The sequence below is a fragment of the Ruminococcus flavefaciens MA2007 genome, from assembly GCF_000621845.1.
In the GTDB taxonomy this organism is placed as follows: Bacteria; Bacillota; Clostridia; order Oscillospirales; family Ruminococcaceae; genus Ruminococcus; species Ruminococcus flavefaciens_E.
This window is the reverse complement of the sequence record NZ_JHXF01000007.1, coordinates 230,685-284,193: the sequence shown is the minus strand read 5'-3', so window position 1 is coordinate 284,193 and position 53,509 is coordinate 230,685. Positions and strand designations below refer to the sequence as shown.

Below are 53,509 nucleotides of genomic sequence, written 5' to 3'. Positions count from 1 at the left end.
AATATAACGCAAAAAAGGCGAACCTTAACCATGATACTCATATAGAAGTTTTATAATTATTATTGAGAGAACCCCTTTTGAAAAAGGGGCTTCTCTCAAACTCTCTCCCTAAAACTTTAGTTTTGTTTTTTCACAGATAGGGCGCACCTGCATTTTTGCAGGTCTTTTTTTATTTAAGAAGCGCCCTATCTGCGAAAAAACCAGATAAAAGTCTTTGGAAAGGGGTATGGGGGAGAACCTTTCCTCAGAAAGGTTTCCCCCATAATTAACTGTAAGCTTCTATATAAGTGTTGCGGTTAAGGTTCGCCTTTAATTATGCATTGAAACGGGCGGATAATATCCGTCCATACGATATTAGTTCTAAAACTTAATGGCAAGGCTTATGATATCTCCTTGCGGAATCGCACAAAATAGGAATCTTCGTCCTCATGGTGGATATAGCAGCCGTTTTTCAGCATAGCTCTCAGTGAAGCAGGATTTGTGCGCTGAACGCGGAGATATACCTCCTCCTCGGGAACTGTATCGCAGGCTTTCTCAAGGAGCATTGCAAGTCCCTGCGTACCATAGCCCTTTCCGCGGTATTCGGGAGCAATATAATAGCCGATATGTCCTGCGCCGTTCACAAGTGACTCGCAGAGATGCTGTCGGAGCTGCAATTCGCCGATTATCTTGTCATCGTCCCACAGAAAGTATGTAGTCGCAGGCACATAGCCCTCAGGCAGGCGCTCGCCGACTGAATTTGCTATGATGATATCAAGGGCGTCGTCGAAGTCCTCGCGGCTGATACCGTGGTATTCGTTTATGAAGCCGTTTTCGTCCTCGGGTATGTCACGGACGAAGAGATATTCCTTTTCGATGTCGTCTGTATTGGCAGGTTTCAGGTAAAGCATAGGCTGCTCCTTTCGGGTTATTTTTTTACATTATATACCATTAACTTGCCGAAAACAAGGTGAAGCTCCTCTTTTATGTGAATATTGTGTAAAATGCAACATATATTTTGTATGGCCGGGCAAAAAAATATTCAAATTATTGACAAATCTTGCATAAGATGATATAATTAGCTTATATGCAGCGTATAGCTGCGCGTTCTGTTTTGACGGAATGTATATGGTGATTTTTTTAGAGGTGAGGATATGGCAAGTGTTTCAATCAAGGTGGTTTATCAGAACGAGACCTTTATGCAGGCAGGGATCAAAAAGAAGGTGCAGATCAGTGAGGACCAGCTCAAATTCATCAACAGGAACAGGAATAAGGGCTTCCTTAATGTGAACTGGGAAAAGACCGGCTCCAAGAATCTTCTGAAGTATAAGGTGAGCAATATGACTGCGCTGTCTGAGTACGTCAAGCAGAACCTTACTCAGGAGAAGTATTTCGAGCTGATACGCCAGATACAGAGATTAATGGAATTTGCCAGCGAAAACAATCTTGATTACGATCATCTTGTGCTGACAGATCCCAAGCACGTATATTACGATGTGGAAAAGAAAAAGATAGGCGTGGCATTTCTGCCCGTTCTCAGCAGGGACTACAAGTGCGCCAACGTGGTGAAGTTCCTTGCAAAGCTCCATAAATACGCGAATATCACAGTTACAGATCAGGGCGTCATGCAGAAGTACGTTTTCTTCCTCAATGACTACCTCAAGACCAAAAAGAGCAGCGTTCTTACACATAATCATCTGTACAATCTGCTCCATGAGGTCCTTGAAGTCTCCCTTGGCACACCCTCACAGATAGCTGCCGAGGAGGGAGCAAAGACTCCTGCCGACAGCAGCAAGACTGCGGCTGTAGGTGCTGACGCAGACCATACCATAGTTGTAAGCGGCGGCAAGAAAGCGGAGTGCCCTGCTTACCTTAAAGACGAGAACAACAGGGAATTTGCCATAAACCATTTCCCTTTCACTATAGGCAGAAAAGCCGACAACGACCTTGCCCTCACAGACAAGGGCACGGTTTCAAAGCTCCACGCGGTGATAACCTTTGAAAACGGCAGCTTCTACATCGAGGATAAGGAATCCTCAAACGGAACCTTCCTCAACAATTTTGCCGAGAACAGTCAGCGCGTCATCAAGGAGAAGCTCAACAGCGGCGATGTTATCTATATCTACAACATTCCGTATGTGTTTACTGTAAATTCAGCCGATAACGCTACTGTTGTCGTAGGTGACAATGCAAACCGCAAGAAGTTCGAAAGCAAGAACAACAAGTCCAAGAATATAGCATATCTTGTAAATTCCTCCAGCAACGAAAAGGTGCCCATATTCGTTTATCCCTTTACCTGCTCGGAGATCTCGGGCATCGTTATCGGACGCGAGAACAGCCGAGACAGACACAGCATCTATATCGAGAATATCTCGTGCAGCTCACTTTCCGTTGAGGGCAGCGATATCGCCGAGGGCAGCAGAGAGAGCATCTTCTCGGGCTGTAATTTCCTGTATCACGGCATACCATTTACATTCTTTGAAGAAAATTAACGGTGAGTTTTTATGAAATACGTTTTTTCCTACGTTACTACCGAGGGTGCGGTAAGAAAGATAAATCAGGACTCTCTGTTTATCGTTACCGCAAAATACAAGGAAGATGAGATATTCTTCGGAGCTGTATGCGACGGAGTAGGCGGACTCTCGGGCGGTGAAAAAGCCAGCGGCTACGTATGCAAGCGCATAAACCAGTGGTTTACCGAGGACTTTTCGGAGCTCATGAGCAGCGGCGCTTCCATACTGAAGATACGCAAGTCACTTGACGACCGTCTCCACCAGCTCAGCGACAATATCAACGCCTATGCGGAGAAGAAAAACTCGGATATGGCTACTACCTTTACCTCGCTGCTTGTGATACCTCAGATGAGACATATCCTCATCGCTCATGTGGGAGACTCACGTCTGTACAGGATAGACGACGAGGAGATAAAGCTCATGACCTCTGACCATTCAATAGTTGCACAGGAGGTCAGAAACGGCATAATCACCGAGGAAATGGCTGAGAACGATCCCAGACAGAACCAGCTCACTAACTGTATCGGAGCAGGTCTTGAAGATACCTCATACGACTACAGCATTGCGGATATAAGCGAGGGCAGCTGCTATATGCTGTGCTCCGACGGCTTCCGCAAGAAGCTCTCTGCCGACGAGATACAGGAGTACCTCTCGCCCTCAAACAACAAGGACGAGAAGAAGATAACCTATAATCTGGAATGTCTCAAAAATAAGGTCATGAAGCGCGGAGAAAAGGACAATATAACTGCCCTTATGGTCAAGCTCTGCTGAAAGCGAGGAGATAGGTTTGCTTAACGAAGGCTTTGTGCTTGAAAACAGGTACAAGATCGTTAATATTGCAGGAAAAGGCGGTACCTCCGTGGTTTACCGTGCACTTGACCTCAAAGCCAATAACGCCCAGCGAGCTGTGAAGGAGGTCAAGAAGACCAACGGCACAGACGCATACAATGCAAGGCAGGAGTCGCTGCTTATCAAGGAATTCTGCGAAAAGGACGTGAAGAATTCCTATTTCCCCAATATTATCGAGATAATCGACAATAAGCCCGACGCCCTCTATATCGTTCAGGACTATATAGACGGCGTCTCTATGGAAAAGCTTCTCGCTTACTATCCGTTCAGGCACAATATGGTGCTGAAATACGCAAAGGATATCTGTTCTGTAATATCCTTTATCCATAAGTGCGGACTGATACACAGCGATATGAAGCCAGATAATATAATGGTCGTAAGGACTGAGGAGGACCTCGAGAACTCCAAGCGTCCCGACAAATTCGGCAAGCTGAAATTTATCGACTTCGGCTCTGTTATCGAGAGGCGAGAGGGTACATTTGCCTATACCCCTGCATATGCCGCTCCCGAGCAGTTCCGCAAGGAGGAGCTTGACGAAAAGACGGATATCTTCAACATCGGCGCTACCATGTATCACATGATAACAGGCAAAAAGCCCATGAACGTTTCCGTAAAGGGCAAGCTTGTAAGCTCTGCGGAGCGATTCGTGTTCGACAAGGGCACCAATGCGGGACTTGTGAGGATAATCCGCAAATGCGTACAGGACGACAAGAACAAGCGCTATCGCTCCTGCGACGAGCTCTATGCAGACCTCGACAGGGCGGAGAACCATACATACATCAGAGTTACGGCGATACTTGCAGGACTTGCCGCTCTTTCACTGGGCATATCCCTCTTTGCAGGGGTAATGGCTCACAAAAAGGACAGCGAGGACTTCAATACCCTCCTTGAGATAGCCGAAAGCTCCAACGAATACGAGGAGAGAGCGGCGGCTTTCGAGGACGTTATCCACGCCGACGGCTCATATGCGGACGCCTACCTTGAGCTTATCGAGCTCTACAAGAGCGACCAGGTGTTCAAGGCTGACGAGGTGGAGCAGATACGCAGGCTCATAAACGAGAACGTAAATGTGCTGCAAAAGGCTCCCGATTATGAGAACGTCGCCTTTGAGCTGGGAATACTCTACTGGTATTACTACTTCTACGGCAGCAACGAAGAGGAGCTTATGAACCAGAATACGGGAACAGCAGGCAAGATAGCTGCCGTTAAGTGGTTCAAGGAGGCTCAGACGGAGAACTTCAAGGATAAATATCCCAAGAAGTACCAGATAGCCCGTGTTTACTGCGCTATCGGTGATTTCTACTCACAGAGCCGCAAAAAGGAGAACGAGCTTCTCGGAAATGATATTTCCGCAGACCTGTGGAGCAGCATGAACGAGCTCAGTGAGCTTGTGGAGACGGAAAACGCAGATTCGGACATAATCGTATTAGAGACCTACAAGACTCTTGTAAATCTCGAATACACCAATATAAACGAATTCTACAAGGCAGGCGTCAGCTATGCCGAGCAGAAGAAATTCATCGAGAATATCAGGGAAAAGACCGAGAAGCTCAATCCTCAGAGCGGTACTGCCGCAGAAGCAAGGGATTATATCCTCGGCTCATATGATATGATAATACAGAGCATAGAGGGCTCTGAGTAAGGAAGAGGGTGCGGAATGGATTCATATGACTGGCAGATAATATCCCGTATATTCCTTGGGATAAGTATAGTTCTCTTTATCTCCGCACTTATCCTGACTATCAGGTACAGAGTCATATCTAATATGATATCTGATATCAAGGTGAGAAAGATGTCGCCCGAGCCATTCAGGGCGCCTTCTTCAATAAATCTCAGCCTGAGAAGCACCGATTCGGAGCTGTCCGCTCCGCCCGAAAGCGACGAGGACGGTCCGTGGACAGTGGTGGTTGCTCCAAAGCAGGAGGAGGAAGATATGGACGGCACTGTGGTAGTGGGCAATAATAACAGCTCGGAGAGCGATTTTATCATTACAAGCAATATCGTAGTAATAAATGCAGATGTAGATGCAATAGACAACGGGAGAAAGAAATGAGAAAAAGCGTCGTTTTCGGCGGTATAGCCGCTGCACTTGCTTTTGCTCCTGCGGGAGCTGTCTATGGGGCGGGGGACTATGAAGCACCGTCGGGAATAGAACTTTCCATAGGCGATACAGTGATAGACAGGACTGACCTTACAGGCGGAAAGCTTGTGGAGGTGCCTGTCAATATCGGCAATAACAGCGGATTTGTAGGCGTGAAAATGCTCATACAGCTTGACGGCAGGCTCAGCTTTGCCGATGACTATGAGCTGGGCACAAGAGCCGAGGAGATGGCAGGAGTGCATATTTCCGAGCAGAGGGATATGGAGAACACCAGAAAGGTGAACTTCGTAACCAAGACAAAGTCACGCTTTACAGGCGACGGCGAGATAGGCTATGTGAGAGTAATGCTCCCAGAGGATACTCCCGTGGGAAGATATGATATAAATATCTATCCCTATACCGACGAGCCGATGATACTGACGTACAATAATTTTGACGCATATTTCGGAGCTGAATGCTTCTCTCAGCTGAGAGGCGGCACTATTACCGTAAAGGACGGCGATACGGTGCCGCAGCAGGAGCAGGCTCCGCCTCGTCACGATGATGACGGGGAAAGAAATGCGCCGATTCAGGAGGAGGGCTCCTCCGATGAAAACGACAGCAATAATGAAACGCATACAACAACTTCAGTGACCACAGCAACAACTGTCACCACAACGAAAACAACAGCGAAAACAACGGTCACTTCAACAACGGCTTCTAAAGTTACCGCAAAGGAGAGCTCTGCGGTGACTGCTTCAAAAGAGACCACTGCTGTTTCGGCTGTGACCACTGAGCCGACAGCTGAGGCAGATACATCAAAACCAAAAAAGAATCTTCTGCTGATCCCTGTTATCGCCGCAGCAGTCATCGCACTTGGGACAGCCTGTTTTATAGTCAGAAAAGGAGGTAGGTCAAATGAATAACGGAAGATTTGATCTTAAAAGAAAGCTTGCTTTTGTGGCGGCACTTGCTTTTGCTGCAAATTCAGCAGGCAGTTTGTCTGCGGCAGGCGCTGAAGCAGCCCTGACTGCGGCAGGCAGCGAGCCTGCCACTGTAGGCGTACCGGGCGATGCAGCTCCGCCTCATAACGGCGATGATGAATTTGAGAACGTAACATACAATATTGTTATAAACGGCATAGCCCTTGAAGACGATATGTTCAAACAGCTCCTCAGGCAGGTATTCGGCACAGAGGGCTCAGCTCACAGCTATAATGCGGAATCCGGTACGGGAAGCGTCACTATCGGCGGATATCACTCTATAAACAAAAGCGATATAGTCATTTCAGACGATACCAAGCTCGTGATCGACTCGGATACTGACGATACCTTTGTTTTCAATACCTATTTCAAGGTATATGGCTATTTCAGCGATGACAAGATAACCATGACAGGCAGAGACGGAGATACCCATTATCAGCTTAATGACGGCTATTGCAGGAGCGGAACAGTCCTTGAGATAGCTCCTACCGAGTATTATATACTGGGTTCGGGAGCGCAGGCTATAGACATTGCTGCCGAGGCTCCTATCAATATCAGGAGAGATAATTACTACAACGACGGCTATGAGCTTATCATTGACGAGACTCATTATACCGTATCGCCTAAGACATTTTCTCTCGATATTGACAGGAACGTCTTTGATGTTCAGTTCGACGGACATACAACAGAACTCAGCAAGTTCAGGTGGAAGGATATCAACAGGATAGCTGTCTCATGCCCTAAAAAGCAGGCACTCTTTGTGAACTGTGAATACGGCGGAGAGTTCATAGAGCTTTTTGACGAGTGGTTCAACTGCTCCACGCTGACGCTCAATGACAAGTTCAGATACAAGCATGACTGCGAAATATCCATACAGGGCGTTGACAGGACTGTTTCTGCTATGGCGGTATTCGGCGAGGGAGATGACAGGTATTTCAAGAAATACGAGATACCCGTTGTCGGAAAAGAGGACAGCAATGATTATGAGCTGAAAATACCATATCTTGCAGGCGACGGCTACTGCCTCAGCAGCTATACCTACGGAGGCAGCGACGAAAAGCCACTCACAGGCGTTTATGACGACCTGACAAAGGATATCAGAGAAAAGTCGCTGGGCTACAAGTTCGACTGCGGCGAGATACAGCTTGTCTACAGAAAGCTTGCAGACAGCGAGAATATGTATATTTTCCAGCCCGAGGCAGACCTCTTCGAGAGAAATGACAGGTGCTATACTATTAGCTCAATGGACGCTCTGGTAAAGCTTATGGACTTTACCTCGCTGTTTGACGGAAGCACGGTTCTTTACGACGTATACAACAAGAGCACAAATACCGTTGAGCACAAGAAGTTCGTTATCGGCGGCTCGTCAAGAGAGTTTTCAGAGAACCTTGCAGACAGCTCTAAGTCTGCTCTGTATATCGTAAAAAATATCATCAGTCAGACAGGCGACGACGTTTTAAGAGACGGTCTGGGCGGAGTTATCTGCTTCTACAGTGACAAAACTGCTCCCAAGGTGGAATTTACACGGGGAGAGAACTCTGACAACTGGGTAGGCAGGGACGGTATGTCCTTTGCCATGAAGATAACCGATAATGAAAAATGCCCTGTTGGGGAAAAGGAAGATCTTACCTTTGAAGAGGGCGAGATATCGGATATCTATAAGAATTATATAAACAAGGAGACTAAGGACTGCGGCGATATAAGCTCAGTTGTAGTGGGAGACTACAGATTCGACAGACCGGCAGACGGCTGGGGCGATACAGCCAAGATAAAGGGCTATGTGGAAACTCCCGACATGAGAGAGAAGTATAACGCGGCTGTGTCTGTGCTCTCAAAGATAAGGCTTGCGGATATCAACAGCAGATACAGCGAACAGCTCAACTGCGACGGCTATTACAGGGAGCTTCTCAGGGAGCATTCCGCTTCTCTTATGGACGATATCAATGAATATTACAATGCCGAGATAACCGTTGAGGAGGCAAAGGAGGAGCCTGACAGCAGCAGGATAGACGAGCTGAAAAGGCTGCGTGACAAGTACGCAGGAGTTGTGTCTGCATATAAGGCGGCTCAGGAAACTCCCGTAAGGACTTCAAAATGCGTCCCTGTGCTCACCTACGACAAGGATACCAAGGAATTTGCTGTTTCCGTAAAGGCTGAGGCTGCTCATGCAAACGAGATGATAGACGAGCGGCTCAGGGTATTCGCTCTTGACGACAGCAATAATTCAAGCTATGACAGCTCCGAAAGAAAGCACGTGAGAGTGAAGATAGACGGCGCTCCGCCTGCTGTTTCTGATAACAAGATAACTATCACAGGCGACGAGGTCATAACCGACGAGGATGGCAAAGAGGCGCACGTTCTCAAGGCAGGCAGCACTATCAGCGCTGTTCTCAGCGATGAGCAGTCATCTGTGGACGGCTCGGGAATCAGCGATGTAAAGATTTACTTCGGGGACGAGACTTCCTCGGAGAAGAAGATGACCTTCCGCGACGGAAAATATATCTTCGATATCGTTGAGGACGCCATTAAACAGGTAAATATCAAGACCTGTATCACTATCTATGCCATAGACAGCGTTGGCAATCCCGTTACCATAAAGAGCACTGACAGCAAGTACGGCGGCTTCAATATCATAATCGACGATACTGCGCCTGAATGCTCGGTGAAGAACGCTTCGGACAGTGAAAAGAGCTATGTTTCCGAGGGAAAGGAATGGTACAAGGCTTATTCCGATGTTAAGATAGCTGTTTCTGCCGAGGATCCCAATTCGGGCATCGGCTCGGGAATAAAGGAGCTGAAGCTCAGGATAAACGGTCATGACAGAACTGTCAGGGCTGACTTGCAGAGCGGCATAGACCGCGGAGCTCTCAGCAGCGGCAAGTATGTTATCGCGCTGGAGGCTGTTGAGGATTCGGACAGATTCAGGGCAAAGCTTGTCAGCACTGCCGATGGTTCTGTTGCAGCCGACTTTGGTGAATTCAGCAGAGATGACGGCTCCGTAAAGGTAGAGCTCAGCGTTAAGGATTTCGCAGGAAATGAAAGCTCAAGGAGCGAAGCAGAGGTCTGGGTTGACCTTGCTGTTCCAAGCATAAATGACGTCATCGCAGACGGTGTTCCGCTCAGGCGTGACCAGCGCTACGGCTATGTTTATTTCGCAAGGGAGCAGGCTGTTGTCCGCGTTTCAGTAAATGGAAACGGTCCAAGCGCAGGTATAGACAGTATCAAGGCTGTTCTGGTGAACAGCGACGGTACGCCAAGTGCTGTAGTACCCGAGGTCCGCACAACAGACGATCCGCGTCAGTGGGAGGTCGTTGTTCCGCAGATGTTCAGGGGCTATATGAGACTGAGCGCTGTAAGCCGAATGGGCAGAGAATCGGAGATGTTCGAGACTGCTCTGTTCATGGTGGAAAAGGACGATGACCACAGAGCAAATTCAAATATCACACTTGATCTCCCGCCGACAAGCTTCAAGGACGTAAACGGCGTACCGCTGTATGCTGACGATATCGACGCCGATATCCGAGTCAAGGAGAATTTCTCGGGTATCGCAGATATACGCATATCCGCGTCGGGAGCTGAGGAGAGAAGCCTTTCCGTAAACGACAGGGGAGAGATATCCGAAAACGGTATCGAAAGCTGGAGCGCTGATGAAACCAGCAGAGACATGAATACCGTCAGGGAGATATCCGCAAAGGTCAAGCTTACAGGCAACTCCAATAACAACAGCGTATATGCTGTATTTGATGACAGAGCAGGAAATCCGAGCGAGGATAAGGCGGTCAGCAGGAGCTACAGCATAGACAAGACCGATCCTGTTATGAATGTGGTCTTTACAGACGCAAACGGCTCAGCTGACAATGAGTTCAAGCAGATATACAAGAACACAAGAAAAGCTGTCATAACCATAAACGAGAGAAACTTCGACAAGTCGCTCCCTGATATCAGAGTAAACAACAGCAGAAGAGAGCTCGAATGGAGACTGATAAACGGTACGGCAGGCACTGACAGCGCTACATATCAGGCGGAGATAGCCTTTGATAACGACGGCACCTACAGACTTACCGCCGATTTCAAGGATATGTGCGGCAGAGCGGCTAAGTCCTATGATTCGGGCGAATTCGTCATCGACAGGACTGCTCCTGCTATGAATATAGGCTTTGATAAGAAGATAGCCAACGAGCACTTCTACAACGAGCCTACTACGGCTACATTCAGGATTTCAGACCAGAATTTCGAGCCGTCGAGAGTTGTGATGACGGGTACCTACAACAACAGCGCCGAGGAATTCCCGAAGGCGTCGGAATGGGTTAAGTCAGGAAACGATTACGTTTCTACCGTCAAGTTTGAAAAGGACGGCGAGTACACCGTTAATATCACAGGCAAGGACAAGGCTGGAAATACTCTCGAGGCTTATAATGCCAAGTTCTGTATCGACAGTCAGTCGCCTAAGATTTCTGTCAGCGACGTAAACACGGCTAACAACAAAAAGGAGATAAGACCGCATATCCAGTTCAAGGACGTGAACCTTGACAAGGACAGCATCAAGATAAAGCTTGAGGGTGCTAACAGAGGAAGCTCTCTGGATTTTGAGGGAGAGCTCCGCGAAAGTGCCGACGGCTATGAGTATGTATTCAATAATATCCCCGATAAGGCGGACTTTGACGATATCTACACCATTAAGGCAAGCGCTAAGGACAGCGCTTCAAATAAGGTGGAGAAGGACTTCCGCTTCTCGGTAAACAGATACGGCTCAACATTCATGCTGGACGAGGGTACCGGAAGCATAGTCGGAAAGTATATCTCCAAGGCTCAGGATATCGTTATTTCCGAGGTCAACGCCAATAAGCACTCCGAGCCCTACAGCGTATACATTACCAAGGATTCGGAAATGGCTGTACTTAAAGACAATGTCGACTACAAGGTGGAGTACACAGGCGGCGACGATGAGTGGTCTGAGTACAAGTACATAATCTACGCCAAGAACTTTGAGGACGACGGAAGATACACCGTTTCCATACACTCCGTTGACGAGGCGGGAAATATCAACGTCAGCACCTCGGAAAAGAAGAATTCTTACCTTGAATTCTGCGTGGATACCACACAGCCGCTGTGCATACCGCTGAATCTCTCGGCAAACAGCGCATACAAGGGCGAAAGACTTGAGGCAAAGATGTCCGTATCGGACAACATCATGCTCAAGGGTGCAAAGGTATTCGTTGACGATAAGGAGATAAGGTCGAGATATATCGACGACGAGTATCTTGAATTTACCGTCCGCAATGCTAAGCACGCTCAGAATGTAAGGGTAGTTCTCACCGATATGGCAGGCAACGAGATAGAATATTCCTACAAGAATATCCTTGTTACCACAAACGCAATGCGAATCCTTGCTCATAAGACATGGTTCAAGTTCCTTTGCGGAGGCATCGTGCTCCTTGGCGGTGCAGCTGCTTTCTTCATCAGAAAACGCAAGAACAGACTTCTGTAATTACAAACGCCGCAGGATTACCCCTGCGGCGTTTTATAATTTAGAACTAAGAATGCAGGGGCGCACACTGTGCGCCCCTGCATGATGATGAACTATGCGTCAAATTTGCTTATGAAATCTTCGATCGGGATAGGCTTGGAATAATAATATCCCTGTAAGCAGTCTACCTCGTAATTGAGAAGTATATCTCTCATTGCTGCGGTCTCTATTCCCTCTACGCAGACGTTTGTGCTGTAGCTGCGCATCATATTGGCGACAGCTCCCACAAGCTGGCGATCCTGAGGATTTTCCTCTATCTTCATGACAAGACTGCGGTCTATCTTGATAACGTCAAATGGAAGGCTCTTTACTATGCCGATAGACGAGAAGCCCGTTCCGAAGTCGTCAAGAGCTATCTTTATGCCCCGTCCGCGTAGATTTACTACGATGTTTTTCAGCAGATCCATGTCAAGGAGTCTGCACCGTTCGGTTATCTCAAGGCAGAGAGCCTCGGGGGGATAATCCGTCTCGGCAAGAGTTGCAAGCACCATATCCACGAAATTCGGCTTTTCAAGCTGATTGTAGGACAGGTTTACGTTTATTATGAAGTCGGGGAATTTCTCCCTCAGCTTCTTTGCGCCGATGAGAGCAGTTCTGAGTATCCACTGTCCAAGCTCAAAGAAGATAGGATCCTTTTCAAGTACGGGTATGAAGCTGTCAGGCGGGACCATTCCGTATTCCTCGTTTTTCCACCTGAGAAGGGCTTCGGCGCCTATGACCTTTTCGGTGAGGGCGTCAACTACAGGCTGATACAGAAGGAAGAAGCCCTGAAAATCCTGCATTATTGATGAGCGGATAACGTGGAGCACTTCTGTGCGGTGCTTTTTGTCCTTGTTTATGCTGTTGCCAAATTCTACAATGTCGCCCTGTCGGCGGAGCTTTGACTCGCCGTAGGCATAATTCAGGCAGGCATATACGGTCTGGGGATCAATATTGAAGTTATCCACACTGAGAAGTCCTGCGCTGGTGTCAAGGATTATCAGTTCGTTGTCGATGAAAAATTCGTTGCGGAAATAATGACGCATTGTGGAGTATTTCGACTTTATATTTTCAACGGTGTGATCCGAGTTCGGTATTATTACTGCGAATTTTGTGCCGTCAAGGCGGTATACTGTGCCGTAGGTGCCTACGTTCTCATAGAGATATCTGCCGTATTTCTGCAATACAAGGTTGCCGAAATGATAGCCGTATACGTCGTTTATCTCTGAGAATTTTGCAAGACCAACCATTACTACCTTGAAGGGCTCGTTTTTCAGTATCTTTGCTTCGATATCCTCAAAGAAGCCGTACTGGTTCTGGAGTCCTGTAAGGGTGTCGATATGTCCCTGTATGCTGTGGTTGCGGATCGTTCCGCAGAAGTACTCGGGTATTCCCTTAGGACTGTACATGACCGTTCCGCGGCAGGTGCATACATCGTATTCGCCGTTTATCTTGCGGGCTCTGTACTGCATATCGTGGGAATTTGTTTTGCCCGAAAAGATAGCCTCGATACCCTCGCGGTATATCTCGGCGTCATCGGGGTGGATATGGCTGTCCCATATCTTTGCCGCATTGACCATGTATTCGCTTGGCAGACCAAAGAGGTCAACTGCCTTCTTTGACCAGCGTGAATAATCATAGCGCATATCACACAGATATACATAGGTTCCCTCGGCAAATATGGAAAAGGCATTGAACAGTCTGTCCAGCTTTTCCTTGCGGTCAAGGGGAATAGATATGTCACCGTTAATGTATTCGATTGAAGACTTGCCTGCTTCACCGCTCTTTATTGCTTTTTTGTCCTTGTACATCAGATTCTCGGCACGTTCAAAAACAGATGTGAAGCTATTGTCCTCATCGCTGTTGAAAACCGCCATGCCTGCTGCGAGAACAGGACCGTCCTTGCATTTGATATTGTCAACCACCTGCTCATGCAGATCCTCAAAGAGGGCGTTTCTGTTCTCGTAGTCTATTCCTCTGAGTAAAACAGCGAATTTGTCGCCATCGATCCTGAAAACAGGGCTGTGGGTGAAGATATTGCAGATGAGCTTGCAGGAGGCGATGATATGACCGTCGCCTGCCGCAGACGAAAAGCTCTCGTTAAGCTGTGTTATGCCGCCGACGTCGCAGATTATAAGGGCAAAGGGAAGATACACAAGACCGTTGTTGATATTTTCCTGTATTGCTTTTACGAGCTCGTCAAAGGCAGTTTTGTTCTTGATGCCTGTGAGCTCGTCGCGCCTTGTTACCTCGTTGGCAAGGCTGAGAACGTTTGTAAGGGCGTTCTCGCGGCGTATCTCCTCAACGGTATCCTCCACGCCAACTATGAGGTGCAGTCTGTCCCTTGCCCATGATACGGTAGCACGGGCAAAGCGCGGTTCGCCGTCAATCATAAGGGTATAATCAAAGGTGTAGAGCTTTTTTATCTCAAGGGCTGAAATAATGCTTTCCTTTTTCAGCTTGAATTTTACTCTTTCAAGGTCTTTGGGAGCGATTATCTTTTCGGCGTTTTTCTGAGCGTCGCTGAAGAAGTTCTTTCCGTCCTCTTTTACGTGATCGTCGCCGTATATCTTGGCGCTGGTGAAACGGGTGTAATTGCCGTTCTCAGCGTTGATATAGTAGATGATATCGTAGCTTCGTGCCAGACTTTCGGCTATGTTGTCAAAGATTCCCTGTTTATTCATTATACATATCCCCCCTTTGGGTATGAATAGTAAGATTAACTATATTTATTATAACATTATTACTCTATTTTGTCAATGAATTATATATTAAATGTGCATTTTGACGAACAAAAAATCGCGTTCCGCAAGAAACGGAACGCGATCTCTGCCGACGGACTTGCCGCCGACGATCATAAAGGGGAACGAAGAGTTCACTCAGTTGCCTGGAATATGCCTCTTACGAAGCTGTAGAGGTGAGAGTGGATAGAGTCGTCACCGTGGTGACCGCCCTGAACTACGTGCCATACGTGAGGTACGTTGTTCTTGTTGAAGTTGTTGTGGTAGCCCTCGGGAGTGTTGAGTCCTACAACGTCGTCCTGAGTACCGCCTGTTATCATTACGAGGTAAGGTGTCTCGCTTGCATTGTTCCACTTCCATGAGCCTGAAGCGCCCGGTGCAGGGCAGATAGCGCCTACATAGCCGAACTTGCTGCCGTACTTCATGCCTATCTGGAGAGACTCGCGTCCGCCCATTGAGAAGCCTGTTACGGCTGTGTTCTCTCTGCCTGTTGCAACGCTGTACTTGCTCTCGATATGCGGCATGAGGCTGTCAACGATATCGTCAACGAAGTTGTCGTAGCCCTCGTTTGAGCCCTGATCTGCAAAGCCTGTAGCGTCGTTCATGGTAGCGCTGGTGAATACGAATGGAACAACTACTATCATGTCCTTGGCTGCGCCCTCGGCTATAGCATTGCCGATTATCTGCTGTGTGTACATCTGACCGTTGCCCTGTGTTATCATACGGTTCTCGTTCTCGAAGAAGCCGTGGAGCAGGTAGAGTACAGGGTACTTCTTGCTTGAGTCATAGTTTGCGGGGAGCAGGATATTGTACGGCTTGTTCTTGTTAGCCTTTTTGGAGAAGTAGGTCTCCTTCTTGATAGTACCGTACTGAACGCCCTGCTTCTTCTGATGTGAGTCGTTTGGCTCGTTGTTTACAAGTGCATTCTGAACTATCTTTGTGAGCTCCTCCATTGTGTACTTCTGCTGACCTGTGGGGGCAGAAGACTTTGTTGTGGTAGTTGCGATAGTAGTAGGATTAGAGCGTGTTGTGGTTGTCTGATTGGTCAGATTAGTCGGATTGGTTGAAGCTGTTCCGCCGTCAGTTGCCTGGAATACGCCTCTTACGAAGCTGTAGAGGTGAGAGTGGATAGAGTCGTCGCCGTGGTGACCGCCCTGAACTACGTGCCATACGTGAGGTACGCTGTTTTTGTTGAAGTTATTGTGGTATCCCTCGGGAGTGTTGAGTCCTACGACGTCGTCCTGAGTACCGCCTGTTATCATAAGGAGATATGGCTGCTCGTCAGGATTGCTCCACTTGAATGCGCCAGAACCGCCGGGTGCAGGGCAGATAGCGCCTACATAGCCGAACTTGTCGCCGTGCTTCATGCCTATCATGAGGGATTCCATACCGCCCATTGAGAAGCCTGTTACGGCTGTGTTCTCTCTGCCTGTTGCAACGCTGTACTTCTCCTCAATATGAGGCATGAGGCTGTCAACGATATCGTCAACGAAGTTGTTGTAGCCCTCTACTGAGCCTGCGTCGCCGAAGCCTGTAGCGTCTCTCATAGTTGCGCTGGTGAAGATGAACGGGCATACAACTATCATGTCCTTTGCTGCGCCCTCTGCGATAGCGTTGCCCACTATCTGACGGGTGTACATTGTGCCGTTGCCCTTGGTTATCATACGGTCCTCGTTCTCGAAGAAGCCGTGGAGAACGTAGAGGACCGGATATTTCTTGCTTTCGTCATAGTCGGCAGGAAGCAGGATATTGTATGGCTTCTGCTTGTTTGCCTTCTTGGAGAAGTAGTTCTCCTTCTTGATAGTACCGTACTTGACGCCCTGCTTCTCCTGATGTGAGCTGCTGGGCTCGGTGTTTACAAGCTCGTTCTGTATCTTTTCGGTGAGCTCCTCGCAGGTGTACTTCTGCTGTCCTGGAACTACCACAGGCTCCTCAACAGGGAATTCGCTTATCTTGCCTGAAACGAACTTCATGATGAGTACGGCGTCTGCCAATTCATAAACTCCGTTGCTGTCGGCGTCGGCAGCCTTGAGAGCTTTTTTATCGGTGATTCCGTTGATAAGTCCCTTACGTGCAAGGATAATATCAAAGGAGTCGATGCGTCCGTCATAGTTGATGTCGCCCTTGTTCATTTTTACGGGAGCAGAGGGCTCGTCAAATGTGGTGCCGCTGGGAGCTGCTGCTACTTCGTCAACGTAGAAGCTGCACTTGCTATCCTCGGTCTCGATATACAGCTGCATATCTGAGGCACCTGAGGGAATTGTGAAGCTGCTTGCTTCAAGGTGTGCCCATTCGCCTTTTTTTGCGGTGACCTGGGCTATTTTCGGATAGCTTGTGGTTCCCCCGTCGTTGCACTGTAATGTCAGGTAGAATGTCACTGAGTCCTCGGCTTCGGTCATGACATATGCGCTGAATGCGTAGTCCTGACCAGCCTTGAAGTCCGAGCCGAGAGCCACTGTTGCGCCGTTCCATGAACTCTCGCGTCCGCTGGTGAAGAGAGAGTATTCACCTGAGCGTGAGGTGCCTGAAACGGTCTTTACAGAAGCGGAGCCTCTGCCGCTCCATTTTTCGGTGCCTTCTTCAAAGGTACTGTGGAGCAGGTAGTCGGATTCTGCGGCTGAGAGGGGCAGGGCGCTCGCAGATGAAAGGGCAAGCATGGCTGCCATTAGGGTGGGTATGGATTTTTTCATTTACATTCCTCCTTGTAAATATATCTTTATGTATAATTTGTACCATATTTTACAGCACTTGTCAACTCAAATCTTGCGGAGTTGACTAATTATGAACTGAAAATTAATTTTGCGGTTCTTATAATATCCACCAAAGGTGTAAAAAAAGACCTTTTGTTTGCACAAAAGGTCATAAAAATTATTGGATATCTATTATTACGTACTCGGATTTAGTACCCGTTTTGAAGAGTATCTCCCAGTCGGAGATGCCTGAGGTCACAATAAAATCTGTGTTTTTTCTCCTTTCGTGACCATATGTTGCGTCGTTGATGCTGAACCACTCGCCCACGTAGGTGACAGGGAAGAGCTGGCCGCCGTGGGTATGCCCCGAGACTACAAGGTCGGCATTCGCCGCCGCTTCGTTATCGTAATCGTTGGGCTGGTGGTCGAGGACTATGGTGTAGTTTTCAGCAGGGACGTCCTTCATGAGGTCGGATATCTCGGCGCGTTCCTTTTCGCCGCTGTCACGCCTGCCGATTATGGTGATATTGTCTGCGGAGAATACGGAATCCTCAAGGACGCGGACGCCGCTTTTTTCAAGCTCTGCGGCAAGGTCTTCCGCTGAGAAGCCGCGGTGCTCGCTGCCATAGTAGCTCTTGTCGTGGTTGCCGTAGCAGTAAAATGCGCCATAGTTAAGCTTCAGCCCGCTGAGAGCCTTGCAGGCTGTTATCATATCCTCGCGCTTGGTGCTGTCGTCTACGAAGTCTCCTGCGATGAGGAGCATATCGGGCTTCTGCTCCATTATGCGGTCAAGCTGCTTGGCGAAGCCCTCGCCGTCAAAGGTGGTGCCGAGATGTGAGTCCGCAATAAGAGCTATGCGCATAGGGGAGATATTCTTATCAGTGGAAATGGTGTAATCGGTCTGCCAGATGTGAAAACAGAGATAATAGCCGACTCCCAGATATACCGCCGAGGTGACCAGCGCCAGCCAGCCTGCCCAGTTGCAGGTGAAGTCCTTTTTGCGGACTGCTCTGATGATGCGGAAAATGAGCCCGTATATCAGGAAGAACATGAGAGTGCTCAGCAGTATGATTATGGCGTTGGTGACCGAGGTAAGGAACACCAGTGCCGCGAATACTATTGCTATGATGCCGAAGGAGATGAGTCCTTTCAGCCATTTCCTGTCACCTGAAAGCTTTTTTATCAAGCCGAACCGTCCCACTGCAACTGTCAGATATACCGTTCCTGCCGCAAAAGCCGCAAGAACTGCCGCTAATATTATCAGCCACATCGTCATATAGTTCCCTCCTGAATGAGTGTTATTTTTATTATACTTTATCGCAGCTTTTATGTCAATTGTCAGGCTGTGAACATTATGTGGATTTTTTTGTGGATTCACGCTAAAAAACTTGACTGTTTTGAGATAATAATGTATAATAATGGTACAATGCATTAAGATAAAGGGAGGGTTTCAAATGCATAAAAAATCAAACAGAATAATGGCTGGGATCATGGCTATGGCAATGGTCACTACAGCAAACGCAGCAGTTCCTACAGCAAGTGCGGAGAAGATGACCGTTCAGGTCCTCGGCGAGAGCACCTTTGATGAAAAGGCTATGCCGTGGCAGATCGTAGAGAATTCTCCTGCAAAACAGGAATTCAGCCTTGAGGACGGAGCGTTCAATATCAAGATACTTGTGCCTGAGGGCGGTGAACACGAAAAATGGGATCTGCAGTTAAGACACAAAAATCTCAACTTCAGAAAAGGTCATGAGTACAAGGTTAGCTTTAAGGTAAAATCCAATAGAGCAAATATGGAATTGTGCTCATATATCGGCAATATTTCAGGTATACAGGAGTATTTCGAGCTTGACGGCCGTTCCTGGGATAGCGACGAAAAACCCGGAATGCACATGGGCCCGGATATGGACGGTAATTGGCCTTTATCGCCTTTAAAGCTGACTACCGAGTGGCAGGAGATAGAGGGCATATTCAAGCCTACTCAGGACCTTGAGGCTTGTCAGTGGACGTTCCAGTATGCAAAGGGTACTAAGTATCAGGGCAATGCTCGTGAGGGTGACGAGATATGGTTCGACGATATTTCCATAGAGTGCCTTACCTGCGAGGAAGAAGGAGAAAATGAATGCGGCTGGAGGGGATACAATGATTTCGGTATCGTAACTCCTAAGAGCGACGTGCGTCTCAATCAGATGGGATATTATCCCAATGCCGTTAAAAAGGCTACCTATGTTACCACAAAGGATAAAGAAGCCATGGAATTCAATGTGGTGGACAAGGACGGAAAGGCTGTATATACAGGAAAGAGCGTACCTGTAGGCTATGACAAGGATGCAGGGGAATACTGCCATATCGTTGATTTCACCTCGGTGAAGACTCCGGGTACATATACCATTGTCATGGACGACGAGAAGAATGTTTCACGGGACAATTTAACGGGAGATATCTGCAAGAAATATATCAGCCATGAGTTTAAGATAGGCGATGATGTATACGACGGAGTTCTCGGCAATGCGATGAACTATTTCTATCAGAACCGCTCGGGCTCTGCTGTCGAGGAGAAGTACATAACCTCGGGAGACAAAAAGGCGCTTGCCCACGAGGACGTAAACAAGCAGGATATTGCTTATGTTCAGCAGTATTGGTGGAAAAAATGGAGACTCTCTTCAGAAGCAAAGAATGATGTAGAGCTTGATGTTTCGGGCGGCTGGTATCAAGCTGATGACTATGTCAAGAGCGTTCAGTACGGCGGCGGTGCTTTATGGCTGCTCCAGAATATGTACGAAATGTCCAAGGCAAGCGGCACCGACAGCAAATGGGCTGACGGCAAGACCATGACCATTCCGGACAGCTACAAGGTGTCGGGCGGAAAGGACATAAGCTGCAAGGATTCTCCTGATATCCTTGATGAGGCAAGATATGAGCTGGAATTCATGTTCAGAATGATAGTTGATCCCGAAAAGGATCCTATCTGGGGCGAAAAGGCTGCTGATCTTGTTTATGACAGCGTTGTTTACAGCTCTCAGCTGCCGACTCCGTATGTTCCTATGGATTATATCGGCATTTCAGATTATAGAAGTCCGTCGCGTGTTGTCAATCCGCCGTCATATGCGGCAACTCTTAATATGATAGCCTGCGCGGCACAGGCTTCACGTCTGTGGAAGGGCATTGACGATGATTTCTCCAAGGAGTGCCTCGACCATGCAAAGAAGTCATGGGAAGCTGTTATGAAGCACGATGAAGATATTGTTGCCAATGTTGATCCAAATACCACAAATCCTTTCTGTGCTCCTATTGGTGTTCTGTATTATGATAATTTTGATATCACCGATGACGCTTACTGGGCAGCCTGCGAGCTATATGCAACTACAGGCGATAAGGTCTATTACGACTATATCAGGAACTGCAAAAACTACGTCCTGTCACGAGATGGTGAAAAGGAACGCGGAGAGAACCTTGCATTCCAAGTTCCGTTCTATGCTCAATCATACGATGTCGATGAACTGATGACTTCTTTTGACAGCTTCAACAAAACAAGCTGCGGTTCGCTGTCACTTTATCTCAGCGATAAGACTCCTAAGGACGACAAGGAGATAATAAAGAAGAATCTGTTGGCTGCTGCGGATAAATATATAGAAGTTGAAAACGATCTCACAGTGGACAAAAATGCAATGGGCATTCCTTATAAAAAAGTCGGCTTTTATCGTATGTATGGCAGTAACTGGCCGTCTGACTATGGCTACGATTACGGCTCCAACAGCAGAGTTACCAATAACGCGGTAATAATGTCTTATGCCTACGACGCAACAGGGGACGGCAAATACCTCAACGGCGCTATGCAGGCTATGGACTATATCTTCGGAAGAAACGGTCTGGGCTTCTCATATGTTACGGGCTGCGGTTCGTATCATGTAAACGCACCGACCAGTGAATACTGGATATACGATGTGGACAGGCGCTTCCCGAAGGCTCCCGACGGAGTTATGGTAGGCGGTCCATGCTCACCGTTGTATGATAATTATGTGCGCATGACGGGACTCAAGCCGTATGAGGATCCAAGTCAGAAGTGCTATGCAGATGCTGTTGAGGCGTGGTCTGTAAATTCTTCGTCACCTGACTGGCAGGCTGCTCTTGCATGGAATATGTCTTTCCTTGAAGATAAAGGCGCAAAAGCTCCCGAAGTGAATACAAATACTACGACTGCTACAACAACTGTAACGACAACTACTACGACTGCCACGACTTCCGGCGTTTCTTCAACAACGACTCTTACTAAATCTATTTTATCAGAGCCGCCTGAGTACGGTGACGCAAACTGCGACGGCAAGGTGGACATGGGCGATGTAGTTCTCATTATGCAGGCTCTGGCAAATCCCGATAAGTACGGAGTGGGCGGAACTGACAAGAACGCTTTCAGAGTACAGGGCTGGAGCAATGCGGATGTTTACGACAAGGGTTCGGGCGTTACGACTAACGACGCACTTGCTATACAGGAGTTCCTGCTCGGCAAGGTAAAAGAGCTGCCTGTTGCAGCAGCAAAATGAATTTTTTGATAAAAAGTCGCACAAGGGGAGACCCCTCTGGCGGATTCGCAGGTTACTAAATATGAGCCGTAAGTTTACGGCTCGGTAGCCCACTTTTTCCGTTAAGGGGAGCAGCCTAATGTGCGGCTTTTTATTTTTGTGAATAATATACGATCATGCAAAATATATAACATATTTACGTTTAATGTAAATGAAACATCATTATTTTGTCCACCTTTGCAATGTATTTTGAGTTTACAAATAATAAAATTAATGATAAAATATACAATGTATAAAACTGTTATACGTGAATGACTGTAAAAAATATTTTCTTACAGGGGGTTATTAAAATGAATATCACTCGTAAATTCAAGACTGCTGTTTCAGCAGTTATGGCAGGAGCAATGCTGATAAGCACTGCTTCAACATTACCGACTTCTGCACCTATGGTAGCTGACGCTGCCAGCGCGTGCAACATCAACACAAACAAGGAATACCAGACTATCCGCGGCTTCGGCGGCATGAACCACCCTGAGTGGCAGAGCTACAACGCTCAGAACGGAGCTCCCGGAGACATGACAGCCGCACAGGTGCAGACGGCATTCGGAAACGGCGATAACGAGCTTGGTCTGACAATCCTGCGTATCTTCGTAAGCGATGACAAGAACGCATGGAAGAACGCTATCCCGACAGCTCAGAGAGCTCAGAAGCTTGGTGCAACCGTATTCGCAACACCGTGGAATCCGCCTGCATCAATGAGACAGAATGGCTCGGGCGGTCCTTCAGGCGGTCAGTACGTTCTGAAAAACGGCGCTGAGGGTCAGTACGCTCAGCACCTCAACGACTTCATCAAGTACTGTAACAGCCAGGGCGTTCAGCTCAACTCCATATCAGTACAGAATGAGCCTGACTGGTCAGGCGAGTGGACAGCATGGACACCAGACCGTGCGGCAAACTTCATTGCTAACTACGGCAAGTCCGTTACAGCAGGCACAACCACAAAGCTGATGTCGCCTGAGAGCTTCAGCTATAACAAGAGCTTCTACAACGCTATCCTGAACAACTCAAAGGCTATGGCAAACTGCGATATGTTCGGTACACACTTCTACGGAACACAGCGCAGCGCTATGGACTTCCCGGCACTGGAACAGTGCGGCAAGGAAATCTGGATGACAGAGGTTTACGTTCCGAACAGCGATAACAACTCCGCAGACAGATGGCCAGAGGGCGTAAAGGTCGCTGAAAATATCCACAATGCTCTCGTTGTGGGTAACATGAACGCCTATGTTTGGTGGTATATCCGCCGTCAGTACAGTCCGATGTGGGACACTGGTAAGATTTCCAAGAGAGGCTATGCTATGGCTCAGTTCTCAAAGTGGGTACGCCCAGGAGATGTTCGTATCGACGCTACAGAGCAGCCTGATTCAAATATCCTCGTTTCTGCATACAAGCACAGCGACACACAGGCAACAGTAGTTGCTATCAATAAGGGCAGCAATGCTCCTGTACAGCAGTTCAACTTCAGTGGAAGAACTATTACAGACGTAACACGTTACAGAACATCTGCAAACGAGAACATTACAAAGACTTCAAGCCCTGATTTCAGCGGCTCATCATTCAGCGCTCAGCTTCCTGCTAACAGCGTTTCCACATTCGTTGTAAGCCTCGTAAGCGACGGCAAGGGCTTCCAGGGCGGCGGAGATCCTACTCCTCCGGAGCCTATCGAGCCTGATTCAAACGGTTACTACTACCACGATACATTTGAAGATGACAACGGCAACTGGGAGAGCCGCGGCGGAGCTTCTGTAAACACTGGCGGCACTGCTTACAAGGGCAGCAAGGCTCTCACAGTTTCAGACAGAAGCAGCGCATGGCATGGAGCTGCTAAGACTCTCGACTCCCTGACATTCAAGGCTGGACAGGAGTACAGCTTCAGTGCTGTTGCCAAGGGCTCAGGAAACATGATGCTCTCGCTGGAATACAAGGATTCTACGGGCACAACAGCTTATGCACATATTGCAGACGGAGTTTCCAACGGCGAATATGTTCAGCTCGCTAACACAAATTACAAGCTCCCAGAGGGCTCGGGTTATATCCTCTATGTTGAAACAGAAGAGGGCACAAGCGATTTCAGCATCGACGAAGTTGTCGTTGCTAAGGCTGGTGTAAAGGTTGACGGTCCTGTGGTTACTACTACAACGACTACAACAACAACAACCACAACTACTACTACGACGACAACGACTACTACAACTACAACTACAACCTCCACAACAACAACTGCTGAGCTGACTACGACTTCGACAACTACATCGACTACAACAACTACCAAGCCTGTTACTCAAACTACAACGGCAGACCCTTCCATGAAGCTTGCAGGCGACGCTAACTGCGATAATGCAGTAGATATGTCCGATGTTGTACTTATCATGCAGTCTCTTGCTAACCCCAACAAGTTCGCTATCGGCGGTTCTGACAAGAACGCTCTTACAGCTCAGGGAAATGCAAATGCAGATGTTGATACAAGCGTCAAGGGACTTACCACAAATGACGCATTGAAGATCCAGCAGTTCCTCTTAGGACTTATCCAGTCATTGAGTTAAGTTGAATTTATGAGATAACACAGCAGCCGCCCCTATGGGCGGCTGTTTCGGTTTACGATAATAAAGGCGCGGTGAATGCCGCGCCTTTGCTGTTTTTATTGTTGTTCTGCTCTTCTGCGGACCTCCGCTGTAAGCTCGTCAAAATATATCTGCGAATCTATATGATTATATTCGTCAACATATTCTTCCCATGTGCTTTCAAAGTCGCTGGTCATTACCAGAAGCGGCAGATATCTGTGCTTTGCGGCGTCTATCTGCTTCATGACCTTGCCGTAGTTGGTCTCGTCGGTAACTGAATTGCTGAATGACCACATTGGATACCACGGTGGGTTCTCGGGCGGATCGTTGAGCATTTCCGTGTAGGTCTGTATGCCGTATGCGCTGAAGCAGCGCTGAACATCGTCGGACAGGTGCTCATAGAAGATATTCGGCTGGTTTGTGGACTCAAAGGCGTTTATGCCGTCGGGCGCCATGCCGAGATAATAGGGCATATAATTGTAAACGCATATATGCTTTCTGCGGTATTCCTCGTTGCGCCACTGTGCGTACTGCTCGTCGGTCTGATAGAATATGCCGTCCTTGTCAACGCTGTAATCAACGCCCTGTATACCCCAGAATCGGAGATTGAGTATCTCGGGTGTGAGAAGGTCGCTGATGAACTTTATTGCCGCTTCGGGATCGTCGCAGCTTATTGAGACACCAACACCTGCTGAGCCGTTGAATGCGACTCTGTCGCGGTATCTGTCGGGGATACTTCTGTCCATGGTTATTCCCAGAGGGATATATGTGCAGTCAGGGGGCAGCTTGTTTACTGCGCTGGAGAAGTTCCAGTTCTGGTCTATCATGCCGAGAACTCTGCCCGATGCGAGCCTTGAATAGTACTGCTCGGAATTGAGCATTGAAAACTCCTTGTCGATTATGCCTTTTTGGTATTCCTCGTTAAGAAGCTTGTACCATGCCTTTGCTGTAGGCGTCAGGTTGTAGTCCTTGGCTTCGAGAGTTTCGGTGTCTACGATACAGCAGCCGTCGTTGGGATAGCCGTCAAGGAACATTGGCGGATTGTCGAGAGCAAAGAACCATGCGTCATTTGCTTCTATTTCGTAGCCATAGTAGGCTTCGCCGTTTTCGTTAGTGGGATTGGCTGCAAGGTATCTTTCGATAAGGTCGAAGTACTCATAGGGAGTTTTGATATCGGGATAGCCTGCCCATTCAAGGACTTTTACCTGTATCCAGAAGGCTTCGCCGCTGTGGATAGGATTGGTGTCCTTGATGTTGATAGAGGAGAACAGCGGTATATAATACACATGACCGTCGTCGGCGCGGACGCTGTCCCACTCTCTTTCGCTGTACATATTTTTTATTCTCGGGTACTGGTCCCAATAGCTGTCGATAGGGATAAATGCGCCCTCCTTGATGAGCTTCTGGCAGTTTTCAGCGTCGGGCGTCATGAAATCGGGGTACTTGTTGGATATCATCATATCGCTGAAGGTCTTGTCTATATCGTCCTGATCTGATATCCATGACTGACGAAGGATAACGCCGGTTTTTTCACCGATGAGCTGCTGTATCTCATTGTCTCTGTCGATCTCAGGTATTTTTGCAGCAAATATTCCGGTGAATTCTTTGATATTGCTTTCCTTGGGCTTTTTCTTGCCGCAGCCGCTTACGGAAAGTGTCATTGCCGCAGCAATGAGAGCTGCCGTCATTTTCCTTATCGTCATACTTATCCCCCTATTCTGTATCTTTCTTTATTGTAAATACAAGTCTGAATCTGTCACGGAAGGGTATCTCGAATTCAACTCTGTCACCGAGACAGTGTTTGAGCCGCAGATACGGGTTGAACCTGTAGTTTCTGTCAAAGCTGTATTCGTCGCTTATATCGTTGTCCTCAAATATTGCGCTGAGCTTGAGAATGTCGTCCTTGGAGGGGACATCGCTGCTCTCAAAGGAGATTACGGCGGTATCCTCGGTCACTGTGATGTTAGAGGAAACGTCCTCATAGCGCTTAAATATATCTGCTGCGATGAGGGCAAAGGAGTAGGCCGGAACGTGCCATTTCTCAGGCGGTATTGGAGAAGCCGAGAATTTCGTTCCGTATTTGGCTGATACCTCCTCGATGAGCTCTGCCTCCTGTGTAAGTGAGATGTCCTCGTCGTTGCTGTTTGAGTTGATATCGGGATATTTTTCGTTCATGGTGAGCTCTGCGTCAAGGCGCATTGCTGTTCTGAACAGTGAAGCGTAATCCGATTCCTTGCGCAGGAGAGAGGCGTCCCTCTGCTTGAACTCCCTGCCGCTCTGCTGGAGCTTTTCCGACATATCACAGCATAGGTCAAGCAGTGTGCCTATTTCGTCCCTGCCGTTCTTGCCCTTGCGGGTATGCTGTATGATGCCGATAGCCTTGTACTCTGCCGCAGCAGCCTTGACTCTGCGCTTTATGCCTACAGCAAGCATACGTCCCGTAAATATCGAGAACACGACTATGCCTGCAAGAAGCACCATGAGCTGCTTGTTGAGCTTTATAAAGTCATGGAAGCCCTTTTTGTAGCAGCGCGAGTAGAACTCTATATCAACTGTGTAGTAGTTTCGGGTAATGCACTCAAAGTCCTGACTGATAGAGATATTATCTACTGTCAAGGCGTCCTTGTCGCTGGAGTACAGCAGATGATTGCCGCTCATTATGTAGAGCTCGCCGTCGAAATCGAGGCTGTCGGCAAATTCTGATATTACCTTGCTGTTCAGTTCAAGACAGAGGTAGCTGTCGCCTGTTTCGAGGTTGTAGTAGTCCAGCTTTCTGATGAGAATGAACTCGTTCTTTTCCTGGTCTATGCAGAGCACAGTGGATTTATTGAGCTCCTTGAAGTACTTGTACCAGTAGTCGTTGACTGCGGTATCAAGCTTTTTAATGCCGCCGCCTGTGAGGACGGTGGGATTCTTGGTGTAGATAGTGCAGCGCTTTACGATGTTGGTCTCTGCGATATTCAGGGCAGTATTGCGCTGGAGCGGATAGTAGGCTGCGTAGTATTCTGCCTCAGATGAGTATTGTTCGTTGAGAAAGTCGTAGATAGCTTCGTTGGTATATATGTTTTTTGCGATAGACACAGCACTCTCAACGGAGAGATTCACTATCTGCTCCGAGCCTGTGACTACGGTATGCTCCATTTGTCTGTATTTTTCTTTCTGGGTAAGCTTGATAGTTCTTACCATTGAGCCCCATATCGTCAGTACCGCGGCCAGCATCATGACGACAAGGATAGCGCTTTTGATATTTACAGGGGTATTGGAAAACGGAGCAAATCTTCGCCTTATTATTTTTTCCTTTTCCAAAACTGCCACCTCGCTTATCTGTCGGGCATCTTGAGCAGCTTTTTCAGCTCTGCTTTTTTCAAGTACATATTTTCCTCAGCCTCTGCAAGGAGAGAATCGTAGGAAAAGACGCCCTTTGCGTATGAACAGCCGTATGACAGCGAGCATTTTACGGAATCGCTTTTTCTGCTGAGTATATACGGCGAATCTTCGTTGAGTTTATCCATTACTTTATCTAATTTTCTGATAGAACCTTTAGTCATGACGATGAGGAATTCGTCGCCGCCCATTCTGAAACAATAGTCTCCGTCCTCAAGAAATTCCCTTATGTAGTTTGCGGCTCTCTTGATGACGAAGTCGCCGCTCTCATGACCGAGGGTGTCGTTCATGAGCTTGAGGTTATTGACGTCGAAGTATATGACGCAGAGAGCTTCGCACTTGCGGAAGGATTCTTCCATGCTGTGATAGAATCGCTTGTTCCAGTGCTGAGTCATACCGTCGTGGTTGGCGTCATATATAGCCTGATTCAGGTCTCTTTCGCCTGTGTCCATGCTGCTGAGGAGGGCTTTCAGGGAAGCGCTGAGCTGTCCTATCTCGTCCTCGCGGGAGTCGTCAAATATTACCGAAGCGTCGGTAGCTTTATGGGATTTTTCGTTTTTCTGGATAGAATCAATGTAAGCAGATATCTTCTTGAGAGGGGAAGATATTTTCTTTTTCAGATGCAGCACCAGAATGAGTACAAATATCAGGCTGAGGATAAGGAGCGCACCGAATACGCCTGCGATAAGCGTGAAGTAATGCTTCTCGAAGGGTTCCTGAAGCTCGACTATCACTGTACCGCAGAGATTGTCGTCGACGGTCCTCAGCGGACGGTATACCGTGAGCCTGCCCTTATTCATATGGTTCATGGAATTTCTGCCGTTTATCAGCTCAGCCTTTACAGATGAGGTGTAGCTTGTATAATCGAGGCGTGCGCCAAGGGCTTCGCCGCCTGAATCGTAGATATATACGCCTGCGGTGTTGCTGAAGCTGACGAGGGATATCCTGTTTATTATGTCACTGTTGCTGCGTTGATATGCGGAGAGTTTGTTCTGTACCGATTCATAATCATCAGATTTGATTCTTGTTTTAAAGCTTTGTCTTGCATTATCTGCGTTGATAGTCAGCGAAGAAAAGTCAAGAGCGGCGGAAGCGGCGCGTTCACTGTAGTGCGAGCTTATAAGTTTTACACAGCCGTATGAAACGCCGAAGCTGATGAGAACAAAAAGGACGAGTATGACTGCCGCAAATGATCCTATAGATTTATTTAGTGATCTTGACATTTTGATACCTCTGTCCGTTTTATCCGAGGGAGAAGCTCGAAAAGAGGGGAGCTTCTTCACATAGTTATATTTATAGTACTATTTTACATTATTTCATTGCATTTGTCAACTTGTATGGCAAAACAAAGTTTGCGGTTCATAAAAATGTTACATTTGTATAAAGAAATGAAGAAAAAGCACTGAATATTACAAATAGTATACCGATTTAGTTTCCATAAAAACCATAAAAAACCGCCTTGAAAGCGGTTTTTTACATGGAAGGGGATATCATTTCCCCGAATACGTCTCTGAGCATGGACAGATCGCCCTGTGCAGCCTTTATAGCTGCGATAATGAGCATATCCGTGCCGCATTTTGCAAAGTCGATATCCCGTCCTGTATTTCGTACAAGCAGGGTTATGAACAGGCGCAGGGTGCGTCCGTTGCCCTCGCGGAATGGGTGAAGCATATTGAGCTCGTGATACAGTTCGGCTGTCTCATCGAGAAATGCGCTGTCGGGCAGTCCGCAGAGGAAGTCCTGAGCGGCAAGCCGCTTGAATTTCAGTGTGCCGAGCCTTTCAAGCTCGCTATGGTCGCAGAAAACAGTGCCTTTTTTGGAAATATTGATAGTGCGGAGACAGCCTGCCCAGTCGTAGAGGTCTCCGAAGAGAGTCCTGTGGAGGGACTTGTAGAGCTCAAAGTCCACATTGACGAATTCTGTTTCCTGTTCAGCCTGTATGCCGCGGAGCAGGGTTATCTGCTTTTCGAGAGCGTCGAGCTCCTTCTGGTCTCTGATATCAAGCTTGTTTATGAGCACTGTTGTATCAGGGTAGCAGTTCCACTGACAGCCCTCTATTTTATAGACAGCCATTATTTTCTTTTGGCGTCTTTGATTATCTTATCTGTGAACTGTTTGAATGACAGCTCGCCGCTAAGACATCTTCTGACATTTTCGATCTCCTTTTCCGAAAAGCGGTAGCCCTCCATGCGGACGGAGGCAAGCTGGTTTTTCAGCGCTTTTTCGGTGGTGACGTTCTGCATTGTTATCAGCTCCTTTACGACGATATTATACCCTTTTTTATGCCGTTTGTCAACAGTCTGCGCAAAAATGTTATACGTATGGCATGATACGTTATTTGTCAAACCGGCATTTTATACATACTTAGAGAGCGAAGCTTATACAATCCGCCAAAAATTTCGCGTAAAATTACTAAATAGATATAGGATATATTGACATTAGCACTAAAAATGTGTAAAATATTAACATAATCGTTAGTCATGCTTTCAGCTAATACGTCAATGTCGCTCCATGCATTTTATCACAGCTATATCGCGTTATTTCACTATTTATCACTGATAGGCTGAGAATTTATGCGGCTCGGGGCAGGATACTGCTCCGAGCCGCCGTCTGTGATCGGCTGGAGCGCATATTGTATCGGAGGTGATATATATCAGAAAACACATTAAGCATATAGCCTTTGGAGCGGCTCTTGCGGCGGCTGTCATCTTCGGCGGCACGGGCTGTAATAAGAATAGTGCGGAGGTGGCTGTCAAGGACGGTCAGACGCTCCTTATCGAAAGCCTTAATGAGAAGTACGGCGAGAGCTTCACTTTTGTGGATAACGCAGGAGGCGGCACGGCTTTGCAGGATCACTGCGCTATACACGTTCGCTCGGAGAAGCTCCCCAATGATACGGTATACGCGGTCCGCGGAGTTTTCGACGGCAAGACCGAGAACAGGGACAACTATATGGCGTATTACCTCAGAAAGGACGCAGAGACTTACCTGCAAGCCATGGCGGAGCAGGTCTACGGGAAGTGCAGGACGTTCTATGCTCCCGATGATAAAATGGTCCTGCCTGCGGATATGGGAAAGGATTCCACGGTGCAGGAGATGCTGAAGGCTTCAAAGTGCTACTATTCCGTGCTTCTTCCCGGCGGACAGGATATGTCAAAGAAGGAAAAGAAGCTTGACGAGCTTTTGGAAAAGCTCAAAGACGAAAAAATACGCTGTTATTTTTACATTGCATATCTTGATGACGATAAATACTATGATTTCGCAGTATCAGCCGCAGATGCGGACAAGTCCCATATAATAGCGGACTGTACTGTGGGAATGGACGATGATTTCAATATTACGGACAAAAAATGGGGGTAAATGTCGATGTCTGATTTTTTTGCAGAAAAAGGGATAACAAATGAAGCAAGAGCTTCGATAATACTCAATACATTCATGTACGTTGACAAATGTATCAGGAGCAGTCAGCCGATCACTCTGAAAAGCATTGCCGAGCAGATAAGCATGGACGGTCTTGAGGATTCTCAGAAGGCGGCTCTGGAAATGGTAAGGAGAAGTTTTGCTGATAACAGGAATTCAGATGTGGGGGAACTGGAGCTGGTAAGCTTTTCCGAGCATGACAGAGCAAGGTACAAGGGAGCCTGCGGTGCGGTATTCAGAAGTTCCGACGGCTCAAAGGTATATGTGGTGTACCGCGGTACAGGCACGGGACGCTGGTACGACAACGGCGACGGTCTCTCTAATACCTCGTCGGAGTATCAGAATGTGGCGCTCCGCTACTTCAATGATGTGCTTGATACCCTTGACCTCAGCGGTGATGTAAAGCTTGTGGTAACAGGTCACTCAAAGGGCGGAAATCTGTCTCAGTTCGTTACGCTGAGATCGGGCTACGGCGACAAGGTAAGATACTGCATTTCCTTTGACGGACAGGGCTTTTCACCTGAGTTTCTGAGGAGTATCGACTACTATAACGCAAACAACAGCCGCGTTAAGGGGCTTTGCAATAAGATGTATTCCGTCTGCGGCGACAACGACTATGTGAACGTACTCGGAAATAAGGTCATACCAAAGCCGAATACGGTCTATATCAGGACTAATACGGCTTCTACGGATATTTTCGGCGCTCATACTATCGTACCCGAATACTATAAGGACGTTAACGAGCGTTACTGCGATTATCTTTTCGATTTCCGCAGAAACGTCTTCAACGATCAGGTGAGTCAGCAGAGAGAGCTGGCGAGGTGCTCTCAGGAGCTAAGCAGAAACGCCATGAATCTTCCCCATGACAAGAGAGAGGATATGTGCAGGACACTTATGACTCTCTCGGAGCAGTTCATCGGCGGAAGCAATTCTCCAAACGGTCTCAACGGCGAAAAAGCCACTCTTGAGGAGAGCGTGGGATTCCTTACGAATCTGTACGAGATAATCGTGCCGCTGACCTCATATGTGGGAACAAGACAGGGCGAGGATATGCTCTTTGACCTGCTTATTGTCCCTCATGACGCAAATGCGGACAGTTCTCTTGCCTCTGCGCCTATAGGCGACAGGCTCAATTATGTCATGTCAGATCCCGATCTTATGAAGCTCTACTATCTCGGCGCTTCACTTGCCATAGAGAGTATCTCCGAACGTGCGGCGCAGGTTGGCTATGCAGTGGGAGAGGTATCTTCAAAGCAGCTCACGGCGGAGCTCGGCTTTATTTTGCAGAATCAGCTCTCGGCTATGGATATGGTAAACTCCTGCCTGAGAGGCGGTGCAAAAGCTGTCAGCAATGCGGTATCTATTGTAAAGTCATACATAAACGGAGCTATGAATGTGCGCAGCAGCTTCCTGAGAAGCGTAGGTCTGGGTAGTCTTGCAGGCTTCAGTAACTGGAGCAAGTATTTCGAGTACTGCAACAACGAGGGCAAGGTCCTGAGATACGGCACAGGCGGAGACGACAAGCTCGCGTTTACCGACGCTGCCGAGGCTATATACGGCGGCAGGGGAAATGATAATCTCCACGGCTGCGGCGGCGATGATGACATTTACGGCGAGGAAGGCAATGACAAGCTCTATGGCTGGGGCGGCAGCGACAAGCTCTTCGGCGGAGAGGGAGACGATACTTTGTCGGGAAATCAGGACAACGATTATCTCCACGGCGGCTTCGGCAATGATACTCTCAAAGGCGGAGCAGGCAATGACGCTCTTTACGGAAGTGTGGGAAATGATAAGCTTTACGGCGAAGAGGGCGATGATATACTCAACGGCGGCATAGGCAATGATGAGTACTATTTCAAGAGAGGCTTCGGCAGCGATACCATAAACGACTCTGACGGCGACGAAACGCTGAATTTTGAGGATATGCAGCCCTCGGAAATGCTGTTCACGACCTCTGACGATAAAAGCTTGACCATAAGGAATATGAATACAGGGGACAGGGTTACTATCAGGAACTTCAAGCCTGCAAGGTATACCTTCGTTTTCAGCGGAGCAAACTATACAGTCGCAAAGAAAAACGGAGCTTATATGTTCCTGAAAATATGAAAAAGCAGGCATAAAGCTTAGCTTTATGCCTGCTTTTTTGAGTTGTTCGCCGTTAGTTTGATTGTATCTGTGGGACGTCGAGGACGCCGTCCCCTACAAAGCAAATTTGTCCGCGTAAGCGGACATCGCGATTACGCGTAAAAAAGGACGACCAAGGGGAGCCCCCTTTGGCGGAATCGCAGGTTACCAAATATGAGCTGTTACTTTACGGCTCGGTAGCCCGCTTTTTCCGTTAAGGGGGGCAGCCTAATGGTCGTCCCTAAAGGTTATTTATCCAGTTTTTTCATAAGCTGGGGCAGGTCGCTGAACTGTTTTAGTTCGGGGACAGTCTGCTTTATAGTTCCGAAGCCGTATGCGGAATGTATAAAGTCCAGTCCTGCTTTCATCGTCGCGTCGTAGTCGCCCTGTATATCGCCTACGTACCAAGCCTTGTCCAGTCCGTTTCGCTTTGCAAGGAGAGCGATATTGTCGCCCTTTTCCTTGAGGTTATTGCCGTAGCACTCGATATCCGCGAAGTATCTGTCGAAGCCGTAGTGCTCCAGAAACGCCTCGATATAGCCTTTCTGGCAGTTGCTTACGATGTAGAGCCCGTAGCTCTCGCTGAGCTTCACCAGTGTTTTTTCAAGGTCGGGGTAGAGCTCGCCGCCGTGGTCGCGGAGATAGTCATTCTCATGGATACAGCAGGCGTCAAGGAGCTTCATGCGCTTTTCCTTTGAGAAGCCCTTGAAGATGATATCTGCTATCCTGTCCATGGTAAGTCCCATGACTCCCATAACGTCTTTCTGCGTGATATCGGGCATATCTATACCGAGCTCACGTATTTTTTCAGTCCATGAAGCGGCAACGTTCTCCGAGGAATCCCAGAGAGTGCCGTCCATATCGAATATCAGTCCCTTTTTCATTTTCCCTCCGCCATTCTGCTGTATATTTCGTTGAGCTGTGCTCTGTCGTGCTTTATCTCGTCAAGTATGGTTATCCTGCCCTTGCGGACAGTTCTTGCCTTCTCCCACATATCCGCGAACATATCCTCGGTTATACCGTAGGACTTAGGATCAATGCTCAGACCGTGCTTTTTGAAGAAGCTGATAAGCTTGTCGGGCTCCTGTCCCTGGAATATGCAGGCAGGGATACAGCCCATAGCAACTGCAAGTCCGTGGGTTATTTTTATCTCGGGGTAGTACTCCTCGATAGCGTGTGCGAAGAGGTGCTCGCTGCCGCTGCAGGGGCGTGAGGAGCCTGCTATCTCCATAGCCAGACCGCCCATGACAAGGGCTCTTGACAGGATACGTATAAACACGCGGCTCTTCATGTCCTGTTCGTCGCAGTGATAGACTGAATCATAGCTCATTCTGCTAAGTGCGTATGCAAAGTCGTCCACGGGAGAGCCAGTCTTTTTGGCAGAGAGCTTCCAGTCATACAGCGCCGTGTGCTTTGCAATTGTGTCGCCGATACCCGAGAGAGTCTGGTTTACGGGAGCGTTGATTATCATATTGGTATCCACGATGATAGCTGTGGGTATCTTGCATTCAATGGTCTTACGTGCAACACCCTCGGTCTCAAGAACTGCAAAGGGCGAAGCGAGGGAGTCGTTGCTGAGTGAAGTAGGCATACAGATGTAGACCGCCTTGCTGATGTGTGCGGCATATTTTGCAGTATCGAGAACTCTGCCGCCGCCAATGCCGATTATGACCTTTATGTCCTCAACGCAGACCTTTTTGGCTATGCGAACAGCTTCGTCGAAGCTTGCACGCTCCATGGCGATTATCTCTGCGTCGCCGAAGTCGTGGCTGATATCGGTTATTTTTTCCTTGTAGATGTCGATGAGGAACTGTTCCGAGACCACAACGGTCTTCTGACCGATTATCTCGGGGATATAGCGCTTTATTATCTCGTCGGAATGAAAAAAGGCGTCCTCCTCAACTGCAAGGCAGATAGGGAGATTGAATCGGGTATGCTGGTTCATGGTAAGACCTCCGCTCTTTATTAGATTATATAATTATTATATCACAGTATTATTAATAATTCAAGCATCTGTGTATTTCTAAGAGCTAAGTTTGATATAACCATATTGTTAAAACAGCACAAAAATGAGTAGAAATAATTCAAAACTGCATAGCAAAAAGCTTGACTTGATTTATTAACAATGATATAATTACTTTAGATAATTATGCGTACTTGATGTACGGAATTGGAGGAATACTATGAAAGCAAAAAGACTGATAAGCGGTCTGACCTCTCTGGCGCTTTCACTTTCGGCTTTTGCTGGACTGAGCGATCTAAGCGCAGTCAAGCCTGTTGAGGCACAGGCTGCTCAGGCAAACTGGAAGTTCGATTTCGGCGGCAGCGGTGCGGCAGGCGGCTACACGGGAGTTTCTGCCACAGACGGATACAATTCTGGCAGAGGCTACGGATTCGCACAGACATGGAACGTGTCCAATGTTTCCGCAGGAGGCAGCGGTGTTACAGCGGACGCAGTAAAGTTCAACGACTACGGTACAGGCAATACCTTCAATGTTGACCTGCCAAAGGGACTCTATGAAGTCAAGGTCACTATAGGAAATGCTCCGAGAACCACTATAAAGCTTGAGGGCATGGTTCAGATGATGAACCTGACGGGCAGAGGAGCTACCGAGACAGTAAAGCTCCCTGTTACCGACGGACAGCTGAATATTCAGGCTGTAGAGGGCATGAGCAAACGTGAGCAGTCCATTTCCGCAGTGGAGATTACACAGATAAACACTACGGGAACTATGCCGCCTATGGTATGGATATGCGGCGACTCTACCGTTGCTAATTATTATAATTGCGCAGACACATCACAGCACGGCTGGGGACAGTTCTTCAACGGCAGCGTTTTCGGCAGCGGCTATGAGGTCCGCAACATGGCTACCAGCGGACAGTACGCCAAGGGCTTCGTTGACGGAGGACAGTTCGCTCCTATCGAGACCTACGGCAAGTCGGGAGACTACTACATAATCTCCATTGGTATCAACGATTCAAATTACTCCAACGAGACGGAGTACTACAATACAGTCACCGATATGGTAAAGCGTGCCAAGGCTAAGGGAATGGAAGTCATTCTCGTTAAGCAGCAGGGCAGACGCGGTGACTTGCAGCGCAATCCAAAGCTCACAGGACGCTGGTACGGCGGCTCTCTTGACAAGATAGGCAGCGAGCAGAACGTCAGAGTAGTCGACCTGTTCACAAAGTGGCAGAACTTCGGTCTGTCTGTGGGCTATGACGGAATGGCTTCATACTACGCTATACAGGCTAACGGCAGCAACGACGACCTCCACCAGAGCAAGAAGGGCGCTCAGAAGATAGCCGAGATAATGGCAGAGGAGGTAGGTGCTCCTGCAAGAGAGCCTATCCAACCAAAGTCGGAAGTAAGCTATATGTTCAGGAACGTCAACAGCGGTCTTTACATGGAGACCTCTGATACAAACGTTCAGCAGGGAAGTGCAGACGGCTCAAAGCCCCAGAATACATGGAAGTGCGTTCAGGCTACGGGAGATTATTACTACATAAAGCCCGGCGGCACAGACCTATATATGTATGTTGACAACGGCAGCAGGGACAACGGTGCGAATATAGTCGTTGCTGAGAAAAACGGCTACAGCGACCAGTTCTTCAAGTTTGCCGACAACGGCGACGGCACAGTTACTATCCTTACAAGAGCTTCCCGTGACGCTTCTGCGGTAGAGGTCGGCAGTGCGGCAACAAATAACGGTGCCAATGTACAGCAGTGGGAGGTAAACGGTCACGCCTGCCAGAAGTGGGAGATGATAGAGGTAGACGATATCATCGTTACAACTCCCACAACTACTACAACAAGCGAAACTACGACCACCACAACAACGACAGTTGTTACCACGACTGAAACAACGACTACTTCTGTTCAGATACTTGTGAACTACGGCGACGCTAACTGCGACGGCAGTGTTGATATGTCGGATATAGTTCTTATAATGCAGGCTCTTGCAAATCCGAACAAGTATGCTTTTAACGGAACAGACAGCCACGCTATCACAGAGCAGGGCATGGCAAATGCGGACGTTACAGGAAACAGCGACGGTATGACAGTTCAGGACGCTCTTTACATACAGGAGTATCTTCTCGGTCTCCATGACCTGCCCACACCTGTTTCGGTTGTAGTTACCCAGCCTACAACTGCTCCACAGACTACTACGACTACAGAGACTACAACAACTGCCACCACAACTACTACAGCTCCTGTTGCGCTCAAATACTATGCCGCTGACCAGACATGGAACGACGGCGTCATCGAGACTACAAACTCGGGTTATACCTACGACAAGGGCTATGTAAATCTGGGCAACAACACCGACAGCAACATCACCTTTACAGTTGACGTTCCTGCCGAGGGCAATTACATGACTCATATACGCTTCGCTAACGGCTCGACCAACGACCGTAAGATGAAGATATTCGTGAACAACAATTTCGATTCCTGCTGGATGCAGTCATTCCCCGGCTCGGGCTCATGGACTGACTGGAAGGAGTTCGGAATAGTTCTTCCTCTCAAGGCAGGCAAGAACACTATCGTAATGCAGTCGGCAATGTCCGAGGGAGCTCCTAACCTTGACTATATCGAGCTCAGCGCTACCGACGAGCCTTATGCAGAGATATACGATCCCTCACAGGAACAGCAGAACACAGGTAGCGGTCAGCATACCCTCTACATCGCAGGCGACTCAACTGTACAGAGCTACCGCGAGTCATACGCTCCTCAGCAGGGCTGGGGCTACTATATGCAGAGCTACTTCAACAGCGATATCACTGTTGCTAACCACTCTATCGCAGGAAGAAGCTCCAAGAAGTTCTACGACGAGGGAAGATGGCAGACCATTGCTGACAGCCTCAAGAGCGGCGACTTCGTAATGATACAGTTCGCTATCAACGACGCAGGCGCTTCAAATGCGGACAGATACGCACCTACCTGCGGCAACGTTGACAATCCGTCATCGGGCTCATACGAGTGGTACATGACGCAGTTCATCAAGTCTGCAAAGGACAAGGGAGCAACTCCCATACTTGTAACAACAACTATCGGCATGAAGGCTTACTCAAACGGCAGATTCGCAAACAGCTATACCAATTACAATACTGCCTGTTACAATCTCGCCAAGAAGTACAGCATTCCATGTATCGACCTCAATACCCTTATGGTGAACCACTATAACTCAGTAGGCTACGACACAGCTAAGAGCTATCACCTTATGGGAGCTGTTGCAGGCTCTACAGACGGTACTCACTTCTGCGAAAAGGGCGCGAATATCGTTGCAGGACTTGTTGCAGGAGAGATAAAGAAGCAGAATATCAGCGGTTTAGCTTCTTATTTGAAGTAATTAGTATAGGCTGAAATTAAAAAGATCCGATCGTAGGGGCGAGTTCTGCTCGCCCCTGCATGGCAATAATGTTATTTGATCATAACACTGATAGGAATGATAAATATGCAGAACGATAAAAAAGACCTGAATGCAGTACTGGCTTCACTTGATCCGAAATTAAGGGATAAAATAGAGCTTCCAAAGCAGGAGAAAGGGACAGATATAAAGCCTGTGGAGCAGGCAGTTCCCGAAATTATCCCCGAGCCTGCTGAGAAAGCTCCCGGGAATAAGCCGGACGAGACGATCGCTTCTCCTGATCCGCGGCTGAAAAGCATAATAAACGGCGAGGATTCCGAGACTCCCAAGGACAGTCTGGCAGAAGCGCAGGACAAGGCTGCGGCGATACTCTCATTTGAGGGCGGCAGCAAAGAGGGCTTAAAGCATAAAAACGGTGCGGCGTATCTGGCTCTGGAGCTTCTTATACTGGAGATAATCGCGTTCATACTGTTCTTTGCGACATATAGGTCCGAGATCTTTGGCGGACTTGGACTTGTTGCGATGCTTATGCCTGCTATTGTGGGAATACTCATGAGAATGTTCAAGGATCAGCTCTCGCTGAAAGAAGCGGTCTCAAAATGCAAGCTGCATATTGGCTTATCATGTTTCTTTTTAGTGTGTATAATGCTTTCTGCATGACAAAAAGGCTTCACCTTTCAGGTGAAGCCTTTTTCAGTGGATAGTAATTAATGAGTAGTATACGGGCGATGTTTCGCCGCTGAAAATAAAAAAGCGGATAATATCCGCCCTGCAAGGAACGCCGAGGACGGCGTTCCCTACGATTTATTGCTTATTCAATAGTAACCTTCTTCATTACCTGCGGAGTTGTTGGCTTGTCGTTGTAGTCTGTAGCGCACTCTGCTATCTCGTCAACAACGTCCATGCCCTCTACTACCTTTCCGAATGCAGCGTAGTTGCCGTCAAGGTGAGGAGCGTCCTCGTGCATGATGAAGAACTGTGAGCCTGCTGAATCGGGCATCATTGAACGAGCCATTGAAAGCACTCCTCTTGTGTGCTTGAGGTCGTTCTTTACGCCGTTGGCTGCGAACTCGCCCTTGATGTGCCAGCCGGGACCGCCTGTGCCTGTGCCGTTAGGGCAGCCGCCCTGTATCATAAAGCCGGGGATAACTCTGTGGAATGTGAGTCCGTCATAAAAGCCCTGCTTTACAAGCTTTTCAAAGTTCTCGCATGAGATAGGAGCGATATCGGGATAAAGCTCTATCTTGATCTTTTTGCCGTTTTCCATTTCGATGATTACCATAATTATTTCTCCTTTTTATTCAATCCGCACAGGGCGGAGAAGATACTTTCCGATATTTTATCAGTTCATTGGTATTGTAAAGCCCTCGTTGTCCAGAGATACATATGGTATCTCTTCATATGGAGCTTCGTATATTGATGTGGTCAGCTCGCCGTGCTGCTGATTGTATTCATCAAGCATAGACAGGGTAGTAGTAGGGATATCTGCCTCCTCGGGAGTAGTTACAGGGATAGTCTCAACTACCTCGCCCAGCATATTTGTTACGGTGGCGTATTCACGCTGGGTAGTTTCCTCAATGAGATGCGGCGTATTAGCAGGATCATTCTGTACAGGCGGATCGGTTATCAGATGATAGGTCGGAGCCTGAGTTGTATTCTGCTGGTGGCGCTGATTGTTCTTGTCAGCTATATCCTTTGCGCAGGATTTGCCTGCCATAGCGATAAGTATCGCTGCGATCAGGGCTATGGCGAAGCCTACAATTTTACTTGCATTCATAATTTATCCTTTCACGGCACAGCCGAAGTCGATTTTCTCTATTATACCCCAATCTGCGTTTATTGTCAAGCTTGCAGGGGCAGATAGATGATATGTCGGCTGACTTATTGCAGGGAACGGCTTATGGCTGTTTATTCCAGCAGTCCCTGTATGCCCTTTTCTTTAAACTGCTTCTTGTAGTATACAAGCTCCTCCTGTATTATATCGTCGATAACGCGCATACCGAGGAGCTCTACGGGCGCCTTGTCGTCGGTGAGTATCTTTCCTCCCGATGTATAGGGAACAAGCTCCGCCTGAACCGTGTTCATCATGGCTTTGAGGGGCTCGTTTGTGAGCTTTTCTGTGTTTCTGCGGAGAAGTGCAAGCATATCTGCATTATTTGAGGCAAAAAGCTCGCGGTTGGTGCAGTTTTCAACGTCAACAGTGTGGACTTCCGAAAATACCGAGGCTATTGTGTCCGCAAGGCGATTGTTGATACCGTCGGCGCTGTCGGAGCGCATATTCATATTTACTACCATGACGCCGTTGTCGGTGAGGCGGTCTTTCACAAGGGTGAAGAACTCGACCGAGGACATCTGAAAGGGGATAGTGATGTCCTGATAGGCGTCAACCATGATGACGTCGTATTTTTTGTCGCAGGCGGCAAGAAAGGCTCTGCCGTCGTAGGTGGTGACCTTTATATTCTCGGGGAGCTCGAAATATTCATGGGCAAGGTCAGTTATCCTGTCGTCTATCTCTACGCCCTCGGCAGTTACATTACTGAAGTATGCAGTGCACTGCTTGGCGTAGGTGCCTGTGCCCATTCCGAGGATAAGAATATCCGCATAATCGGGCTTTTTCGTCATTAGGGGAGCCGCCATTGCGTAGTCGTAGTACATACCCGAAAGCTCTCCTGATTTTACGTAAACGGACTGGACTCCGAAGAGAACGTTGGTGGAGAGGTAAACGTTTGAGTCGTCCTCACTGACCTGCAAATAGTTGTAGACGGACTCGCCCTCATAGGTGAGACCCTTTTCCCAGAATGCAAAGCCCATGGACGGCGAAGCAAAACAGCATACTACGAAAAGCACAGAAGCAACAGCGGTCTTTACTGCGCCTGTTTTGCTGCTGATGAAGTAGACAAGTCCGATAAGGAGCATTATGCCTGCGAAGATAAGGAATGTCACAGCTGTTCCAACCGCAGGTATAGATATAAATGTGGGGACGAATGTGCCTATGATAGAGCCGATAGTGTTGAATGCTCCGAGAGTACCCACGGTGCTGCCGCTGTCGTCAAGGGAGTCCACGGTGTATTTCACCAGTGACGGTGTGACAGTTCCAAGGAGAAACAGGGGATAAACAAAGACGGTCATGCAGGTGATGAATGCCGCCCATATGAGGAAGTTCGTGTTGACGGTGATGACCAGAAGTCCTGCTATGCCTGCGATAGCGAGCTTGCCGATGAAAGGCACGGCGGCTATCCAAACCGAGGCTATGAGTATGCGCCCGTAGAGCTTATCGGGATCGGGGTTCTTGTCGGCGCTTTTTCCGCCGTAGATGTTTCCCAGAGCCATTGCTATCATGATAGTTCCGATAATGATAGTCCAGACTATCTGCGATGAGCTGAAATAGGGGGCGAGGAGCCTGCTTGCGCCCAGTTCTACCGCCATAACGGACATACCTGCAAAGAACTCGGTCATATACAGGTACCATTTGTTTTTCAGTATCTTCGGCAGGGGCTTTTTCACAGGTGTGGGAGTGGTTTTCTTCTTCATATATTTCTCCTTGATTTATAAGAACTAAGAATTCAGATCTAAGAACTAAGAAAGAAACTGTTTTTGATAATGCAGGTGATAGTGTTACCTGCAATCTTAGTTCTAAGTTCTTAGCTCTTAGTTCTATATTATAACATATAATCATGAAAAGAGCAACATTCGCAGCGAAAAACTACCGATTTTGATATTTATAATTTATAAGAACTAAGAACTCAGATCTAAGAACTAAGAAAGAAACTGATTTATATTATGCAGGTGATAGTGTTACCTGCAATCTTAGTTCTAAGTTCTTAGCTCTTAGTTCTATACTATAACATTTAATATGGGGAGTTGTAAATAGTAATAACTGCTGATATTGTCGCATAGACTGTATCAGGAGATGATATTATGAAAAACGGAAATTTCGATACGGAAAAATATAAACAGGAGATGATGAAGCTCTACAGCAGAAGCGCTCCCGACGAGCAGGAAAAAGCTCCACAGCCGCAGGAAATAGAGGACGTTGACGAGAATGCTCCAGATGACACGGTCTATGCAGAGCATACCGACGAGGACTCAAACGGCTCTCCCGAGGACTACAACAGCCGCTATCCCGAGCCCGACCTGTCGGAGCTGGATACGGACTTCGGAACGGCTTCAACTGAGGACAGCGCTCCTCCCGAGTACGATTCAGCGGAGCTTCTCGGCAGTGAGAAAGGCTATATACTGGTGAATGTGCGGACAGGTGACGACTCCTCGGCAATTGAGGGGGCTGTAGTTGCCGTTACAGCCGTTGTTGACGGGAAAAGGCTCATACTGGCTTCGGGAGTGACGGACGAGAGCGGAGTTTCCCCGAAATTCGAGCTTCCCGTGCCTGACCTTGTGCATTCTCAGGCTCCGAATCCCGAGGAAAGACCGTATAACCTCTTCGACGTCAGCGTTTCAAAGGAGGGGTTCTTCCGTGCAAGAAGCGTTGATGTACCTGTATTTTCGGGGATAACCTCGGTGCAGAACTTCAATCTCATACCCGTGCCGCTGATGATGAACGGCGATGACGAGACCGTCACCTACTACAACGCGGAGCCAAGCTTCGGCGGCGGAAAGGAGTGAGCCATGCTTACAGGGACTCCTTTTATACCCGAAACTATAACCGTACATCTTGGCTTTCCCGATTCAAACGCTCCAGACGTGGTGGTGGACTTCGCCTCTTATGTCAAGAATGTGGCTTCAAGCGAGATATACCCCACATGGAACGTCAGCGCTCTCCGCGCCAATATCTACGCCATAGTGTCCTTTGCTCTCAATCGCATTTATACGGAGTGGTACCGCTCACGGGGATATGATTTCGATATCACGTCCACTACTCAGTTTGACCAGAAGTTCATCAACGGACGTGAATACTTCGAGAACATCAGCTACCTTGTCGATGAGCTTTTCAACGACTATGTCAGGCGAAAGGGCAGGGTAGAGCCGCTGTTCACGGCGTTCTGCAACGGCACTACCACGACCTGCGACGGACTGTCCCAGTGGGGCTCCCAGTATCTTGCGGAGCGGGGCTACAATTCGCTGGAGATACTGAAATACTACTACGGCGACGATATCGAGATAGTGCAGAATGCTCCCGTGCGCTCGGCAATGCAGTCCTATCCCGGGATAGAGCTGAAAAACGGCTCTTTCGGCAACGACGTCAAGTACGTGCAGGTTTGGCTGAACCGTATATCGCGGAATTTCCCTGCAATACCCAAGATACCTGCCGCAGACGGCGTGTTCGATACGGCTACGGAGGCGGCAGTGCGGAAGTTCCAGCAGGTGTTCGGACTTGAGGTCACAGGCGTTGTTAATGCGGCGACGTGGTACAAGATAACCTACATATTCACCAGCGTCAAGCGGCTTGCGGAGCTGGATTCCGAGGGCGTCCGCTTTGAGGAGATATCGCCGCAGTTCAGAGAAGAACTCAGTATCGGTATGCAGTCTATCGAGGTCAGTATGCTCCAGTATTATCTTGCGGTCATCGGCGCTTATTACGAAGCCGTCATGCCTGTTGAGATAACAGGCTATTTCGGGGAGCAGACAGAGCGCTCCGTGAAATCCTTCCAGAGGGTATTCGGACTGCCCCAGACGGGAGTTGTGGACAGAGCCACAAGAAACGACATTTTTCGTGCATATCAGGGCATAGTGGAGAGCGTTCCGCCTCAGTATACCTACGTGGCTCTCTATCCCAACACTGTTCTCCGCGAGGGAGCAAGCGGCGAGTCCGTGAAGATAATCCAGCAGTATCTCACCTACATCAACAGGAGCTATCCCAATATCCCTGCGGTCAGCGATACGGGTTATTTCGGACCTCTAACGCGGCAGTCCGTGACGGCGTTCCAGCGGCAGTTCGGCATTGATCCTTCGGGAATTGTGGGCGCGGTCACATGGGACAGGATAGCAGGAGTTTATTCAGACCTGCGATACGGCTTCGACAAGCGCCCCTACCAGAACCCCGGATATACTATTAAGTGATTAGTTGTTAGTGATTAGTGCATAGTGTAGGGGCGGATATTATCCGCCCATTAGTGAGTAGTAAGTAGAAAGTAGTGAGTAGTAGGGGACGGCGTCCTCGACGTCCCGAGCCGTTAGCCCTTAGCCGTTAGCTTGTAGGGCGCCTGTTTGACGTTCGTGCTTTGCTAATGAAACGCAAATGACAATATGTAGGGGACGGCGTCCTCGGCGTCCCGAGGCTGACGATGATATAACAATATCCGAAGAAATTTGTAGGGAAAGATGCCTGTATTTTCCCGTGGGGCTGCAAAATAATACGTGTGCCCGATAATTAAGCATTGATAAGAACGGAGTGATATAATTGCCATACACAGAACAGCAGAAAAAGGAGCATATCCGCGAGCTCCAGAGCTACCTTTACGCAATATCCATGTTCGACAAGAACATACCACAGATACTCCCCGACGGAGTATACGATGCCGACACCCGTGCCGCTGTTGAAGCCTTTCAGCGCACCTACGGACTGCCCGTCACAGGTGATACGGACTCAGCCACATGGAACAGGATAGCGGCTATCCACAGGGACTATCTTGACGGCGCTCCTGCGGCGTATCACGTTTTTCCCTCGCGGAGCTTCACTGCCTGCATGGGGGACAGCGGCGAGGTGGTCTACATCATACAGGCTATGCTGTGGAAGGCTGCGGCGTGGTACGACAATATGCCAAAGGTCAGCGTATGCGGCGAGTTTGACGAAGCAACGGCGTCGGCGGTACGCGCCTTTCAGCAGCGCTCGGGACTTCCCGACAGCGGAACCGTGGACTGTCCCACATGGAATATGCTTGTGCGGTTTTTAGAGCTCAGAAATTAGAGCTAAGAGCAATAATTGTACTTTTTGTGCATTTATTGCTGTTTAATACCGCAAATATTGACAAAAGTTATATTTAGTTGTATAATATAGCTCATAAAGTTGGCCAACTTTAAATATTATTGTAAAGGATGTAAAAACAAATGAAAAACGTACTCAAAAAAGTTTCAGCACTCTTAGCTTCAGCAACCCTTTTAGCTTGTGGAACAGCAGCAACAACAGCAAGTGCATTAGGTTCACCAACTGTACCTCGCAACGTACCGCATAATCATGGTCAGTATACTGAATGGGTAGATGATGCTGGTTATTGGACGACCGAGACATATTACACATACAAGTGGGTAACAAAAAATGGAAAAAGAACAAAAGTTAGAGAATCACATACAAAGAATGTATACATTCCTGTATATCATCAGTACTGTAAGGCTTGTTGTTGCCGTGTGTAATTAAAGAATTTCAAGCTCCCCTCACATGAGGGGAGCTTTTTGCTGCCTTATTGCAATAACTGTGCTGATAGTACATTTATTGCTATTTATTACTATAAGTATTGACAAATACCAGATTTAGGTGTATCATATAACACATAAGGTTATATCTTTGACCTTAAATTTTATGTAAAGGACGAAAAAACAAATGAAGAACAACATCATCAAAAGAACTGTTTGTGCTGCACTCGCTGCTGTTTCACTTTCAGCCTGCGTAGCAGTACCGTCAGCTCTCAACACCACAGGAAGCAAGCTCTCTCTGGTCAATTCAATTGAGGCAGAGGCTGCATTCTCACCATTCTACGCTACTGCAACTGTAACTGGAACATCATTAAGAGACAGACCAAACGGAACAAATATAGCCAGACTCTGGGCTTTTACTCCCATGTATGTGACCGATGAGACCAGAACAGGAAGAAACTACTGGTACAAGGTAAAGACTCCTTACGGAGAAGGCTGGGTAAACGGACGTTATGTTGATAGATGTACAAGTGATGAATATGTATTCCGCAGCAAATTCCTGAACGGTAAAAAAACTGCATTTGTCATGGAGAGAAAGGGTGTTGATTGCAGAGAGAAGCCAAGCATGGATTCCAAGTCAACGGGCAATTACTGGTTTATGAGAACAGTTGATATAGACCGTATTGAGCCTGTTGGCAGAGACGGTATCGTTTGGGGCCATTTAGCTAACGGCAGAGGATATATCCCGCTCAATGACGGAAAGGGACGTATTCACTGCGACCTTATGTCAAAGGAAGAAGCTAACAGAATGAAGCAGTATTATTAATAAAAAGCTCCCCTCATAACCGCAACACTTGTATAGAAGCTTATAGTTAATTATGGGGGAAACCTTTCTGAGGAAAGGTTTCCCCCATACCCCTTTCCAAAGACTTTTATCTGGTTTTTTCTCAGATAGGGCGCTTCATAAAATAAAAAAGTCCTGCAAAATGCAGGAGCGCCCTATCTGAGAAAAAACAAAACGAAAGTTTTAGGGAGAGAGTTTGAGAGAAGCCCCTTTTTCAAAAGGGGTTCTCTCAATAATAATTATAAAACTTCTATATGAGTATCATGGTTATGAGGGGAGCTTTTTATCTGTTGATCTTTGCACTATGCACTAATCACTAACGACTAATAGATAAAGGCTTATCCGCATTTGACTTTATGAAGAAAATATGATATAATAAATTAAATGTGTCTGTCAGCAGGCGGACGTAATATTTACAAAGGATTGATACTATGGACTATAAAGCACTTGCAGACTACCTTTTTCCCGATGTTACGGCGACTCCCGAGGACATCGAGGCTCGTTTCCCCGAGAGACAGCTCCCAGCAGGAGCTAACGTTACCCGTATAGGACCAAGTCCCACAGGCTTCGTACATCTGGGCAACCTCTACAACGCTATAATCGGCGAGCGTATCGCTCACCAGTCACAGGGCGTTTTCTATCTTAGAATAGAGGATACCGATAACAAGCGCGAGGTGGAGGGCGCTGTTGAGACTGTCATCAACGCTATGGACTACTTCGGCGTACACTTCGACGAGGGAGCTACAGCCGAGGGCGACAACGGCAAATACGGTCCCTACCGTCAGAGACAGCGTAAGGACATCTATCACGTATTTGCAAAGCTCCTTACAGAACAGGGACTTGCTTATCCCTGCTTCATGACTGCCGAGGAGATAGAGGCTGTCCGTGAGCAGCAGACTGCAAACAAGGAGAATCCCGGAGTTTACGGTAAGTATGCAAAGTGCCGCGACCTTACTCTCGACGAGATAAAGGCTAATATCGAGGCAGGCAAGGAGTGGGTGCTCCGTTTCAGAGGTCAGGAGACAGGCGAGACTATCGCCGTTGAGGACGCTATCCGCGGAAAGCTTGAAATGCCGAGAAACAATATGGATTTCGTGCTCCTCAAGAGCGACGGTATCCCCACATACCACTTTGCACACGTTATCGATGACCACTTCATGCGCTCAACACACGTTATCCGCGGCGAGGAGTGGATATCATCACTTCCCATGCACGTTGAGCTCTTCAATACTCTCGGCTGGAAGCAGCCTATCTACTGCCACACAGCTACACTTATGAAGATTGACGAGGAGACAAAGGGCAAACGTAAGCTCTCCAAGCGTAAGGACCCCGAGCTGGCTCTGTCCTACTATCAGCAGGAGGGCATCAGCAGGGACGCTATCTGGGAGTTCCTCCTTACTCTGCTCAACTCCAACTATGAGGAATGGCGAATCGCCAATCCCGAAGCTGATTACCATGATTTCCCGTATACACTGGAGAAGATGTCCGTTTCGGGCGCTCTCGTTGACCTTGACAAGCTCCGTGATATTTCCAAGAACGTTATCTGCCGTATGCCTGCACAGCAGGTCTATGACGGCTGGCTTGAATGGTGCAATGAGTACGACAAGGACTTCGCTGACCTTATAAACAAGTATCCAGAGAGAACTCTTGCCGCTCTTAACGTTGGCAGAGGCGGTGCAAAGCCAAGACGTGACATTGAAACATGGAAGCAGGCTTGCGACTTTATGAGCTTCTACTATGACGAGACATTCAAGGTCACAGACGCTATGCCCGAGGAGTGCGACGAGGCTACAGTAAAGGAATTCTTCGGAAAGTACCTTGCGTCCTACGACCACAGCGATGACAGTGCGGCATGGTTCGACAAGGTAAAGGCTATCACCGAGGAAATGGGATTTGCAGTAAAGCCAAAGGACTACAAGAAGAATCCCGAGCAGTTCAAGGGAAGTATAGTCCACATCACAAATATGCTGAGAATAGCTCTCACAGGACACGCAAACGCTCCTGATATCTGGGAAGTAAGCCACGTTCTCGGTGAGGAGATAACACGCAAGCGCCTTCAGGCTTTTGCCTGAAAAGCCGTTAGTTTTGTAGGGGCGAACAGTGTTCGCCTGCCAATAACTCACGAATTATAAATGATGATCTGTAGAGTGCGATGCCCACATCGCCCTGTCAATTACACAAAAATTATACATGACACACTGTAGGGACGACCATTGGTCGTCCGCAGGTTACAATGCAAATATATCAAATCCATGTGTAGGGGAGGGCGCCCTCGCCCTCCCGCATGGAGCACATATTAATTTTGACGGGAGCCCGAGGGCGGGCTCCCCTACAAAAAAAGATGAGGGAGTGCCTCTGCGCAGTATAGCGGAGGTTCCCTCATCTCTGATAGCATTTCTGCTTTCAAAATTATTATATCAGATACATTTTTTCATGTCAATATGAAAAGAGGAAAATAAAATGTCAGACAATAAAGAAAAAAAGAATTTTGAGATACCCCGTCCTGTGTTCCCGAAAAGATGTATTGTTACAGGCGGTATGCCATACGGCAACAAGGAGCTCCATTTTGGTCATGTAGGCGGAATGTTCGTTTTCGCCGACACATTTGCACGCTTCATGCGTGACCGTATAGGCAAGGACAATGTTATATTTGTAGGCGGTACGGACTGCTATGGCTCTCCTATCGCAGAGGGCTGGCGTGTAAAGGTCAAGAACGGCGAGTTTGAGGGCTCACTTGAGGACTTTGTACAGAAAAACCACGACAAGCAGAAAGAGACTCTTGACGCTTACGGTATTTCTCCCAACCTTTTTGCGGCTTCAGGTCTCGGACGCTCCAAGGAGATACACGCTTCCGTAACAGACCGTTTCATCAGCTCACTCCACAAAAAGGGACAGCTGAGCCAGATAACTACAATGCAGTTCTTTGACGAGAAGGCAGGATGCTTCCTCAACGGCAGACAGGTAATCGGAAAGTGCCCTGTAGACGGCTGTACTTCCGAAAAAGGCTACGCAGACGAGTGTGACATGGGACATCAGTATATGCCTGAGAACCTCATCAATCCTGTCAGCACCCTCACAGGCGAGACTCCTACTATGAAGCCCGTTACCAACTGGTATTTCAAGCTCCGCGATTACGAGCAGCTAATGAAGGACTGGGTTGAGGAGCTGAAAAAGCGCAAAGATATCCGTCCTGTTGTATGGAAAACTATCGACGAGTTCCTTAAAAAGCCCGTCATCTACATAAAGCGTGAGTTCGAGGAAAAGTACATGAGCATAAAGGCTTCTATGCCTGAGCATAACTACCTCGAAGAGCCAAAGAAGCCCTCCTTTACTATCGAGTTCGACAAGCTTTCCGACTGTGACGAAGCCTGCCGTGTTCTTACCGAGAACGGTATCCGCTACAGAACAGGAAAGACGCTTGTGCCTTTCCGTCTCACAGGTAACATCGAGTGGGGCGTTCCTGCACCTGTTATGGACGGCGTTGAAGGACTTACCGTATGGGTATGGCCTGAGTCGCTGTGGGCTCCTATCTCTTTCACTGAGACATATCTGGAGTCTATCGGTCATGATACAGCCGAGTGGAAGGACTACTGGTGCAGCAAGGATTCTACCGTTTATCAGTTCATCGGTCAGGACAATATCTACTTCTACGGAATCGCCGAGCCTGCAATGTGGATGGCACAGCAGGAGAGCGAAACAAAGACTGCTTCACCTGCCGACGGAGAGCTGCAGCTCCCTGTTATCGTGGCTAACCACCACATTTTATTCCTCGACAAGAAGGCTTCAAGCTCAGGCGCAGTAAAGCCGCCAATGGCTGACGACCTGCTGAACCATTACACACCAGAGCAGCTCCGTATGCACTGGCTGGGACTTGGTCTGGGACAGCGCTCCGTAAGCTTTATGCCCAAGCCATATAATCCAGACGCTAAGCCCGAGGACGCAGATCCCGTTGTTAAGGACGGTCTGCTCCTGTCCAATGTTTTCAACCGCATGATAAGAACAGCTTTCTATACCGCACAGAAGGAGCTTGACGGCGTTATGCCAAACAACGCTCCCGAGGAGAAGTTCGTTGAGGACGCAAAGAAGGCAGTTCTCGAATATGAGAGACATATGTCAAAGTTCGCATTCCACCAGTGCACATATGTGCTTGACAGCTATATCCGCAACGGCAGCAAGTACATGGCAAAGGCTCTCACAGGCGAATATCCCGACAAGGAAGCTCTCAGGCAGGCTCTTGCAAACCTGTTCTACATGATAAGGATAACAGGCGTACTGCTTCACCCGATGGCTCCGTTCGGTACAGAGAAGCTCCGCGAGTATCTTGAAGTCGACGAGCGTATCTGGTCATGGGATACTATTCTGGAGCCGCTGACATTCTTCACAGGAAACGACCACAAGCTGAAGTTCCTGCCTCCGAGAACGGACTTCTTCACCCGTCACGAAAGCCAGTTCGCTTCTGCGGAAGAATGATATCTGTAGGGGGCGATGCCCACATCGCCCCGTATTAAATGTTGATTTTTAACGGGCGGCGGGACGTCGCCCCTACACGGCATAAAGACAGTATTTTCAAACATAATATTTCTCAGTTCTTAGTTCTTGGTTCTTAGTTATGATAACTAAGCACTAATCAATCGGAACTGAAAAAACTAAGGGGTAGTTTATTAATGGTATACAACAACATTCTGGAGGCTATGGGACATACTCCCATGATAAAGCTTAACCGAATGAACAAAAATGGAAACGCAGACGTTTACGTTAAGTTCGAGGGACTCAACGTGGGCGGTTCTATCAAAACACGTACAGCCTACAACATGATACGCCATGCCGAAAAGGAGGGCAAAATACACGAGGGGACTATAATCGTGGAGCCTACCAGCGGCAATCAGGGTATCGGTCTTGCTCTTGTGGGAGCTGTAAAAGGCTACAAAACTATAATCATCATGCCTGACTCCGTAAGCGAGGAGCGCCGCAAGCTGGTGAACCATTACGGTGCAGAGGTCATACTTATCCACGATGACGGCGATATAGGCAAGTGTATTCAGACCTGTCTCGATACGGCTCTGAAAATGGCTGAGGAGGACGAGAACGTGTTCGTACCTCAGCAGTTCGCAAATGTGAACAATATCGGTGCTCACAAGTACCACACAGCGCTGGAGATACTTGAAGAGACAGCAGTCAAGATAGACGGCTTCTGCTCGGGTATCGGCACAGGCGGAACTATCACAGGCATAGGGGAAGCTTTAAAGGCTCAGTATCCCGATATGGTGATATGGGCTGTAGAGCCCGAAAATGCCGCTATCCTTGCAGGCGGAAACATCGGAACTCACCTGCAAATGGGAATAGGCGACGGCATAATCCCCGATATCCTCAATCAGAAAATCTACGATGATATCTACATCGTAACCGATGAGGAGGCTATCCAGACCGCAAAGGATTTAGCTTCCAAGGAGGGTATAATGTGCGGTATATCAAGCGGTACTAATGTTGCCGCGGCTCTCAAGCTGGCTGAAAAGCTGGGCGAGGGCAAAACTGTAGTGACCATTCTTCCCGATACTGCGGAGAGATATTTCTCAACGCCGCTGTTCGAGGAATGATATAAACGGCTCAGAATAAATTTTAAAAGGAGGTCGATCCAATATGAGCAGATTAAACGATTTTTTAACAGAAGCAGGCATTTTCTATGTTGCCACAAACGACGGAGCACAGCCAAAGCTGAGACCTTTCGGAGCACACGTTGAGGTAGACGGCGTGGTACATTTCGCTGTGGGAGACTTCAAGGCAGTCTACAAACAGATGCTGGCAAATCCTCTCACCGAGATAGTAGCCTGCAAGCCCGACGGAGTATGGCTTCGCTACACAGGAAAGATAGTCTTCGATACCGATAAGAAGTATGAGGACGCAATGTTCGAGACAAGTCCTGTTCTCAGGGAGATATACAACGAGAAAACAGGCTATAAAATGAAGACATTCCACCTGGAGGACGCAAAGGCATTCATCATGCCTCCTATGGGACAGCCCGAGCAGATATTATAAAAAGCAGTATCTTAACCATAGTGCTTATACAGTGGTTTTATAATTATTATTGAGAGAGCCCTTTTGAGAAGGGCTTTTCTCGTATCTGTTTCAAGACCATTATTTCATTTTTTCTATAAAAGAGCCCCAAAAATAAACTTGCCCCTTTGTAAAAACTACAGAGGGGCTCTTTTATAGAAAAAATCAGCTAAAAGTCTTTGGAAAGGGGTTCGGGGGAGAACCTTTCCTCAGAAAGGTTTCCCCCGATAAATAACTATAAACTTCTATATAAGTGTTATGGTTAAGATACTGCTTTTTATCTTGTAGGTATGGGAGTCAGTGACTCTGTCCATGTTTTTCTGTTGTGTATCAAAAGTATGCTCATGCCTACTAAGGTGGTTATTATCTCGGCAATGGGAACAGTCAGCCATACTCCCGACATGCTTCTGAGCACATAGGCTATGAAAGCAAGAGGTATTATGAGGATAGTTCCGCGCATAAGCGATATGAGCTGTGCCTGCTTCGGCATTTCCTTAGATGTGAAATAGACCGAAAGTATGGTATTTGCG

36 protein-coding genes (1 of these 36 running past the window's edge) are annotated in these 53,509 nt (G+C 47.9%); 21 read left to right on the top strand and 15 right to left on the bottom strand.

The window, feature by feature from the left end; genetic code table 11:
• Positions 1–380: 380 nt before the first annotated feature.
• Positions 381–890, bottom strand: a complete 510-nt coding sequence (locus tag T497_RS0104320; protein ID WP_028514554.1) for a GNAT family N-acetyltransferase — start codon at positions 888–890, stop codon at positions 381–383.
• 243 nt (positions 891–1,133) lie between these two features.
• Between T497_RS0104320 and T497_RS17365 the strand changes: the two genes are divergently transcribed.
• Genes T497_RS17365 through T497_RS0104290 form a run of 6 tightly spaced genes read left to right on the top strand, consistent with a single transcriptional unit; the run spans position 1,134 to position 11,892 of the window.
• Positions 1,134–2,471, top strand: a complete 1,338-nt coding sequence (locus T497_RS17365) for an FHA domain-containing protein (protein ID WP_051530522.1) — start codon at positions 1,134–1,136, stop codon at positions 2,469–2,471.
• A 12-nt stretch (positions 2,472–2,483) separates the two neighbouring features.
• Entirely contained in the window at positions 2,484–3,263 is a 780-nt protein-coding gene (locus T497_RS0104310) for a PP2C family protein-serine/threonine phosphatase (RefSeq protein WP_028514553.1), read from the top strand.
• Positions 3,264–3,279: 16 nt separating this feature from the next.
• Positions 3,280–4,983, top strand: a complete 1,704-nt coding sequence (locus T497_RS0104305; RefSeq protein ID WP_028514552.1) for a serine/threonine-protein kinase — start codon at positions 3,280–3,282, stop codon at positions 4,981–4,983.
• A 15-nt stretch (positions 4,984–4,998) separates the two neighbouring features.
• Positions 4,999–5,394 carry a hypothetical protein gene (locus T497_RS0104300; RefSeq protein ID WP_028514551.1) on the top strand — a complete coding sequence of 132 codons (396 nt, stop codon included), beginning with the start codon at positions 4,999–5,001 and terminating at the stop codon, positions 5,392–5,394.
• The gene (locus T497_RS0104295) at positions 5,391–6,347 is read left to right on the top strand and encodes a hypothetical protein (RefSeq protein ID WP_028514550.1); all 957 of its coding nucleotides are present in this window, start codon (positions 5,391–5,393) and stop codon (positions 6,345–6,347) included. Before T497_RS0104300 ends, T497_RS0104295 begins: the two co-directional genes overlap by 4 nt.
• Positions 6,340–11,892, top strand: a complete 5,553-nt coding sequence (locus T497_RS0104290) for an Ig-like domain-containing protein (RefSeq protein ID WP_028514549.1) — start codon at positions 6,340–6,342, stop codon at positions 11,890–11,892. Before T497_RS0104295 ends, T497_RS0104290 begins: the two co-directional genes overlap by 8 nt.
• Before the next feature lie 92 nt (positions 11,893–11,984).
• On the opposite strand, the gene T497_RS17360 is transcribed toward T497_RS0104290, so the two are convergent.
• From T497_RS17360 to T497_RS0104270, 3 genes are all read right to left on the bottom strand, one after another.
• On the bottom strand, positions 11,985–14,594 hold the full coding sequence (locus T497_RS17360) for a bifunctional diguanylate cyclase/phosphodiesterase (protein WP_051530521.1): 2,610 nt from the start codon (positions 14,592–14,594) through the stop codon (positions 11,985–11,987).
• 191 nt (positions 14,595–14,785) lie between these two features.
• The gene (locus T497_RS17355; protein ID WP_080693290.1) at positions 14,786–17,341 is read right to left on the bottom strand and encodes an alpha/beta hydrolase-fold protein; all 2,556 of its coding nucleotides are present in this window, start codon (positions 17,339–17,341) and stop codon (positions 14,786–14,788) included.
• A 178-nt stretch (positions 17,342–17,519) separates the two neighbouring features.
• Complete coding sequence (locus T497_RS0104270) at positions 17,520–18,617, bottom strand: metallophosphoesterase (protein ID WP_028514547.1); 1,098 nt, start codon at positions 18,615–18,617, stop codon at positions 17,520–17,522.
• 178 nt (positions 18,618–18,795) lie between these two features.
• On the opposite strand from T497_RS0104270, the gene T497_RS15795 reads away from it, so the two are divergent.
• Entirely contained in the window at positions 18,796–21,882 is a 3,087-nt protein-coding gene (locus T497_RS15795; protein WP_051530519.1) for a glycoside hydrolase family 9 protein, read from the top strand.
• A 329-nt stretch (positions 21,883–22,211) separates the two neighbouring features.
• Positions 22,212–24,464: a carbohydrate binding domain-containing protein gene (locus tag T497_RS17350; RefSeq protein ID WP_028514546.1), complete on the top strand. Its 2,253-nt coding sequence runs from the start codon at positions 22,212–22,214 to the stop codon at positions 24,462–24,464.
• 95 nt (positions 24,465–24,559) lie between these two features.
• On the opposite strand, the gene T497_RS0104255 is transcribed toward T497_RS17350, so the two are convergent.
• From T497_RS0104255 to T497_RS18220, 5 genes are all read right to left on the bottom strand, one after another.
• Positions 24,560–26,185, bottom strand: a complete 1,626-nt coding sequence (locus tag T497_RS0104255; protein ID WP_028514545.1) for an extracellular solute-binding protein — start codon at positions 26,183–26,185, stop codon at positions 24,560–24,562.
• A 10-nt stretch (positions 26,186–26,195) separates the two neighbouring features.
• Positions 26,196–27,788: a hypothetical protein gene (locus T497_RS0104250; RefSeq protein ID WP_028514544.1), complete on the bottom strand. Its 1,593-nt coding sequence runs from the start codon at positions 27,786–27,788 to the stop codon at positions 26,196–26,198.
• Between the two features lie 14 nt (positions 27,789–27,802).
• Positions 27,803–29,089: a diguanylate cyclase domain-containing protein gene (locus T497_RS0104245; RefSeq protein WP_028514543.1), complete on the bottom strand. Its 1,287-nt coding sequence runs from the start codon at positions 29,087–29,089 to the stop codon at positions 27,803–27,805.
• Positions 29,090–29,339: 250 nt separating this feature from the next.
• On the bottom strand, positions 29,340–29,939 hold the full coding sequence (locus tag T497_RS15785) for a Fic/DOC family protein (protein WP_051530518.1): 600 nt from the start codon (positions 29,937–29,939) through the stop codon (positions 29,340–29,342).
• Entirely contained in the window at positions 29,939–30,109 is a 171-nt protein-coding gene (locus T497_RS18220; RefSeq protein WP_155266842.1) for an antitoxin VbhA family protein, read from the bottom strand. The genes T497_RS15785 and T497_RS18220 overlap by 1 nt, the downstream gene beginning before the upstream one ends.
• 400 nt (positions 30,110–30,509) lie before the next feature.
• On the opposite strand from T497_RS18220, the gene T497_RS0104230 reads away from it, so the two are divergent.
• Positions 30,510–31,226, top strand: coding sequence for a hypothetical protein (locus T497_RS0104230; protein ID WP_028514542.1), 717 nt, complete (start codon positions 30,510–30,512; stop codon positions 31,224–31,226).
• A 6-nt stretch (positions 31,227–31,232) separates the two neighbouring features.
• Positions 31,233–33,392 carry an Mbeg1-like protein gene (locus T497_RS17345; RefSeq protein ID WP_051530517.1) on the top strand — a complete coding sequence of 720 codons (2,160 nt, stop codon included), beginning with the start codon at positions 31,233–31,235 and terminating at the stop codon, positions 33,390–33,392.
• A 266-nt stretch (positions 33,393–33,658) separates the two neighbouring features.
• On the opposite strand, the gene T497_RS0104220 is transcribed toward T497_RS17345, so the two are convergent.
• Both T497_RS0104220 and T497_RS0104215 read right to left on the bottom strand, forming a co-directional pair.
• Positions 33,659–34,294, bottom strand: a complete 636-nt coding sequence (locus T497_RS0104220) for an HAD family hydrolase (RefSeq protein ID WP_028514541.1) — start codon at positions 34,292–34,294, stop codon at positions 33,659–33,661.
• The gene (locus T497_RS0104215) at positions 34,291–35,355 is read right to left on the bottom strand and encodes an iron-containing alcohol dehydrogenase family protein (protein WP_028514540.1); all 1,065 of its coding nucleotides are present in this window, start codon (positions 35,353–35,355) and stop codon (positions 34,291–34,293) included. The genes T497_RS0104220 and T497_RS0104215 overlap by 4 nt, the downstream gene beginning before the upstream one ends.
• A gap of 238 nt (positions 35,356–35,593) precedes the next feature.
• Between T497_RS0104215 and T497_RS0104210 the strand changes: the two genes are divergently transcribed.
• Entirely contained in the window at positions 35,594–38,761 is a 3,168-nt protein-coding gene (locus T497_RS0104210; RefSeq protein ID WP_028514539.1) for a GDSL-type esterase/lipase family protein, read from the top strand.
• Between the two features lie 105 nt (positions 38,762–38,866).
• Positions 38,867–39,439, top strand: a complete 573-nt coding sequence (locus T497_RS0104205; RefSeq protein ID WP_028514538.1) for a hypothetical protein — start codon at positions 38,867–38,869, stop codon at positions 39,437–39,439.
• Between the two features lie 151 nt (positions 39,440–39,590).
• On the opposite strand, the gene T497_RS0104200 is transcribed toward T497_RS0104205, so the two are convergent.
• From T497_RS0104200 to T497_RS0104190, 3 genes are all read right to left on the bottom strand, one after another.
• Positions 39,591–40,061, bottom strand: a complete 471-nt coding sequence (locus T497_RS0104200; protein WP_028514537.1) for a peptidylprolyl isomerase — start codon at positions 40,059–40,061, stop codon at positions 39,591–39,593.
• 60 nt (positions 40,062–40,121) lie between these two features.
• The gene (locus T497_RS0104195) at positions 40,122–40,556 is read right to left on the bottom strand and encodes a hypothetical protein (protein ID WP_028514536.1); all 435 of its coding nucleotides are present in this window, start codon (positions 40,554–40,556) and stop codon (positions 40,122–40,124) included.
• A 131-nt stretch (positions 40,557–40,687) separates the two neighbouring features.
• A complete protein-coding gene (locus T497_RS0104190; RefSeq protein WP_051530516.1) occupies positions 40,688–42,310 on the bottom strand; it encodes a spermidine synthase in 1,623 nt (540 codons plus the stop codon).
• Between the two features lie 387 nt (positions 42,311–42,697).
• On the opposite strand from T497_RS0104190, the gene T497_RS15775 reads away from it, so the two are divergent.
• The 9 genes from T497_RS15775 (at position 42,698) to T497_RS0104150 (ending at position 52,961) form a co-directional block, all read left to right on the top strand.
• Positions 42,698–43,399: a hypothetical protein gene (locus T497_RS15775; RefSeq protein ID WP_051530515.1), complete on the top strand. Its 702-nt coding sequence runs from the start codon at positions 42,698–42,700 to the stop codon at positions 43,397–43,399.
• Positions 43,400–43,402: 3 nt separating this feature from the next.
• Positions 43,403–44,794, top strand: coding sequence for a peptidoglycan-binding domain-containing protein (locus T497_RS0104180; RefSeq protein ID WP_028514534.1), 1,392 nt, complete (start codon positions 43,403–43,405; stop codon positions 44,792–44,794).
• A gap of 340 nt (positions 44,795–45,134) precedes the next feature.
• Complete coding sequence (locus T497_RS0104175; RefSeq protein WP_028514533.1) at positions 45,135–45,641, top strand: peptidoglycan-binding domain-containing protein; 507 nt, start codon at positions 45,135–45,137, stop codon at positions 45,639–45,641.
• A gap of 140 nt (positions 45,642–45,781) precedes the next feature.
• Positions 45,782–46,084 (top strand): hypothetical protein, encoded by a 303-nt coding sequence (locus T497_RS18215; RefSeq protein WP_155266841.1) that lies wholly within the window; start codon positions 45,782–45,784, stop codon positions 46,082–46,084.
• Between the two features lie 187 nt (positions 46,085–46,271).
• Positions 46,272–46,910, top strand: coding sequence for an SH3 domain-containing protein (locus T497_RS0104170; protein ID WP_028514532.1), 639 nt, complete (start codon positions 46,272–46,274; stop codon positions 46,908–46,910).
• A 449-nt stretch (positions 46,911–47,359) separates the two neighbouring features.
• Positions 47,360–49,000, top strand: a complete 1,641-nt coding sequence (locus T497_RS0104165) for a glutamate--tRNA ligase (protein ID WP_028514531.1) — start codon at positions 47,360–47,362, stop codon at positions 48,998–49,000.
• 388 nt (positions 49,001–49,388) lie between these two features.
• The gene (locus tag T497_RS0104160; protein WP_028514530.1) at positions 49,389–51,398 is read left to right on the top strand and encodes a class I tRNA ligase family protein; all 2,010 of its coding nucleotides are present in this window, start codon (positions 49,389–49,391) and stop codon (positions 51,396–51,398) included.
• Between the two features lie 194 nt (positions 51,399–51,592).
• The gene (cysK, locus tag T497_RS0104155) at positions 51,593–52,522 is read left to right on the top strand and encodes a cysteine synthase A (protein WP_028514529.1); all 930 of its coding nucleotides are present in this window, start codon (positions 51,593–51,595) and stop codon (positions 52,520–52,522) included.
• Between the two features lie 43 nt (positions 52,523–52,565).
• Complete coding sequence (locus tag T497_RS0104150) at positions 52,566–52,961, top strand: pyridoxamine 5'-phosphate oxidase family protein (protein WP_028514528.1); 396 nt, start codon at positions 52,566–52,568, stop codon at positions 52,959–52,961.
• Between the two features lie 295 nt (positions 52,962–53,256).
• On the opposite strand, the gene T497_RS0104145 is transcribed toward T497_RS0104150, so the two are convergent.
• A protein-coding gene (locus T497_RS0104145; protein ID WP_028514527.1) for an MATE family efflux transporter crosses the window boundary here: on the bottom strand, positions 53,257–53,509 show its 3' end. The gene runs 1,091 nt beyond the window's last position; 253 of the gene's 1,344 nt are visible here — the last part of the coding sequence; the start codon falls outside the window, past its right edge — the gene reads right to left on this strand; its stop codon occupies positions 53,257–53,259.

Excerpts from the sequence above, each read along its gene's own strand:
- T497_RS0104320 (WP_028514554.1), bottom strand. The coding sequence starts at position 890 with ATGCTTTACCTGAAACCTGCCAATACAGACGACATCGAAAAGGAATAT.
- T497_RS17365 (WP_051530522.1), top strand. The coding sequence starts at position 1,134 with ATGGCAAGTGTTTCAATCAAGGTGGTTTATCAGAACGAGACCTTTATG.
- T497_RS0104310 (WP_028514553.1), top strand. The coding sequence starts at position 2,484 with ATGAAATACGTTTTTTCCTACGTTACTACCGAGGGTGCGGTAAGAAAG.
- T497_RS0104300 (WP_028514551.1), top strand. The coding sequence starts at position 4,999 with ATGGATTCATATGACTGGCAGATAATATCCCGTATATTCCTTGGGATA.
- T497_RS0104295 (WP_028514550.1), top strand. The coding sequence starts at position 5,391 with ATGAGAAAAAGCGTCGTTTTCGGCGGTATAGCCGCTGCACTTGCTTTT.
- T497_RS0104290 (WP_028514549.1), top strand. The coding sequence starts at position 6,340 with ATGAATAACGGAAGATTTGATCTTAAAAGAAAGCTTGCTTTTGTGGCG.
- T497_RS17360 (WP_051530521.1), bottom strand. The coding sequence starts at position 14,594 with ATGAATAAACAGGGAATCTTTGACAACATAGCCGAAAGTCTGGCACGA.
- T497_RS17355 (WP_080693290.1), bottom strand. The coding sequence starts at position 17,341 with ATGAAAAAATCCATACCCACCCTAATGGCAGCCATGCTTGCCCTTTCA.
- T497_RS0104270 (WP_028514547.1), bottom strand. The coding sequence starts at position 18,617 with ATGACGATGTGGCTGATAATATTAGCGGCAGTTCTTGCGGCTTTTGCG.
- T497_RS15795 (WP_051530519.1), top strand. The coding sequence starts at position 18,796 with ATGCATAAAAAATCAAACAGAATAATGGCTGGGATCATGGCTATGGCA.
- T497_RS17350 (WP_028514546.1), top strand. The coding sequence starts at position 22,212 with ATGAATATCACTCGTAAATTCAAGACTGCTGTTTCAGCAGTTATGGCA.
- T497_RS0104255 (WP_028514545.1), bottom strand. The coding sequence starts at position 26,185 with ATGACGATAAGGAAAATGACGGCAGCTCTCATTGCTGCGGCAATGACA.
- T497_RS0104245 (WP_028514543.1), bottom strand. The coding sequence starts at position 29,089 with ATGTCAAGATCACTAAATAAATCTATAGGATCATTTGCGGCAGTCATA.
- T497_RS15785 (WP_051530518.1), bottom strand. The coding sequence starts at position 29,939 with ATGGCTGTCTATAAAATAGAGGGCTGTCAGTGGAACTGCTACCCTGAT.
- T497_RS18220 (WP_155266842.1), bottom strand. The coding sequence starts at position 30,109 with ATGCAGAACGTCACCACCGAAAAAGCGCTGAAAAACCAGCTTGCCTCC.
- T497_RS17345 (WP_051530517.1), top strand. The coding sequence starts at position 31,233 with ATGTCTGATTTTTTTGCAGAAAAAGGGATAACAAATGAAGCAAGAGCT.
- T497_RS0104220 (WP_028514541.1), bottom strand. The coding sequence starts at position 34,294 with ATGAAAAAGGGACTGATATTCGATATGGACGGCACTCTCTGGGATTCC.
- T497_RS0104215 (WP_028514540.1), bottom strand. The coding sequence starts at position 35,355 with ATGAACCAGCATACCCGATTCAATCTCCCTATCTGCCTTGCAGTTGAG.
- T497_RS0104210 (WP_028514539.1), top strand. The coding sequence starts at position 35,594 with ATGAAAGCAAAAAGACTGATAAGCGGTCTGACCTCTCTGGCGCTTTCA.
- T497_RS0104205 (WP_028514538.1), top strand. The coding sequence starts at position 38,867 with ATGCAGAACGATAAAAAAGACCTGAATGCAGTACTGGCTTCACTTGAT.
- T497_RS0104200 (WP_028514537.1), bottom strand. The coding sequence starts at position 40,061 with ATGGTAATCATCGAAATGGAAAACGGCAAAAAGATCAAGATAGAGCTT.
- T497_RS0104195 (WP_028514536.1), bottom strand. The coding sequence starts at position 40,556 with ATGAATGCAAGTAAAATTGTAGGCTTCGCCATAGCCCTGATCGCAGCG.
- T497_RS0104190 (WP_051530516.1), bottom strand. The coding sequence starts at position 42,310 with ATGAAGAAGAAAACCACTCCCACACCTGTGAAAAAGCCCCTGCCGAAG.
- T497_RS15775 (WP_051530515.1), top strand. The coding sequence starts at position 42,698 with ATGAAAAACGGAAATTTCGATACGGAAAAATATAAACAGGAGATGATG.
- T497_RS0104180 (WP_028514534.1), top strand. The coding sequence starts at position 43,403 with ATGCTTACAGGGACTCCTTTTATACCCGAAACTATAACCGTACATCTT.
- T497_RS18215 (WP_155266841.1), top strand. The coding sequence starts at position 45,782 with ATGAAAAACGTACTCAAAAAAGTTTCAGCACTCTTAGCTTCAGCAACC.
- T497_RS0104170 (WP_028514532.1), top strand. The coding sequence starts at position 46,272 with ATGAAGAACAACATCATCAAAAGAACTGTTTGTGCTGCACTCGCTGCT.
- T497_RS0104165 (WP_028514531.1), top strand. The coding sequence starts at position 47,360 with ATGGACTATAAAGCACTTGCAGACTACCTTTTTCCCGATGTTACGGCG.
- T497_RS0104160 (WP_028514530.1), top strand. The coding sequence starts at position 49,389 with ATGTCAGACAATAAAGAAAAAAAGAATTTTGAGATACCCCGTCCTGTG.
- cysK (WP_028514529.1), top strand. The coding sequence starts at position 51,593 with ATGGTATACAACAACATTCTGGAGGCTATGGGACATACTCCCATGATA.
- T497_RS0104150 (WP_028514528.1), top strand. The coding sequence starts at position 52,566 with ATGAGCAGATTAAACGATTTTTTAACAGAAGCAGGCATTTTCTATGTT.